Origin of the sequence: Microbacterium sp. AG157 (assembly GCF_003385695.1) — a bacterium.
GTDB lineage: Bacteria > Actinomycetota > Actinomycetes > Actinomycetales > Microbacteriaceae > Microbacterium > Microbacterium testaceum.
The window spans coordinates 226,896-281,294 of the sequence record NZ_QRDK01000002.1; the positions used below are offsets into that span (position 1 = coordinate 226,896).

At 68.3% G+C, this 54,399-nt stretch carries 69 protein-coding genes and 2 tRNA genes (2 of these 71 running past the window's edge); 13 read left to right on the plus strand and 58 right to left on the minus strand.

Annotated elements, in window-relative coordinates; all coding sequences use genetic code 11:
* The 4 genes from DEU35_RS06895 to DEU35_RS06910 all read left to right on the plus strand — a co-directional run.
* Positions 1-1,721, plus strand: partial view of a helicase-associated domain-containing protein gene (locus tag DEU35_RS06895; RefSeq protein ID WP_181904594.1) — the 3' portion only. 7 nt of this gene lie to the left of the window's left edge; the window shows 1,721 of its 1,728 coding nt (coding positions 8-1,728); its start codon lies beyond the left edge, outside the window; it ends in the stop codon at positions 1,719-1,721.
* A gap of 47 nt (positions 1,722-1,768) precedes the next feature.
* Positions 1,769-3,418, plus strand: coding sequence for a DNA repair helicase XPB (locus DEU35_RS06900; RefSeq protein WP_103206248.1), 1,650 nt, complete (start codon positions 1,769-1,771; stop codon positions 3,416-3,418).
* A gap of 69 nt (positions 3,419-3,487) precedes the next feature.
* Positions 3,488-4,180, plus strand: a complete 693-nt coding sequence (locus DEU35_RS06905; RefSeq protein WP_055838218.1) for a response regulator transcription factor — start codon at positions 3,488-3,490, stop codon at positions 4,178-4,180.
* Between the two features lie 134 nt (positions 4,181-4,314).
* Positions 4,315-5,985 (plus strand): HAMP domain-containing sensor histidine kinase, encoded by a 1,671-nt coding sequence (locus DEU35_RS06910; RefSeq protein ID WP_181904617.1) that lies wholly within the window; start codon positions 4,315-4,317, stop codon positions 5,983-5,985.
* A 212-nt stretch (positions 5,986-6,197) separates the two neighbouring features.
* On the opposite strand, the gene groL is transcribed toward DEU35_RS06910, so the two are convergent.
* The 5 genes from groL to DEU35_RS06935 all read right to left on the minus strand — a co-directional run bounded on the left by groL (position 6,198) and on the right by DEU35_RS06935 (position 10,211).
* Entirely contained in the window at positions 6,198-7,817 is a 1,620-nt protein-coding gene (gene groL, locus DEU35_RS06915) for a chaperonin GroEL (RefSeq protein WP_103206247.1), read from the minus strand.
* A 170-nt stretch (positions 7,818-7,987) separates the two neighbouring features.
* A complete protein-coding gene (locus DEU35_RS06920) occupies positions 7,988-8,188 on the minus strand; it encodes a cold-shock protein (RefSeq protein ID WP_056229192.1) in 201 nt (66 codons plus the stop codon).
* 131 nt (positions 8,189-8,319) lie between these two features.
* Entirely contained in the window at positions 8,320-8,922 is a 603-nt protein-coding gene (locus DEU35_RS06925) for a LytR C-terminal domain-containing protein (protein WP_116239044.1), read from the minus strand.
* 35 nt (positions 8,923-8,957) lie between these two features.
* Positions 8,958-9,212, minus strand: coding sequence for a DUF3263 domain-containing protein (locus DEU35_RS06930; RefSeq protein WP_103206245.1), 255 nt, complete (start codon positions 9,210-9,212; stop codon positions 8,958-8,960).
* A gap of 9 nt (positions 9,213-9,221) precedes the next feature.
* Positions 9,222-10,211, minus strand: a complete 990-nt coding sequence (locus DEU35_RS06935) for a DUF2332 family protein (protein WP_116239045.1) — start codon at positions 10,209-10,211, stop codon at positions 9,222-9,224.
* A gap of 72 nt (positions 10,212-10,283) precedes the next feature.
* Between DEU35_RS06935 and msrB the strand changes: the two genes are divergently transcribed.
* Positions 10,284-10,691, plus strand: a complete 408-nt coding sequence (gene msrB, locus DEU35_RS06940) for a peptide-methionine (R)-S-oxide reductase MsrB (RefSeq protein ID WP_103206243.1) — start codon at positions 10,284-10,286, stop codon at positions 10,689-10,691.
* 14 nt (positions 10,692-10,705) lie between these two features.
* Positions 10,706-11,257 carry a nitroreductase family protein gene (locus DEU35_RS06945; protein WP_116239347.1) on the plus strand — a complete coding sequence of 184 codons (552 nt, stop codon included), beginning with the start codon at positions 10,706-10,708 and terminating at the stop codon, positions 11,255-11,257.
* A 109-nt stretch (positions 11,258-11,366) separates the two neighbouring features.
* Here DEU35_RS06945 and DEU35_RS06950 read toward each other — a convergent pair whose 3' ends face one another.
* Entirely contained in the window at positions 11,367-12,308 is a 942-nt protein-coding gene (locus tag DEU35_RS06950; protein WP_181904595.1) for a DMT family transporter, read from the minus strand.
* 173 nt (positions 12,309-12,481) lie between these two features.
* Here DEU35_RS06950 and DEU35_RS06955 point away from each other — a divergent pair, with 173 nt between their 5' ends.
* On the plus strand, positions 12,482-14,326 hold the full coding sequence (locus DEU35_RS06955; RefSeq protein ID WP_396652085.1) for an amylosucrase: 1,845 nt from the start codon (positions 12,482-12,484) through the stop codon (positions 14,324-14,326).
* A 690-nt stretch (positions 14,327-15,016) separates the two neighbouring features.
* On the opposite strand, the gene DEU35_RS17075 is transcribed toward DEU35_RS06955, so the two are convergent.
* Together DEU35_RS17075 and DEU35_RS06960 are read right to left on the minus strand one after the other, a co-directional pair.
* Positions 15,017-15,098, minus strand: a tRNA-OTHER gene (locus DEU35_RS17075).
* 84 nt (positions 15,099-15,182) lie between these two features.
* The gene (locus DEU35_RS06960; RefSeq protein ID WP_116239047.1) at positions 15,183-15,419 is read right to left on the minus strand and encodes a DUF3263 domain-containing protein; all 237 of its coding nucleotides are present in this window, start codon (positions 15,417-15,419) and stop codon (positions 15,183-15,185) included.
* 64 nt (positions 15,420-15,483) lie between these two features.
* Here DEU35_RS06960 and DEU35_RS06965 point away from each other — a divergent pair, with 64 nt between their 5' ends.
* On the plus strand, positions 15,484-15,948 hold the full coding sequence (locus DEU35_RS06965; protein ID WP_116239048.1) for a DUF4429 domain-containing protein: 465 nt from the start codon (positions 15,484-15,486) through the stop codon (positions 15,946-15,948).
* Between the two features lie 76 nt (positions 15,949-16,024).
* On the opposite strand, the gene DEU35_RS06970 is transcribed toward DEU35_RS06965, so the two are convergent.
* From DEU35_RS06970 to DEU35_RS07160, 46 genes are all read right to left on the minus strand, one after another.
* Positions 16,025-17,020 carry a hypothetical protein gene (locus DEU35_RS06970; RefSeq protein ID WP_116239049.1) on the minus strand — a complete coding sequence of 332 codons (996 nt, stop codon included), beginning with the start codon at positions 17,018-17,020 and terminating at the stop codon, positions 16,025-16,027.
* Entirely contained in the window at positions 17,017-17,844 is an 828-nt protein-coding gene (locus tag DEU35_RS06975) for a hypothetical protein (protein ID WP_147301839.1), read from the minus strand. The genes DEU35_RS06970 and DEU35_RS06975 overlap by 4 nt, the downstream gene beginning before the upstream one ends.
* 279 nt (positions 17,845-18,123) lie before the next feature.
* Positions 18,124-19,371: a hypothetical protein gene (locus DEU35_RS06980; RefSeq protein ID WP_147301840.1), complete on the minus strand. Its 1,248-nt coding sequence runs from the start codon at positions 19,369-19,371 to the stop codon at positions 18,124-18,126.
* A gap of 4 nt (positions 19,372-19,375) precedes the next feature.
* A complete protein-coding gene (locus DEU35_RS06985) occupies positions 19,376-21,904 on the minus strand; it encodes a phage tail tape measure protein (protein ID WP_116239052.1) in 2,529 nt (842 codons plus the stop codon).
* Between the two features lie 4 nt (positions 21,905-21,908).
* Positions 21,909-22,082, minus strand: a complete 174-nt coding sequence (locus DEU35_RS17080) for a hypothetical protein (RefSeq protein WP_181904596.1) — start codon at positions 22,080-22,082, stop codon at positions 21,909-21,911.
* Between the two features lie 95 nt (positions 22,083-22,177).
* Positions 22,178-22,471: a hypothetical protein gene (locus DEU35_RS06990; RefSeq protein ID WP_116239053.1), complete on the minus strand. Its 294-nt coding sequence runs from the start codon at positions 22,469-22,471 to the stop codon at positions 22,178-22,180.
* An 11-nt stretch (positions 22,472-22,482) separates the two neighbouring features.
* Positions 22,483-23,058, minus strand: coding sequence for a hypothetical protein (locus DEU35_RS06995; protein WP_116239054.1), 576 nt, complete (start codon positions 23,056-23,058; stop codon positions 22,483-22,485).
* Positions 23,055-24,086 carry a phage tail tube protein gene (locus tag DEU35_RS07000; RefSeq protein ID WP_116239055.1) on the minus strand — a complete coding sequence of 344 codons (1,032 nt, stop codon included), beginning with the start codon at positions 24,084-24,086 and terminating at the stop codon, positions 23,055-23,057. The genes DEU35_RS06995 and DEU35_RS07000 overlap by 4 nt, the downstream gene beginning before the upstream one ends.
* Positions 24,070-24,321, minus strand: a complete 252-nt coding sequence (locus DEU35_RS07005) for a hypothetical protein (protein WP_116239056.1) — start codon at positions 24,319-24,321, stop codon at positions 24,070-24,072. The genes DEU35_RS07000 and DEU35_RS07005 overlap by 17 nt, the downstream gene beginning before the upstream one ends.
* Positions 24,322-24,347: 26 nt before the next feature.
* Positions 24,348-24,827 carry a hypothetical protein gene (locus tag DEU35_RS07010; protein WP_116239057.1) on the minus strand — a complete coding sequence of 160 codons (480 nt, stop codon included), beginning with the start codon at positions 24,825-24,827 and terminating at the stop codon, positions 24,348-24,350.
* The gene (locus DEU35_RS07015) at positions 24,824-25,192 is read right to left on the minus strand and encodes a hypothetical protein (RefSeq protein WP_116239058.1); all 369 of its coding nucleotides are present in this window, start codon (positions 25,190-25,192) and stop codon (positions 24,824-24,826) included. Before DEU35_RS07015 ends, DEU35_RS07010 begins: the two co-directional genes overlap by 4 nt.
* A 60-nt stretch (positions 25,193-25,252) precedes the next feature.
* Positions 25,253-25,720, minus strand: coding sequence for a hypothetical protein (locus DEU35_RS07020; protein WP_116239059.1), 468 nt, complete (start codon positions 25,718-25,720; stop codon positions 25,253-25,255).
* Positions 25,720-26,961 carry a phage major capsid protein gene (locus DEU35_RS07025; RefSeq protein ID WP_116239060.1) on the minus strand — a complete coding sequence of 414 codons (1,242 nt, stop codon included), beginning with the start codon at positions 26,959-26,961 and terminating at the stop codon, positions 25,720-25,722. The genes DEU35_RS07020 and DEU35_RS07025 overlap by 1 nt, the downstream gene beginning before the upstream one ends.
* Before the next feature lie 16 nt (positions 26,962-26,977).
* Complete coding sequence (locus tag DEU35_RS07030; RefSeq protein ID WP_116239061.1) at positions 26,978-27,652, minus strand: HK97 family phage prohead protease; 675 nt, start codon at positions 27,650-27,652, stop codon at positions 26,978-26,980.
* Complete coding sequence (locus DEU35_RS07035; RefSeq protein WP_147301841.1) at positions 27,649-28,722, minus strand: phage portal protein; 1,074 nt, start codon at positions 28,720-28,722, stop codon at positions 27,649-27,651. The genes DEU35_RS07030 and DEU35_RS07035 overlap by 4 nt, the downstream gene beginning before the upstream one ends.
* An 89-nt stretch (positions 28,723-28,811) precedes the next feature.
* Positions 28,812-29,027, minus strand: coding sequence for a hypothetical protein (locus DEU35_RS07040; RefSeq protein WP_116239063.1), 216 nt, complete (start codon positions 29,025-29,027; stop codon positions 28,812-28,814).
* The gene (locus DEU35_RS07045; RefSeq protein ID WP_181904597.1) at positions 29,024-30,544 is read right to left on the minus strand and encodes a terminase large subunit; all 1,521 of its coding nucleotides are present in this window, start codon (positions 30,542-30,544) and stop codon (positions 29,024-29,026) included. Before DEU35_RS07045 ends, DEU35_RS07040 begins: the two co-directional genes overlap by 4 nt.
* Entirely contained in the window at positions 30,510-31,013 is a 504-nt protein-coding gene (locus DEU35_RS07050; protein WP_147301843.1) for a hypothetical protein, read from the minus strand. The genes DEU35_RS07045 and DEU35_RS07050 overlap by 35 nt, the downstream gene beginning before the upstream one ends.
* Before the next feature lie 836 nt (positions 31,014-31,849).
* Complete coding sequence (locus DEU35_RS07055; RefSeq protein WP_116239066.1) at positions 31,850-32,404, minus strand: hypothetical protein; 555 nt, start codon at positions 32,402-32,404, stop codon at positions 31,850-31,852.
* Between the two features lie 265 nt (positions 32,405-32,669).
* The gene (locus tag DEU35_RS07060; protein WP_116239067.1) at positions 32,670-33,425 is read right to left on the minus strand and encodes a hypothetical protein; all 756 of its coding nucleotides are present in this window, start codon (positions 33,423-33,425) and stop codon (positions 32,670-32,672) included.
* 570 nt (positions 33,426-33,995) lie between these two features.
* The gene (locus DEU35_RS17520; protein WP_116239068.1) at positions 33,996-34,901 is read right to left on the minus strand and encodes a collagen-like protein; all 906 of its coding nucleotides are present in this window, start codon (positions 34,899-34,901) and stop codon (positions 33,996-33,998) included.
* Between the two features lie 11 nt (positions 34,902-34,912).
* On the minus strand, positions 34,913-35,089 hold the full coding sequence (locus tag DEU35_RS17085; RefSeq protein ID WP_181904598.1) for a hypothetical protein: 177 nt from the start codon (positions 35,087-35,089) through the stop codon (positions 34,913-34,915).
* A complete protein-coding gene (locus DEU35_RS17090; protein WP_181904599.1) occupies positions 35,086-35,223 on the minus strand; it encodes a hypothetical protein in 138 nt (45 codons plus the stop codon). Before DEU35_RS17090 ends, DEU35_RS17085 begins: the two co-directional genes overlap by 4 nt.
* Complete coding sequence (locus tag DEU35_RS07070; protein ID WP_116239069.1) at positions 35,223-35,960, minus strand: hypothetical protein; 738 nt, start codon at positions 35,958-35,960, stop codon at positions 35,223-35,225. The genes DEU35_RS17090 and DEU35_RS07070 overlap by 1 nt, the downstream gene beginning before the upstream one ends.
* A complete protein-coding gene (locus DEU35_RS07075) occupies positions 35,957-36,412 on the minus strand; it encodes a hypothetical protein (RefSeq protein WP_116239070.1) in 456 nt (151 codons plus the stop codon). Before DEU35_RS07075 ends, DEU35_RS07070 begins: the two co-directional genes overlap by 4 nt.
* 6 nt (positions 36,413-36,418) lie before the next feature.
* Positions 36,419-37,291, minus strand: coding sequence for a hypothetical protein (locus DEU35_RS07080; protein ID WP_116239071.1), 873 nt, complete (start codon positions 37,289-37,291; stop codon positions 36,419-36,421).
* Between the two features lie 13 nt (positions 37,292-37,304).
* Complete coding sequence (locus DEU35_RS07085; RefSeq protein WP_116239072.1) at positions 37,305-37,970, minus strand: hypothetical protein; 666 nt, start codon at positions 37,968-37,970, stop codon at positions 37,305-37,307.
* Positions 37,971-38,373: 403 nt separating this feature from the next.
* Positions 38,374-39,135, minus strand: a complete 762-nt coding sequence (locus DEU35_RS07090; protein ID WP_147301844.1) for a hypothetical protein — start codon at positions 39,133-39,135, stop codon at positions 38,374-38,376.
* Between the two features lie 136 nt (positions 39,136-39,271).
* On the minus strand, positions 39,272-39,967 hold the full coding sequence (locus tag DEU35_RS07095; RefSeq protein ID WP_147301845.1) for a hypothetical protein: 696 nt from the start codon (positions 39,965-39,967) through the stop codon (positions 39,272-39,274).
* A 191-nt stretch (positions 39,968-40,158) separates the two neighbouring features.
* Positions 40,159-40,326 carry a hypothetical protein gene (locus tag DEU35_RS17095; protein WP_181904600.1) on the minus strand — a complete coding sequence of 56 codons (168 nt, stop codon included), beginning with the start codon at positions 40,324-40,326 and terminating at the stop codon, positions 40,159-40,161.
* Positions 40,326-40,790 carry a single-stranded DNA-binding protein gene (locus DEU35_RS07100; protein ID WP_116239349.1) on the minus strand — a complete coding sequence of 155 codons (465 nt, stop codon included), beginning with the start codon at positions 40,788-40,790 and terminating at the stop codon, positions 40,326-40,328. Before DEU35_RS07100 ends, DEU35_RS17095 begins: the two co-directional genes overlap by 1 nt.
* A gap of 277 nt (positions 40,791-41,067) precedes the next feature.
* Positions 41,068-41,673, minus strand: coding sequence for a hypothetical protein (locus tag DEU35_RS07105; RefSeq protein WP_220340841.1), 606 nt, complete (start codon positions 41,671-41,673; stop codon positions 41,068-41,070).
* A gap of 599 nt (positions 41,674-42,272) precedes the next feature.
* Positions 42,273-42,605, minus strand: coding sequence for a hypothetical protein (locus DEU35_RS07110; RefSeq protein ID WP_116239075.1), 333 nt, complete (start codon positions 42,603-42,605; stop codon positions 42,273-42,275).
* Positions 42,593-42,889 carry a hypothetical protein gene (locus DEU35_RS07115; protein WP_116239076.1) on the minus strand — a complete coding sequence of 99 codons (297 nt, stop codon included), beginning with the start codon at positions 42,887-42,889 and terminating at the stop codon, positions 42,593-42,595. Before DEU35_RS07115 ends, DEU35_RS07110 begins: the two co-directional genes overlap by 13 nt.
* On the minus strand, positions 42,886-43,041 hold the full coding sequence (locus DEU35_RS17100) for a hypothetical protein (protein ID WP_181904601.1): 156 nt from the start codon (positions 43,039-43,041) through the stop codon (positions 42,886-42,888). The genes DEU35_RS07115 and DEU35_RS17100 overlap by 4 nt, the downstream gene beginning before the upstream one ends.
* Complete coding sequence (locus DEU35_RS07120) at positions 43,038-43,478, minus strand: hypothetical protein (protein WP_116239077.1); 441 nt, start codon at positions 43,476-43,478, stop codon at positions 43,038-43,040. Before DEU35_RS07120 ends, DEU35_RS17100 begins: the two co-directional genes overlap by 4 nt.
* Positions 43,475-43,642, minus strand: a complete 168-nt coding sequence (locus tag DEU35_RS17105; RefSeq protein WP_181904602.1) for a hypothetical protein — start codon at positions 43,640-43,642, stop codon at positions 43,475-43,477. Before DEU35_RS17105 ends, DEU35_RS07120 begins: the two co-directional genes overlap by 4 nt.
* The gene (locus tag DEU35_RS07125; RefSeq protein WP_116239078.1) at positions 43,639-44,220 is read right to left on the minus strand and encodes a DNA N-6-adenine-methyltransferase; all 582 of its coding nucleotides are present in this window, start codon (positions 44,218-44,220) and stop codon (positions 43,639-43,641) included. The genes DEU35_RS17105 and DEU35_RS07125 overlap by 4 nt, the downstream gene beginning before the upstream one ends.
* Positions 44,217-44,909, minus strand: coding sequence for a hypothetical protein (locus tag DEU35_RS07130; RefSeq protein WP_116239079.1), 693 nt, complete (start codon positions 44,907-44,909; stop codon positions 44,217-44,219). Before DEU35_RS07130 ends, DEU35_RS07125 begins: the two co-directional genes overlap by 4 nt.
* Positions 44,906-45,763 carry a PD-(D/E)XK nuclease-like domain-containing protein gene (locus DEU35_RS07135; RefSeq protein ID WP_116239080.1) on the minus strand — a complete coding sequence of 286 codons (858 nt, stop codon included), beginning with the start codon at positions 45,761-45,763 and terminating at the stop codon, positions 44,906-44,908. Before DEU35_RS07135 ends, DEU35_RS07130 begins: the two co-directional genes overlap by 4 nt.
* Positions 45,764-45,945: 182 nt before the next feature.
* Positions 45,946-46,257: a hypothetical protein gene (locus DEU35_RS07140; protein WP_116239081.1), complete on the minus strand. Its 312-nt coding sequence runs from the start codon at positions 46,255-46,257 to the stop codon at positions 45,946-45,948.
* Positions 46,257-46,433 (minus strand): hypothetical protein, encoded by a 177-nt coding sequence (locus DEU35_RS17110; protein ID WP_181904603.1) that lies wholly within the window; start codon positions 46,431-46,433, stop codon positions 46,257-46,259. The genes DEU35_RS07140 and DEU35_RS17110 overlap by 1 nt, the downstream gene beginning before the upstream one ends.
* On the minus strand, positions 46,430-46,735 hold the full coding sequence (locus tag DEU35_RS07145; protein ID WP_116239082.1) for a hypothetical protein: 306 nt from the start codon (positions 46,733-46,735) through the stop codon (positions 46,430-46,432). The genes DEU35_RS17110 and DEU35_RS07145 overlap by 4 nt, the downstream gene beginning before the upstream one ends.
* Complete coding sequence (locus DEU35_RS07150) at positions 46,732-46,977, minus strand: hypothetical protein (RefSeq protein WP_116239083.1); 246 nt, start codon at positions 46,975-46,977, stop codon at positions 46,732-46,734. Before DEU35_RS07150 ends, DEU35_RS07145 begins: the two co-directional genes overlap by 4 nt.
* Entirely contained in the window at positions 46,970-47,218 is a 249-nt protein-coding gene (locus DEU35_RS07155; protein ID WP_116239084.1) for a DNA-binding protein, read from the minus strand. Before DEU35_RS07155 ends, DEU35_RS07150 begins: the two co-directional genes overlap by 8 nt.
* Positions 47,215-47,475, minus strand: coding sequence for a helix-turn-helix domain-containing protein (locus tag DEU35_RS07160; protein WP_116239085.1), 261 nt, complete (start codon positions 47,473-47,475; stop codon positions 47,215-47,217). Before DEU35_RS07160 ends, DEU35_RS07155 begins: the two co-directional genes overlap by 4 nt.
* Positions 47,476-47,561: 86 nt before the next feature.
* Between DEU35_RS07160 and DEU35_RS07165 the strand changes: the two genes are divergently transcribed.
* The 3 genes from DEU35_RS07165 to xerC are packed head-to-tail and all read left to right on the plus strand — an operon-like array spanning position 47,562 to position 49,574.
* Positions 47,562-47,951: a hypothetical protein gene (locus DEU35_RS07165; RefSeq protein WP_116239086.1), complete on the plus strand. Its 390-nt coding sequence runs from the start codon at positions 47,562-47,564 to the stop codon at positions 47,949-47,951.
* Positions 47,935-48,396, plus strand: coding sequence for an ImmA/IrrE family metallo-endopeptidase (locus DEU35_RS07170; RefSeq protein WP_181904604.1), 462 nt, complete (start codon positions 47,935-47,937; stop codon positions 48,394-48,396). Before DEU35_RS07165 ends, DEU35_RS07170 begins: the two co-directional genes overlap by 17 nt.
* On the plus strand, positions 48,396-49,574 hold the full coding sequence (gene xerC, locus DEU35_RS07175; protein ID WP_116239088.1) for a tyrosine recombinase XerC: 1,179 nt from the start codon (positions 48,396-48,398) through the stop codon (positions 49,572-49,574). Before DEU35_RS07170 ends, xerC begins: the two co-directional genes overlap by 1 nt.
* Here xerC and DEU35_RS07180 read toward each other — a convergent pair.
* The 4 genes from DEU35_RS07180 to DEU35_RS07195 form a co-directional block, all read right to left on the minus strand.
* Positions 49,571-50,230, minus strand: coding sequence for a hypothetical protein (locus tag DEU35_RS07180; RefSeq protein ID WP_147301846.1), 660 nt, complete (start codon positions 50,228-50,230; stop codon positions 49,571-49,573). The two genes, xerC and DEU35_RS07180, sit on opposite strands and share 4 nt — an antisense overlap.
* Positions 50,231-50,369: 139 nt before the next feature.
* Positions 50,370-50,445: transfer RNA gene (locus DEU35_RS07185), tRNA-Thr, on the minus strand.
* A gap of 61 nt (positions 50,446-50,506) precedes the next feature.
* A complete protein-coding gene (locus DEU35_RS07190) occupies positions 50,507-50,884 on the minus strand; it encodes a hypothetical protein (protein ID WP_103206184.1) in 378 nt (125 codons plus the stop codon).
* Between the two features lie 41 nt (positions 50,885-50,925).
* Positions 50,926-51,882, minus strand: a complete 957-nt coding sequence (locus DEU35_RS07195; RefSeq protein WP_309545566.1) for a thioredoxin domain-containing protein — start codon at positions 51,880-51,882, stop codon at positions 50,926-50,928.
* Between the two features lie 237 nt (positions 51,883-52,119).
* Between DEU35_RS07195 and DEU35_RS07200 the strand changes: the two genes are divergently transcribed.
* The gene (locus DEU35_RS07200) at positions 52,120-53,223 is read left to right on the plus strand and encodes an ABC transporter ATP-binding protein (RefSeq protein ID WP_103206182.1); all 1,104 of its coding nucleotides are present in this window, start codon (positions 52,120-52,122) and stop codon (positions 53,221-53,223) included.
* Positions 53,224-53,302: 79 nt separating this feature from the next.
* Positions 53,303-54,399, plus strand: partial view of a DUF4032 domain-containing protein gene (locus tag DEU35_RS07205; protein ID WP_103206181.1) — the 5' portion only. The gene runs 226 nt beyond the window's last position; the window shows 1,097 of its 1,323 coding nt (coding positions 1-1,097); its start codon is at positions 53,303-53,305; its stop codon lies beyond the right edge, outside the window.

Sequence of the window (54,399 nt, forward strand, 5' to 3'; positions counted from 1 at the left end):
AGGCCTCCGCACAACGCGCACTGGCGGTCTCGCTGAGCGCGCGCAGCGACACCGATCTCGCCCGCCTCTTCGCCGAACGCCACATCTCGCCCTCGAGCACCTGGCGCGACATGTTCGACGCGGCCGAAGCGCTCCTCGATCCGACGTCCGTGGCGCGCGGACTCCCCGCTCTGGGTCGCGACGAAGCCGTCGCCCTGCTCGACGCCGCCGACGGCCGTGCGACGACCGGCGATATCCGCGAGCGTCTGGCTTCCCGTGCTCTCGTCGGAGACGACGGATTCCCCTTCCCCACCGTGATCGACGCGGCGCGCGACATCCTGCCCTCGGGCATCCCGGATGCCGCGGCTCCGCATCGTACCCGGGCGACGCCCGAGAGCACCGGCGCCGCCTCCGAAGCGGTGTTCACCAACGCCGCCTCCCTCGCCGACATCCTCATGCAAACGCTCGATGCTCCGCTCGGACGCATCGGATCGGGGTCGCTGGGTGCCGCCGAGAGACGACGTCTCGTCGAGGCCGGAGCCGTGACCACCGCCGCCGAAGCCGACCTTCTCGTCGGGCTCGCGGCCGAGGTGGGCCTGCTCGGGACGAATGAGCGCGCATGGCTCGTGTCTCCCGCCGGGCGCGAGTGGCTCCGCCTGCCGACACTCGAGCGCTGGCAGCGCACCGCCGAGGCCCTCCGCGACGCTCTCCCCGCCGCCTACCGCTCCCCCGACGGCGGGTGGATCCCCACCGAGCAGTGGCGTTCTGCGACGCCGTTCGACCCCGAGGGTCCCGAGCGTGCCGACCTGTGGATCAAGCGTCTGGTCCGCTGGGGGCTGCTCGACGCCGCCGGTCACTCGACGCCGTGGGCGACCCCGCTGGCCGAGGGCGGAGACGTCGACACCTCGTCGCTGCGCGAGCTCCTGCCGCCGGAAGTCGACCGCGTGTACCTGCAGAACGACCTCACGGCGATCGCCCCGGGCCCGCTCGCCCCGCACCTCGACGTACGCCTGCGTTCGATGGCCGCGCGCGAGTCCCGCGCCCAGGCGTCGAGCTATCGCTTCAGCGCCGCGACGATCGGCGCCGCGATCACCGCGGGAGAGACGGCCGACAGCCTTCGCGAGTTCCTCACCGGGATCTCGCTCACCGGACTCCCGCAGCCGCTCGCATACGTGATCGAGCGCACCGCCGCCGAACACGGTCGCGTGCGCGTCATCACCGACGCCGATTCTCACCTCACCCGGGTCCTGACCGACGATGAGACGCTCCTGCGCTCGATGGAGGTCGACCAGTCGCTGCGCTCGATCGCCCTCACCCGCACCGACGACGAGCTCGTCTCGCACGTCGCAGCAGACGTCGTCTTCTGGGCGCTCACCGACGCCCATTACCCCGCGGTGGCGGTTGACGCCGCGGGACGCCCCCGCGCTCTTGAGCGTGCCAAGCTGGCTGCCCCCGAGGCTCGGACCACGGCCCCCTTGGACGCCTACGACGGCCTCATCGAGCGGCTGCGCACAGGTGCGGGAGACTCGGATGCCGCATGGCTCGAGCGCGAACTCGATCAGGCGGTCCGCGCGCGCTCGATCATCGACGTCACGGTCCGCCTCCCCGACGGCTCGGCCCGGGTCTTCCGCCTCGAGGCCACCGGCCTCGGCGGCGGACGCCTGCGCGGTCGAGACCGCGCAGCGGACGTCGAGCGCACTCTCCCCCTGTCTCACATCGACGGCGTCGCACCCGTCGACTGACGGCCGCGCACGCCCCGCCCTTCCCGACCCCGGTAGACTCGAACGTTATGGCTGACGGCCCCCTTATCGTGCAAAGCGACCGCACCGTGCTCCTCGAGGTCGCGCACCCTCACGCAGAGACGGCGCGCCACGAACTGGCGGTCTTCGCCGAGCTCGAGCGCGCACCGGAGCACATCCACACCTACCGCATCACCCGTTTGGGGCTGTGGAACGCGCGCGCGGCCGGCCACGACGCCGAGTCCATGCTCGACACCCTCGACCGGTGGTCGCGCTTCCCGGTGCCGGCGTCGGTCAGCACCGACATCCGCGAGTCGGTCAACCGCTACGGGCGCCTTGTCATCGAGCGCAACGACGAGGGTGAGCTCGTGCTGCGCTCGACCGATGCCGCGGTACTCAGCGAGGTGTCGCGCAACAAGCGCATCTCCCCGCTTCTCATCGGTCGCCCGAGCCCCGACAGCTTTCTCATCGACGCCTGGGCGCGCGGGCACATCAAGCAGGAGCTGTTGAAGATCGGCTGGCCCGCGGAGGATCTCGCCGGCTACACGCCGGGGACGCCGCACCCGATCGACCTCGCCGAGGACGGCTGGAGCCTCCGCCCCTACCAACGCCAGGCGGTCGAGTCGTTCTCCGAGGGCGGCTCCGGCGTCGTGGTCCTGCCCTGTGGAGCGGGTAAGACGCTGGTCGGCGCCGGCGCCATGGCCGACACGCGCACCACGACGCTCATCCTCGTCACCAACACCGTCAGCGCGCGCCAGTGGCGCGACGAGCTGCTGCGCCGCACGAGCCTCACGCCCGAGGAGATCGGCGAGTACTCCGGCCAGGTCAAAGAGATCAAGCCGGTCACCATCGCGACGTACCAGATCCTCACCGCGAAGCGGAAAGGCCAGTACGCCCATCTCGCCCTGCTCGACGCTCTCGACTGGGGCCTCGTGCTGTACGACGAGGTCCACCTGCTCCCCGCTCCGGTGTTCAAGCTCACGGCCGACCTGCAAGCGCGCCGCCGCCTCGGTCTCACCGCGACGCTCGTGCGCGAAGACGGTCGAGAGGGCGATGTCTTCAGCCTGATCGGTCCGAAGCGCTTCGACGCGCCGTGGAAAGAGATCGAGGCCCAGGGTTTCATCTCGCCCGCTGCCTGCTACGAGGTGCGTATCGACCTTCCGGCCGATGAGCGACTCGAATACGCCGCGGCCGCCGACGAGGATCGCTACCGTCTCGCCGCCACCGCCCCCGCGAAGATCGAGGTCGCCCGGCGCTTGGTCGAACGGCATCCGGGCGAGAGGGTGCTGATCATCGGGCAGTATCTCGATCAGATCGACGAGCTCGCCGAAGCGCTGAACGCGCCGCAGATCACGGGCGCCACGCCGATCCCCGAGCGCGAGGAGCTCTTCCAGGGCTTCCGCGACGGGAGCATTCCGCTACTGGTCGTCTCCAAGGTCGCGAATTTCTCGGTGGACCTGCCCGAAGCCTCGGTCGCGATCCAGGTGTCGGGTTCGTTCGGCTCGCGCCAGGAGGAGGCGCAGCGTCTCGGCCGCCTCCTTCGACCGAAGCAGTCGAACCACACCGCGAGCTTCTACACGCTCATCGCGCGTGACACCGTCGACCAGGATTTCGCCCAGAATCGTCAGCGATTCCTGGCCGAGCAGGGGTACGCCTACACCATCCTGGATGCCGACGGAATCGACGCACAGGCCGCCTGACGCATACCAGCACACGGCTTTCCGTTCCATATCCAGCACATTGCTGGGTCAGATCACGATAATGAGGGCATGACAGCTCCTCGCATCCTCGTCGTGGACGACGAACCCAACATCCGCGACCTGCTCATCACGAGCCTGCGTTTCGCCGGGTTCCAGGTGCGAGCCGTGGCCAACGGCGCGCAGACGATCTCGGCCGTGCTCGAAGAGGAACCCGACCTCATCGTGCTCGACGTGATGCTTCCCGACATGAACGGGTTCAGCGTCACCAAACGTTTGCGCGGCGCGGGCTACACCGCTCCGATCCTCTTCCTCACCGCCAAAGACGAGACCGAAGACAAGATCATGGGGCTCAACGCCGGTGGCGACGACTACGTCACCAAGCCGTTCAGCCTCGATGAGATCGTCGCCCGCATCCAAGCCATCCTGCGCCGTACGATGCAGGCGGATGAAGAGTCGATCATCCGCACCGGCGAATTGACGATGGATCAGGACACGCACGACGTCAGCGTCGGTGACGTGTCGATCGACCTGAGCCCGACCGAATTCAAGCTCCTGCGCTATCTCATGCTGAATCCCAACCGCGTGCTCTCGAAGGCGCAGATCCTCGATCACGTATGGGAGTACGACTTCAACGGCGACGCCGGGATCGTCGAAAGCTACATCTCGTACCTGCGCCGCAAGATCGATCCGCACTCCTCGGAGCCGCTCATCCAGACCAAGCGCGGCTTCGGCTACATGCTGAAGTCGGGCAAGACCGCCTGAGCGGGGGTCCGCTCCTGTCGCACTCCGACGACTTGCTCACGCGCTGGTGGCGCGGGCTGAGCCTGCGCACCAAAGTCACCGGCGTGACTGTCGCGCTCCTCGCCATCGGGTTGTTCACCGCGGGTATCGGAACCATGGTGTTCTTGCGCACCACCCTGGTGAACAACCTCGACGAGCAACTCGCGCAGCAGGCCGCCGGAAGCATCGCGAACAGCATTTTCACCACCGCCCCCGGCGACGGCCGCGTCGTGTTCTCGCAGGTCGACAATGCCCCGCAGATCGGGTCGATGGTCGTCGTGTACGGTCCCGACGGTCAGCGCGAGGCGTTCTACAACGGAACATCGACGACGGCTCTGCCCGAGATCCCGCCCACCTTCACGGTGGAGCAGACGTACAGCCAGATCGACCGCCGTATCGAGCTCGAATCACCCCAATCCGGCCAACACTTCCTCGCTCGCGTGGGCGTTCTGCAGGTGCCCGGGAACCCCGGCGTCTACACCCAGATGGTGATCCAGCCGCTGGCCCCCACCGACCGGATCGTCGCCGCCTACATCGGTATCTACGCCTTCGTGGCGCTGCTGATCCTCATCGCGACGGCGTTGCTGACCCGGTGGCTCGTCACCCTGGCGTTCCGCAACCTGCGACAGGTCGAGACGACGGCCATGGACATCGCAGCCGGCGATTTCAGTCAGCGGCTGACCGATATCGTCCCCGACACCGAGGTGGGCCGGCTCAAGACCGCCATCAACGCGATGCTCGCGCGCATCGACGGAGCCCTCGGACAACGGGATGCCACCGTACGGCAGATGCGGCGCTTCATCGGCGACGCCAGCCACGAGTTGCGCACGCCCCTCGTCACCATGCGCGGCTATGCGGAGCTGTACCGCATGGGTGCCATCCGCTCCGACGAGGACGTCGCGCAGTCCATGGAGCGCATCGAGAAGGAAGCGATCCGGATGGGCGCGCTCGTCGAGGACCTTCTCGCCCTCGCCCGCCTCGACGAGCGCCGCGACGTCACGATCATCGCCCTCGATCTGCGTCCGATCGCTCGTGACGCCGCGCTCGACCTGCGCGTGACGTCGCCACAGCGCGAAGTCACGGTCGACGACACCACCTCCCGCGACGAGCTGATCCTGCCCACGATCACTCTCGACCCCCTCCTGGACGCGGGGGGAAAGCCCGCGAGCGGGAACGGCCGCCGGCGTACCGCCCCCACGACGTCGGCGATGGCGATCGCGGGCGCCACCCTTTCACGGCTCCGCCGCCGATCGAGAGACGGGGCGGAGCTCGCGGCATCCACTCCTCCGGACGGAACACCGACTGCACCCATCGGGGTGGTCCGCACCGTACCGCGCCTCACCCCCGTCGTCATGGGCGACGAGAACAAGGTGCGTCAGGTCGTTGCGAACCTGCTCGGCAACGCGCGTCGGTTCACCGCCGAGGACTCCCCCATCGGCCTGCGCGTCGGTGTCGACGCCGAGACCGACATGGGATGGATCGAGATCATCGACCATGGCGAGGGCGTGCCGGAACAGATCCGCGAGCAGATCTTCCAGCGCTTCTGGCGCGCTGACACCTCGCGCACCCGAGAGACCGGCGGCTCGGGCCTCGGCCTGTCGATCGTGGCATCCATCGTCGACCTGCTGCACGGCACGGTGGATGTACGCGACACCCCCGGGGGTGGAGCGACCTTCCGGGTCTCCCTCCCCCTCGCTGATCGCCGCGACGCGCAGGAACACGCTCTCATCGAGACCCAGCCCCTCGAGCGGCTCCCCGAGAACTACCGGCCCGAGAACGGCGCCTGACGCGTTCCGCCGTCGTCGATGGTGTGCACCGGCCGCACGCTCCCCGCTCGAACGCGCGCCCCGAGTATGTCCCGATGAAATCGGACCGCGTCCCAAAAACGGCTGGCTGACACCACCCCAGGCAGCCAGAAATGGGACACGGCGCACCCTCCCCCTACCAACGAAGAACGCCCCCTCCCGAGGGAGGGGGCGTTCTCAGTCGTCAGCGTGGATCAGAAGTCCATGCCACCGGTCGGGTCGCCCGCGGGAGCGGGGTTCTTCTCCGGCTTGTCGGCGACGACGACCTCGGTCGTGAGGAACAGGCCGGCGATCGACGCAGCGTTCTGCAGAGCCGAGCGGGTCACCTTGGCCGGGTCGATGATGCCCTGTGCGAACAGGTCACCGTACTCGCCGGTCGCAGCGTTCAGCCCGTGGCCCACGGGGAGCTCGGCGACCTTGTTCGCGACGACACCGGGCTCGAGACCGGCGTTGAGCGCGATCTGCTTGAGCGGAGCCTCGATAGCGACGCGGACGATGTTCGCACCGGTCGCCTCGTCGCCCGTGAGCTCGAGGTTGACGAGGGCGTTCTTGCCGGCCTGGATGAGCGCGACGCCACCACCGGCGACGACACCCTCTTCCACGGCGGCCTTGGCGTTGCGCACGGCGTCTTCGATGCGGTGCTTGCGCTCCTTGAGCTCGACCTCGGTCGCGGCTCCGGCCTTGATGACGGCGACGCCACCAGCGAGCTTCGCGAGCCGCTCCTGGAGCTTCTCGCGGTCGTAGTCGCTGTCGGTGTTCTCGATCTCGCGGCGGATCTGGGTCACGCGACCCTCGATCAGCTCGGACTCACCGGCACCCTCGACGATGGTGGTCTCGTCCTTGGTGATGATGACCTTGCGTGCACGGCCGAGGAGGTCGACGGTCGCGTTCTCGAGCTTGAGGCCCACCTCTTCGGTGATGACCTGGCCGCCGGTGAGGATCGCGATGTCCTGCAGCTGCGCCTTGCGACGGTCGCCGAACCCGGGAGCCTTGACGGCGACCGACTTGAAGATGCCGCGGATCTTGTTCAGCACCAGGGTCGCGAGAGCTTCGCCCTCGACGTCTTCGGCGATGATGAGGAGTTCCTTGCCCTCCTGGATCACCTTGTCGACGATCGGCAGAAGGTCCTTGATGTTGGAGATCTTCTGGTTGGCGATCAGGATGTACGGGTCTTCGAAGACCGCTTCCTGACGCTCGGGGTCGGTGACGAAGTAGGGGTTGATGTACCCCTTGTCGAAGCGCATGCCCTCGGTGAGCTCGAGCTCGGTGCCGAAGGTGTTCGACTCCTCGACGGTGACGACGCCCTCCTTGCCCACCTTGTCGATGGCCTCGGCGATGAGCTCGCCGATCGCGGGGTCGGCGGCGGAGATCGACGCGGTCGCGGCGATCTGCTCCTTCGACTCGACCTCCTTGGCGGAGGCGAGAAGCTCGTCGGTGACGGCCTTGACGGCCTTCTCGATGCCCTTCTTGAGCGAGATGGGGTCGGCGCCGGCGGCGACGTTGCGCAGGCCCTCGCGCACGAGCGCCTGGGCGAGGACGGTGGCGGTGGTGGTGCCGTCACCCGCGACGTCGTCGGTCTTCTTCGCGACCTCCTTGACCAGCTCAGCGCCGATCTTCTCGTACGGGTCGTCGAGCTCGATCTCCTTGGCGATCGAGACACCGTCGTTCGTGATCGTGGGTGCGCCCCACTTCTTCTCGAGCACGACGTTGCGACCGCGGGGGCCCAGGGTCACCTTGACGGCGTCGGCGAGAGTGTTGAGGCCGCGCTCGAGACCGCGCCGGGCCTCTTCGTCGAAAGCGATGATCTTTGCCATAAGTGTGTCGTCCCTCCCGGACGGGTGACTTGCAGATTTTGGCACTCGACGAAAGCGAGTGCTAATTCATTCTGGCACTCGCCCCTAGGGAGTGCAAGCCACGCGCCGTCCCGGAAACAGCGAACGCCGTGGCATCCGGAACTCGGATGCCACGGCGTTCGGATCAGCGCTCAGGCCAGTCGCACGGACTCCGCCTGAGGGCCCTTCTGACCGGTGCCGACGGTGAATTCGACGGCCTGCCCCTCCTCGAGGACACGGAAACCCGACATCTCGATGCTCGAGTAGTGGACGAAGACGTCCTGCCCGTCATCGACGGTGATGAAGCCGAAACCCTTCTCGGCGTTGAACCATTTGACAGTGCCCTGCGTCATGCGAATCTCCTGTTGCTGAACGACGAGGTCATCGTAAGCACGAGCGATGCCGCGGAATCGGGGTTCCGGAGCATTGTTGACGCGCGTGCATCCAAGTTGTTACGACGCGGAAACACGCGCCCCTCGCGGTGTCAGGACGAGGGGGAGGAGGAAGGCTGGCCGGCAGCGCGGTCGAGCCCGATCACGACGATCAGGCGCTTGACGTCGCTCTCATCAGCCGGGGTGTTCGGGTCGTCGGTCGGCTGCAGGAAATCGCTCTGCGCGATCTGCGCCCCGCCGATGGTCTGCGCCAGCCCCTCGGCCGCGGCCTCGTCGCTCTCGAGGCGGTAGTAGATCGTGGTGTCGGCGAAGTCGGTGCTGTCGGAGGTGCCCGTCTCGACGTTGTCTCCGCTCCAGCCCGCGGCCACGATCTGGTCACGGACCGAGGCCGCGAGCCCGCTGTCGGAGGTGCCGTTGAGCACGACGACCGAGTACGAGGTGTCGACGACGGCCGGGATGGTCGGTTCGGCCGAGACGGTCGGGCTGGGCGCGGTGTCGGCGCCGAGCGAGATGCGACCCGAGACGACGAGTGTCGCGAAGATGCCGGCGATGATCAACAGCAGAGTGGCGATGGCCGCCCAGAGGAACACGATCCATCCGCGCAGCCGCGGTTTCTCGGCACGGTGAGCGCCGACGCGACCGGATTCGGCCGGGAGGTCGTCGAAGCGATCCCGAGGGAAGGTCGATCTGGCCATTGGACGATGCTATCGGTCGCGTCGAGGCGAGCCTGTCAGCGGACCGCCGCCCGACCGAGGCGAGCGCGGTGCTGGGCCGTCGCGTCGTCGCGGCGACGTCGCAAGCGGCGGACGAGCATGGGGTCGTGGGCGAGAGCCTCGGGGGTGTCGATGAGACGGCCGAGCAATTGGTAGTACCGGGCGGGCGTCAGAGAGAACTCGGCGCGGATCGCCTCTTCCTTCGCTCCCGCGTGACGGCGCCATTCCCCCTCGAAGGCGAGGAAGGCGAGGTCACGGTCCGACAGAGGCACGCCGCCACGCTACTGCGCCGTCGGTCCCGATCCCGGATGCCACGCCACCCACGCCCCGAGCGGGTCGACCTCCGCCCGCACCTCGCCGTCGAGGGCGAGGGCGAAGCCGCCCCGCGCGGGCTCGGGTCGACGCGTCCATCCGTCGTGCAGGCCGGGCGCGTCGAGGGTGATCCACCTGCCCGCCGCCTGGGCTGCCGCGATCACCGCGGTCCGGTGCACGCGCGGCACGTGAGCGAGGACGCCGGGAGTGGTCACGACCAGCGTCGCTCCTGCCGGAGCCCGTGCGGCGAGCGCGGGAAGGGCCTGCGCGCCGTCGCCCGCGACGAGGATCGGCGGATCGGCCGCCACGATGTCGAGTGCCGCCTCGATGCGTTCGAGGCGGCCCTCCTCCCCCGGCCAGACGAGGCCGGTGAGCCACTTACGATCTTCGGAACGCCGGGCGTCGAGGGGACTGAGATCGATCCCCGCACGCCAGACGATCTCCGGCATCCGCAGGTCGGGGTGCCCCTCGAGATCGCTGTCGAGGACGACGGAACTGCGACCGTCGACGGGATCGACCGCGATGACCTCGCCGCCGCGGTGATAGCGGTACGAGTACCGGTCGGGGTACAGGCAGAGCCCCGCGCTCGCCCCTACCTCCAGCAGGGCGATCGGCCCCTCGATCGCCGCCAACGCCGGGAGCAGGGCTGCGCACCGGAGCGGCTCGTTGGTCTGCACGCTGCGTCGGCCGCACTCCTCGACGATCGCGTCGGCGTGAGCCACGACCCATGACGCCCACTCGTCGACGTCGTCGAGCGGCGCCCCCAGAAGACGCATCACCGCGAAGACCAGCGGTGGCTGACGGCGTGTGTCGGGGATGCCCGCGAGGGCGGCCGCGACGGCGGCATCGTCGGCGACGCGCCCCGCCCAGGCTCCGTACACCACCGAACGTCCCGGTGCCTCGTCGCGGGCGAAACGTCGATAGCGGTCGGCGACGGTGGTCGCGGCATCCGGAGTCACCCGGGAGATTATGCCGTCACGACCTGACCGCCGCTGGGCGCGAGAGAATAGAGACGAAGAAGGAGAGTGAATATGACCTACGCCGTCGACAAGTCCGACGACCAGTGGCGCGCTGAGCTCAGCCCCGAGCAGTACGCGGTGCTCCGCCAGGCGGGTACCGAGCGCGCCTGGACCGGTGAGCTGCTCGACGAGAGCCGTGCCGGCCTCTACACGTGTGCGGCGTGCAATGCCGAACTGTTCCAGAGCGGCACCAAGTTCGACTCGCACTGCGGGTGGCCGAGCTTCTACGAGTCGGTCCGCCCCGAGGCGGTCGAGCTCATCGAAGACAACAGCCACGGCATGCAGCGCACCGAGGTCCGCTGCGCCAACTGCGGTTCGCACCTGGGACACGTCTTCCCCGACGGTTTCGGCACGCCCACCGGCGACCGGTACTGCATGAACTCGCTCTCGCTCAACTTCACCCCCGAAGACAAAGCGTGAGCGCACTCGAGGCGATGCGCGACCGCCGGTCGTGGTCGAAGGTCACCGACCTCGCCCCCACCGGTCCCGAGCTCGAGGCGTTCGTCGCCGCGGCCGGTCGCGTCGCCGACCACAAGAGTCTCAAGCCCTGGCGGCTCATCGAGATCCGTGGCGCCGACCGAGACGTCCTCGCCCGCGCGCTGAACAAGGCGGACGGCAAGAAGGGGCTGTCGTCCAAGCCCCGTCGCGCACCGCTCATCATCGCGGTGGTGGCGAACCTCCGCTCGAAGAAGATCCCCGCATGGGAGCAGGAGGCCGTGGCATCCGGAGTCGCCCACATGCTGAGCCTCGTGCTCGACGAAGCGGGCTTCGGCGTGTTCTGGCGCACCGACGACAACACCCGCAGCAAGGTGCTCGCGAAGGCGCACGGGCTCGAGAAAGGCGAAGTCCTGCTCGGGTGGCTCTATGTCGGCGGCAAGCCCGCGCGCACCCGAGCCACGCGGCGCAAGACCGTGGATGCCGCGAAGCACCTCTCACGCATGCCCGGAGGCAAGAAGAGGCGCACGGTCGACGAGACGCGTCTCTGACCTCTTTCGATCGACGCCGCCGCGGGACCCCGGTCCCCGGCGGCGTCGTCGTTTCCGCCCCGCGTAGCGGGCACGCTCCCGACCGGCGGCGGGCTTCGTCGTTCTGTGGTCAGCGCGGGCGGCGACGGACGGGCACGGCGGCGACGACCACGCCGGCGATCGCCACGACCGCAGCGAGCAGAGCCACCAGGGTCGAGGGAGCCGCCGGCGCGGGCCACAGCGCGTCGAGCAGAACCGAGGTCGTGAGAAGACCCACGACAGAGCCGAGACCGAGCAGCAGCACACCCGTGCGGCGCACGACGACCGACGACAAGAAGATGTAGATAACGCCGACCGCCCCGCCGATGTACAGCCAGGGCTCGGTCGGCACGGTGCGCGGTGTTCCGACGATGGCGACATGCACACCCGCGGCGATCAGCAGCACGACCGTTCCGCCGATGAAGTTCACGAGGGTCGCGGTCAGCGGGCTCTCCACGCGCACGCGCAGGCGCCCGTTCGTCCCCTGCTGCCACGCCACGCCCGCACCCGCGATCACCGGGACGACGAGCATCCAGAGCGGAACCCCGCCGAGCGCATCTCCCGACAGGCAGACGACGACACCCGCGATGGCCAGCAGCGCACCGATCAGCCGCCGCACCGTCACCGGGACGACGCCGGCCGGTCCGTACCCGATGCGGTCGAGCACGAGCCCGCCGGTGGTCTGCCCCGCGACGAATCCGACGGTGAACAGCGCGACGCCGATGGTCGCCACCGTCAGGCCCTGGCTCGCGACGGTGAACGCCCCGACCAGTCCGCCCAAGAGCATCCACGGCGGAATCGAATGAGACCGGATGCCGGCCATCAGGCGCCCGAACCCGCGTCGGCCCCCGGGAATCAGGGCCGACAACGCGATCAGGATGATGAGCCCGGAGCCGAACGAGATCGCGGCGGCGACGAACCCGTCCCCGATCTCGCCGCCGAGACTGCCGTTGATGCGCGCCTGCAGCGCGGTGAGGGCACCGATGAGGACCGCTCCCCCGACGGCCAGACCGACCGACCCCCGCTCCGCCACGGCTCTCCTCTCGCGCCCCCGCACGGGAGCCACCGTCGATCGTACGACGCGGGGTGGTCGGCCACCCCCTTCGCCTCCCCGCGGCACGCCGATGTCGGCGGGGCCCGCCTGGATGCGTCAGGCTGTGACCCGTGACCCAGCTCCGCCCCGGCCCCGACGACGTCTCATACCTGATCGACGACCTCCGCGCCGCCGACGCCGACCACGAGTTCCTCGCGCACGCCGAACAACACCTTCCGCGCCTGCACGACCTGTTCACCCGGCTGTACGGCGAACGACCCGACGGCCTCGAGCGCTTGGCATCCGTCCTCGATCTGGCCCGCACCTCGTGGACGGCGCGCCCGCGAACCCTGAAGGCTCTTGACAGGGAGCGCGAGAGCGCGCCGGATTGGTTCGAGAACGAGCGCATGCTCGGTGGGGTCTGCTACGTCGATCGGTACGCGGGCGGGCTCGACGGCATCCGGGAATCCATTCCGTACTTCCGCGAACTCGGCCTGACCTACCTGCACCTCATGCCGCTGTTCGAAAGCCCCGAAGGCAACAGCGACGGCGGCTACGCGGTGTCGAGCTATCGCCGGGTGAATCCGGCGCTCGGCACGATGGAAGAGCTCGCCGCCCTCGCGACCGATCTGCGCCGGGCGGGGATCTCGCTCGTGGTCGACTTCATCTTCAACCACACGAGCAACGAGCACGAGTGGGCTCGCAAGGCCGTCGCGGGCGAGGCGGGGTACGAGGACTTCTACCTGATCTTCCCCGATCGCGAGCTGCCCGACGCCTACGAGCAGAGCACGCGCGAGATCTTCCCCGACGATCATCCGGGTTCGTTCGTCCAGCTCGACGATGGCCGCTGGATCTGGGCGACGTTCTACCACTTCCAGTGGGACCTGAACTACGCCAACCCCGCGGTCTTCGAGGCGATGGCCGGCGAGATGCTCTTCCTCGCGAATCAGGGCGTCGAGATCCTCCGCATGGATGCCGTGGCCTTCATCTGGAAGAAACTCGGCACGACCTGCGAGTCGCTGCCAGAGGCGCACCTGCTGCTGCAGGCCTTCAACGCGGTGCTGCGCATGGGTGCTCCCGGGCTGCTGTTCAAGTCGGAGGCCATCGTGCACCCCGATGAGGTGGTCTCATACATCTCACCGGACGAGTGTCAGATCTCGTACAACCCCCTGCAGATGGCCCTCACCTGGGAGGCGCTCGCCACTCGCGACGGTCGCCTGCTGCAACAAGCGCTCGAGCGCCGGCACGCGCTCCCGGCCGGGACCGCCTGGGTGAACTACGTGCGCAGCCACGACGACATCGGCTGGACCTTCGCCGACGAGGACGCCGCCGAGCTCGGGATCGACGGCTACCCGCACCGCCGCTTCCTCAACGACTTCTACGTCGGTCGGGCCGAGGGCTCGTTCGCGCGCGGCGTGCCATTCCAGGAGAACCCGCGCACGGGCGATGCCCGCGTCACGGGCACCACCGCGTCGCTCGCCGGCATCGAGGCGGGCGACGCCGGCGGAGAGGACCGCGTCGTGCTCGCCCACGCCCTCGCCCTCTCGACCGGCGGTATCCCGCTCCTCTACCTCGGCGACGAGGTCGCCCAGCTCAACGACTACTCCTACCGCGAACGGCCGGAAGAAGCGGGCGACAGCCGGTGGGTCAATCGCCCCTTCCGTTCCGAGCAAGAGCATGAGGATCGAACGGATGCCGACACCCCGGCCGCGCGCGTCTTCTCGCGGCTGTCGCGACTGATCGACGTGCGCCGGTCGACGCCGGAGTTCGCGGGCAACGACCTGATTGCATTCGGGGCGAACGTGGCATCCGTCGTCTCATTCCTGCGCCCGGGTGAGGGATTCTCGGTGCTCGTCCTGGCGAACGTCGGCGACTCGGCCGTCGAAATCGACGCATTGACCCTCTCGGGCATGGCACCGGAGGCCCTCGACCTCGTGTCGTCTCAGCCCGTATGGCTGGGCGCCGGACTCACCCTCGCCGCGCACGGCGTGCGATGGCTGCGCGTGCGGATGCGCTGAGTCTGGCTTCCGCGCCGCCCTGGGGCCGTTCTTCCCCAGTTGCCGCGTGAGACGTACGGGTATTACGTTCTCGTGTACGGATTGCGAAGGCGCGTTGCCGTGCGCCCGCACTTCGACGGACCACTGGCATAAGCGCCCCTCGCACCGAGACACCGGCACAGACCGTTGCGAGGAGGGGCGTCATGACCGAGCGTGTCGACGCGGCGATCCGCCGGATACTCCTCGATGATCCGACCATCCACGTCTGCTACACCTTCGCAATCAGGCCAGACAGCTTTCATCGCGGCAACGACGTACTCTTCCTCCACCCATGCCACGAAGCCGTGATCGCGGCAGCACGCAATCGTGCCCAGCTGCGAGTCGCTCCCGCAACGCCGCGACCGACGATGTGCGAGTTGTGCGGGCACGCACCCGTGGGACTCCGCCCCGGAGGGTTCGCTCGACTGCTGAGCCGTCTCGTTCGCCGTCGGTTTCGCCTCCTTCCAGCGTGCGCCACCTTCGAATACGACACGACGTCATCCATGCACCGCTACTTCTGCCGCTGCTCAGGGCCCGCCCATCGCAGGCGCCTCGTCGGCCGAGGCGATGCGATAGAAGCCGGCGGCTCCGGCTGGTAGGTGCCGGAAGAACGCCCCGGCGCCGCCTCCTCGCGGCGGAGCGGGGCTTTTCGCACTACTGATCTGGTGTCTGTGGTGCCGGCTACAGGACTTGAACCTGCAACCCCCGTTTGTGCGGTGCGCTGTATATAGGTGTACTTACTTGTACCGCCCGCGTAATTACGCGGGACCGGTACAACTAAGTACACGTATGGACATGTGCAAAACCGTGAGTAAATCGTGAATGAGGCCTGCCACGCTCACGCAGTACGACGCCGCTGCTCGGCCATCCGCGCCGCCTGCATCCGACGCAGCCGGCGCACCAGCATGGGCCGCGCTGCCACCGCCTCCGGGGTGTCGATCACGCGGTGCAGCACCTGAAAGTACCGAGCCGGCGTCACTCCGAAGCGCGACCGAATCGCCTCATCCTTCCGCCCCGACCAGCGCGGCCACTCCTCCTCGAAGTCGAGCAGGTTCATCATCTCGATAGCTGCCATGCGCACAGTCTCCCCCGCACCTCCGACATGGGCGCTAGCCTGACAATCGACCTAGGGGGAACACATGGAACCGATCACCGCGAACGGCGTCAACGGCCAGATCTCGTTCGATGGCAACGTGGTGCGAATCACTCGCGCTGGATTCTTCGGACGCGTCGGCCACGGCCGCGGCGAGAAGACTCTCAATGTTCGATCGATCGGGGCCGTGCAGATCAAGCCGGCTTCCGCTCTCGTGAACGGCTTCATCCAGTTCTCCGTTTCGGGTGAGTCCTCGAAACAGTCGATCGGCTTCGGACGGTCACAGGACGCCGCCCAGGACGAGAACGCCGTGATCTTCGCGAAGAAATCGACGGCGGATTTCGAGGCCTTGCGCGACGCCGTGCTCGCCGCACTCGCAGGCGGGTCGACCCCTGCACCAGCCGTCGACCACGCCGAGCAGCTGACCAAACTCGCCGCCCTGCGGGATGCCGGCGTGATCACGCCCGAGGAGTTCGACGCGAAGAAGGCCGAGATCCTCGAGCGCATGTGACGCGTCGCTCGCGGCCAACAACGACGAATTGCCCCGGCACCCGCCCCCTCGAGAGGGGCGGGCGCCGGGGCTTTTGTCATGCGGGGCGCGTGTAACGAATGTTCAGCACGAACGATCCGGGGGTGGAGGTACCACCGAACCCCCCATACTGCGAGCCGACGGCGACGAGACCGCGCGCGGCGCCCGTTCGGAACGCTTCACGCAGACCAGCGGATAGCGCGATCTGCCCGGTGCCTCCCGATCCGATCGAGCCTGACGACACCGACTCGAACGGACCCGCGCCAGGCTCTCCCCCGGGGCGACTGCCGGCGGCGGTGCCCTGCACGGTGAGCACCGCACTGTTTCCGTCGGCGGTCTTCCGCGCGGTCAGTATCGCCTCGTCGATCGACACCGCCCCGAGGTTGGCGATCTGATCGCCGTAGCCTGCGAACCCGCGCAGCTGCCCCGAGCCGTAGGCCGACCCCTGGTAGATATCGCTCGCGCCGCCGTACCGGTCGGTGTTCCACTGATCCCAGCGGCCGGCCGACACTCGGTAAGTGCCCGACGACTGCGGGCCAATGGATGCCGTCGCCGTCACGGTCGAGCCCCCCGCGCTCGGGGGCGCCTCGACGGGCGGCGGTGCCGGCACGGTGGCCGGTCCGAGCGCGATCACCGGCACGCCCCAGTCGTCGAGCAAGATCCATGCCGTCTGACCCACCGTGTAGGTGCCCGCGACCGAGGGGATGGTCGAGGTCTTCCCGTCGACCGTGACCGTTACGCGGGTGCCGTTGACGGCCGCGACCGTGCCGAGGGCTGCGGGCGCACCGGGCTCGATCGAGCCGAGCACCAGCACCGGCCGCGCCGACGTCGCGTCGAACAGGACGCGCACGGGCGCCGCTCGCACGTAACGGCCGGCGACGGCCGGCAGCCACACGTCGCCGCCGCGCAGCGCGACGCGCACACGTCGCCCGTCCACGTCCCGATCGAGTACCGAGCCCGTGGAGACGAGCGCTGCATCGTCGTCGCGGCCTGGCCCCTGCGGCACCATCCGCTCGAGCGAGCCGAGCAGGTTCAGCGGACTGACGTCGATCACCCGGACACCCCCACGTCGATGCGCATGTCTCCCCCGTCAGCCGTCAGTGGGAGATCCCATGCGGTGACCCAGCCCCATAGAGGCGTATCGCCCTCGCGGATCACGGCCACCGGATCATCGATCTCGAGACGCGGGTCGGGTGCGATGCGCACCGGCACCGCCTGCGCGGGGCGCGCTGCGTTGTCGAGCATGGTACGCGCTGCAGCTTGTGCCTGCGACGCGTTCTCGAGCAGGCTCGACGACCATTCCTTGACGACCACGCCATAGTCACCGTTGATGCTCATCGGCCCCGAGGTAATCGCCGCGACCCCCTGCACGTCGGCGGTCGTCGAGCTTCCCGTCGTCGCGACGACGACGTTCGGGACGCCGCCACGCGAGTCCGAGCGCGGGGCGGCGATCAGCGTTCCGCCCTTACCGTCGCGCAGGGTGACGACCGGTTTCGGTACGTCCGGGAGCGGCGCGCGGAACGCGATCTGCCCCCACGCGTCCACCCGCAGCAGCGCCGGCCATGCGTCGGCGATCTCCTGCAGGTTCTCGATCCGGCTGCGAGACCATGACATTGCGGGCGAGCACGGCCGGTCGATGAGCTTCGGATCGAAGGACACCCCCATGCCGGCCGGGGCGAGGCGGCGCGCCTCGCTCTTCAGGGTGCCGGTCGGCGAGGTGAGCGACAGCAGCTTGTCGTCGCGGGGCCGCGCCAGCAGCGATTCCGCTTTCACCGTGACGGTGCCGGCGTCGTCGTCATCCCAGTCTTTGATCTGATACGGCCCGATCCGGGTTTCCCACACCTCGCCCGTTACGACCGACTCGATGATGGTCGTCACGTTCAGTGTCTGCCCGTACCGGGCGAGGGGGTGCTGCGCGTCCTTCCCGGGGCGCCAGTCCTTCACGTCTCCCCCGGGTGCCCCGGCTGCGAACCGGGGCACCGTCAGGGAGAGCTCTTCGATCACCTCTTGCGTTGCCTTGCCGGTGACGCGTCCGGCGAGGATCGGCACCGTCGCGGCGAGCATCCGCCCGCCGAGCCACGACGTGATCCGAGCACTATACAGAGGGGCTCCTGCGAGCACCTCGTCGGGCGGTCCGTTACGCATCCCGACCCCCTCTCAGAGCAGTGACCAATCGGCCGCGTCGAACTGATCCCACGTGGTGAAGAGCTCATCGAACGACCCGACCGGGACGACCGAACCGGCCGAGATGGTCGGCGCGGACACGTCGAGCTGATCGTTTGCTGCGACGCCGGACGCGGCCATGCGGGCACCCGAGGCGAGGCCGTTCACGCCTGCAGGCGCGACGCCTGTCACAGATACCTGCTGCCACTGCCCGGTCAGGGTGACCGGCGCACCGGTCACGACCGCACCCGACGACCACTTCAGCAGCGCGGACGCTGAGCGCCCCGCCGTGCCCTTCACACGCACCGTCACCGTGTAGGTAGATCCCGGGGTGACGGCGTCGCCGAGCGTCTTCGCGGCGGCCGTGTAGACCGACTCGACGACGTCGACCGCCGCCCCCGCGGCGGATGCCGTGGCGCGCGCGAAGTTGGGCGTGAGGTATCCGCCCGCGGTGACGAGCGAGAGCGCGCCGTTCGCCGCCGCCCAGTTCGCGAGGGAGGGGAACAGCGAATGGTACGACCACACTCGGTCAGCCATCGCGTCATCGAAGTCACGCCACGTGAACGCGATCAGAGCGGACGACGGCTGCGGGTCGCCGATCTCCCGCACGGTGAGCGAGAACCGCCGCCATGTGTCGAACCCGTCGGATATGAGCTCATCGCCCCAGTCGGTGACGATCCCGAGAACTACGGGCTTCAGGTCTCGCATGCCAGGCGGCAGCCGGCGCACGATCGGCCGGCCGGTGCGCAGGATCTCTTCCATTGCGACCGAGTCGGCGCCCTGCGTGTCGAACTGCCACGAGTACGAGAACGATCCGGGCACGTCGAGACGCGCCGCCGGGTCACTGCGGCCCGCGATCTCGAACGTCGACGAGCGCGTGTTCGACTTGCGGGCCTCCGTCAGCGACGCGATCTCCACACCCGCTTTTCGCAGGCCGTCGATCGTCTGCACAACGCCGACGCCCGGACCGGCGTAGGACACCGTCAGGGGCACCGCGGCGTAGGTCACACCGTCGACCACCGCCTGATAGGTGATCAGCGCATTCAGCGCCGTGCGGCTGTCGATCAGCACCAGCTGCCCGCCGAGCGACACACCCGCGCCGCCGGGTATCGTCCAGCGCGACCCGTCAGCAGTCGTGCCGACCACCTCGAAGATCGCGCCCGCCGCGACCCCGCTCAGGGTGACCTGAGCGGGGCGCGGATCGGCCGACGACAATAGCGCCGCGGTGAGAGTTACCGGCATCCGCTCACACCCCCAGTGCTGTCTTGATCTGCGACTGCGCGCCCTTCACGATCAGCGGATACACCGTCTGACCGATCAGCTGCGCGACCAGTTCGAGATCCTCACGTGCGAGACGGGTCAGCCCGCCAGGCGCTGCGGCGCGGCCGGATGCCGCGGCCTCGAGCGCCACCCGCTCCATGCGTGTAGCGACCTTGTCGACCGGCTCGATGTACTCACGCCCGCCGGGGTTGTCGCCGACGACGGCGAGCATTGGCCCCATCGTCACGCCACCCGTTGCCAGGTAGGGCACCTGCGGCAGCGACACCCCGAAGGTCTGACCACCGACGATCGGCACCCACGCCGGGATCGTTACCGAGATCCCGTTGATAGCCCGGATGGCCCCATTCACGAGGCCGATGATCGCGTTTATCGGACCGCGGACGGCATTCACCGCTCCACTGAAGGCGTTCGAGATGAACCCCCCGATTGCCCCGAACACGGTTCGGAACGCGTTCCCGACCATGTCGACCGCCCCCGATATCGCGTTGAAGACGGGTGAGATGACCGAGTTGTACACCCACTGCACGGCCTGCCCGATCCCGTTCACGGCCGGCATGATGGCGTTGTTCCACAGCCAGGAGAACACGGACCCAACAGCATTCACCGCCGCGCCTATCGCAGCACCCACGGGCGAGACGACGTTCGCGTGCAGCCATGAGAAAACGTTCCCGACGTTGCGGATCACGTCAGCGACGAACTGACCGAACGGGGCGAACACGTTCTGCCCGATCCAATTCAGCACGTCGCCGATCCCGCGAATGACAGCGTCGATGCCCTGCCCGACCGGAACGAAAACGTTCTGATAGAGCCACTGCAGCCCCTGTCCGATGAGATCGAACACCGGCATCGCGACGTTCTCCCACAGCCACACGATCACCGCGGCCCATAGGCCGATGTAAAGCATGATCCCGGTCACGACCGGCAGGATGATGTTCTGATACAGCCAGTTGAAAACGTCGCCGATCCCCTGCACGACGGTGGCGATGAAGCTGCCGATAGGGGCGAAGACGTTCGCTCCGAGCCACTCGAACGCGGCCCCGATAGCCGAAAAAACGGGCGACAGAACATTGTCCCAGAGCCACGACCAGGCCGACCCGAGCCACGAAATGACGCTGTCCCAGTTCGACGCGAGCCAGATGATCCCGGCGACCAGCAGCACGACGGCCGCGATGATCCCGAGGATGATCCACGTGATTGGGGACGCGAGCCACGCCGCGTTACTCGCCCACTGCGCAGCCGTCTGAATCGCCTGTGCGGCGGCGAATACCTTCATCGCGCCACTCGCGAGCACGACGGCACCCGCGAGCACGCCGACCACGGATGCGATCGCCGTCACGACGCCCTGATTCTCGCCCGCCCAGTCAGCGAATCCCCGCAGCACCTCGAGACCGTCGCTCACCGCGGGCGCGAAGGACTCTCCAATCTCTGCCGCGGTCATCTGCAGGTCGCGGCGAATCGACTCCCACGATCCCTTCGTGTTGCCAGAGACGGTGTCGGCCATCGCTGCGGCAGCACCCGCGACATCTCCGAACCCGCCATCCAGGTTCGCCAGCTGATCGAGGAACTTCGGGATCTCTCCCGTCCCTAGATCCTCGAGCGGTGTCCCGAACAGGGCCAGCGCGGCCTGCGACTGCGCGGCCGGATCGGTCATCCCGTTGAGGCCCATGATGATCTGCGCGAATGCCTGCTCCGCGCTGTCGCCGCCCGCGAGGATCTTGTTCGTCATCTCGGTCTGCGACAGGCCGAGCGCCTCGTACGCCGCCCCACTGGACGTGGACATGTCCGTCGACCGGATCGTGAATTCCTTCAGCGCATCGCCGGTCTTGTCGATCCCGTACATGCCCTTCGCGCTTGCATCAGCGAGCATCGTGAAGGCTGTCTCGCCCGAGATCCCCAGCTGCTGGAAAAACGGGCCGTACTCGTCGATTGCGTCGAGCAGATCGTCGCGAACCGCGGGCGGCACCCGCTGCAGCGCGACGGTGAGAAGGTCAATACCTTCCTGCGCCGAGCTCGCCATGCCCGTGGACAGCATCTGACCGACGATCTGAGAGACGCGGTCGGCCTCGAGCTCGAACCCGCCGGACAGCGTCAAAACGCCTTCGGTGATCCCCTGCAGTTCCGCGACACTCGCGTCACGCATGCCCTTGATCGAGCCGATGACACCGGCCGTCGCCGACTGCACCTCATCGAGCGACCCGCCGAAGGCGCGACCGTACGCGTTCGCGGCGGCCTCTCCCGCTCGGGAGGCCTCGGGCTCGGTGAGCTTCAGCGCCCCGGCCATACTGTCGACCCCGGCCTCCGCGTCAGCGAACGCGATCGTCGTCCCGACGGCGAGCCCACCCACTGCGAGCAGCGTGCCCGCGGCGACCTTCGACCCCTGCTCGAGCGCATCGTTCCACGCGTCGAACTTCGCCTTCGACCGGTCGACCTTGTCGAGCGACTCGTCTTCGACCAGCAGGCGGATGATCAGATCTGTTGCGGACTTACCTGCCACTCGGTCACCTCCGTTTTCTCAGACGCTCCAACTCGGCGGCGTCTTCCTCTTTTTGCTTGGCGATCGCGTCGCACGACAGCGCCAGCTGCGCCCACAGGTCGTAGGGCAATTCCCACAGGCGGTCGGGGGTGAGCGCCGGCCAGTAGTCATGCCGGCAGATGAGCAGCGCTCGGCGCATCACCTGCTCTTCGAGCCACGGTTCGCGCTCGTTCAGCGCCTCGAGCTCGGGCGACGCCTTCTCGGGCTGTCGACGCCGCCCGCGCCCGTTGCGGACTACTGAGGGTCCGGGGTCTCCTCACCCTCCGCCCCGGCCTCGCGGTGATCGCCGGGCTCGGCGAGCAGGTTGTCGATGCCGTCGAGATTGGCGCACGAGTCGAAGGTCACATCGTGACCGGCGCGACGCAGGCTCGCGAAGATCGCGAACGCGGTCTGCATGCTCCCTGACTTCATCCGCTCGGCGTACTCCTTGCGGTTCCAGCCGGTTTCTTTCTCGACGGCCGCGCCGTCCCAGAGATTGGGCTTCACGATCGGGATCGTCGAACCGTCGGCGAGCTTGATTTTTGCCATGCGCTTTTCTCCTAGGTGTCTTGGGCTGCGCGCGTGATGATCTCTTCGGTTGCGCGCAGCAGGTGTTCGCGCCCCTCGATGACGGGCGCGCGGAAGAACGGTTGTCCGGCCTGGTCGACGTACCGCTCGCGGTTGCCGAACGCGGGATGGCGGAACCGGCGCTTCTGCCAGAACTTCGCCTTGTTGAATCCGTCCGGCCCCTTCGGGCCGGTGGTCTTGAACTCGATCCCCTGCCGGGTCTTGCCGGCGACGATGCGGAACTTCAGGCCGGCCTTGATGGCGGCGCGCATACCCTTCGATTTGCCGCGCCGCGTGACGTCGCGATCCGAGTAGATGTTGACCTTCACGGCGTAGAACTTGCCCTTGCGCTTCGAGTGCACGAGCTTGTGCCGGAATCCGGTCTTCACCATGCCGCGCGGTAGCGGGCCGTCCAGGATCGATTTCTGCGCGCTTATGACGGGCGCGCCGAGGCCGCGAAGTTCCCGCCGGACCGGCGTACGCACGGCCGGCGGGAACTCCCGCAGCTTCGAGATGAGGCGACGCAGCGACTCCGGGTCAGGGACGGCGCCCGTCGCCTGCTCGGTCACACCGTCGCGTCGAGCGTCCGGTACACGATGTACACCGGCTGCGGCGAGACACCGTCATCGAAGGCCTCGAAGTCAATCGAGAGCTTGATCGCACTGCCGCCGTCGGATGCCGGCACCTCGCCCTTCAGCCGGATGGCCGGCAGGGCGATCTGCAGCATGGCCTTGTTGGCCCCCGAGATGGCGACGTTGTGCTCGAAGGTGAGCAGCAGCGACAGCGGCGTCTGAGCGAGGTACGCGTCGCGCAGCGTGTTGTCGGTGTACTCCGCGGTCATCTTGCCCGAGAGCTCGGGGAGACCGAGCAGCGGGGCGCGCGAGCGCAGACCCTTGCCGCCGAGGTTCCATCCGTCCGAGTCCAGCGAGCGCTTCACAGCGAAGCTGAAATCGGCGATGTTCGCCGCGGGTGTACCGGTCATCGACGCGGGCGCCGTGGCCGTGGGGGCCGTCAGCGTGCCGCCGACGACGATCCCGCCGTGCACGAACGTGAACAGCGAATCGTCGGCGGGGTAGCTCGCCGCTGCAGCGCCGAACGCGGTCAGTAGTTCGCGCGCCGTCACCGACAGCTTGGCCTCGACGAACCCGCCTTCCTTCGCGCTGAGCTCGATCGAGTCGAACGCGCAGCCGGTGAAGGTGTGCGGGTACGAGTTGACACCGCCGAGGGTCGGCAGCACCTCCTGCAGCGTGAACGTCTGCACCGGATCGGTCGTGCTGATCGTGTGCACCTGCTGATACACGGCCGGCGTGGTCGACGGGACGACCGTGCTCACGACCGCGCCGAGCACGGCGTTCAGCCAGATACCGAACCCGCGAGTCGGCACATCGAAGGCCACATCTCCCGAGCCCTCGAACCGGCCGATCGCGTTCCGGTTCAGACGGTTGACGTTCTTCCCGGGGCGCAGCCCCTTCGACTGGATCGTCTTCACGTCGTACTTCATCTTCGCGTCGGACTCGGCGAAGCGGGTCGGCGCGACGGCCGTCCCGTAGGTCGTCTCGCGGCCGATACCGACCGTGAAATCAAGCTGCGTCGTCACCGTCGGTCACCTCCTCGGGCTCGGGCTCTTCGGCGGGGGCGAGAGCCTCCGCCGTAGCGGCCTTCGCCGAAGCGTTGACCGGTTCGTAGTTCTCCACCTGACCGGCGAAGAGCGGCACGAGATCCTCGCGCACGTCGAATTCCTCACCCTCGGTGATCACGCGCCCCAGCGCGGGCACGTCGAGCGCACCGAGCGGGGACACGTTCTTGAATCGGGGCACAGCCTTTCCGGCCATAGCTCCCCCTTCCGTTGTTTGGTCGATCAGGTGGGGCGCACGCGGTGCGCGCACACGAACTCGGTTTGAATCTCGACGACGTATCCGCCGCCTTCGGGGTCTTGCACACCGGCCGTCGACATTGAGCCAGGCAGGCACCACTGCACCTTGCCCCCGAGCGTGATGTCGGTCTGTGTGATGTGGGTTTGGATCTCGGCGAGGATGCTGTACGCGGCCTCGAACGCTGCGCGTCCGTCGGCCTCACGGTTGCCGGATGCCGCGACCCACGCCCCGACAGAGATGCCGATGCGTATCGATTCGTCGAACTGTCGACGCGGGCCGATGTTGACGAGATCGGGGTCGACTGAGACGTCTTCCATCGCGACCCAGCGGGTGGCGAGGATCTCGGCGGGCGGCGCGTAGTAGCGGTCGATCTCCACGCCGCGGTGCGCGGTCGCTGTCTCGACGGCCTCCCATACGCCGTCGCGCGCGGCGAGGATGCCGGTTGCTTGGCTGATCCCGCTCACGTGCCGCTCCCGTAGAAGATGCGGGGCGGGAAGGGGGCGAGCCAGACGGCGACTTTCGCGGGCATCCCGACTCCCGCGGGTGCGGTCGGCTCGGCAGACTGACCGCGGGCGTTCGTGCCACCCTTGGTCTGATTCCACATGAGCTTGCCCCACTCGCGGGCGCTCATCTCGAACTCGGGCGGCAGACCGGCACCGGGGATCTCATGGCGGTGCGGCTCGACCTTTCGCCCGGTGTCCCGGTCGATCAGGCTGCAGACGGTCGCCGCGAAGAAAGCGAGCTCCTCCTGCTCGGCCGCGATCTGCTCGTCTGAGAGCCCGATCGCCTTCCCGAGCACGTCGGCCGCGATGGGCCATTTTGCTGCCACGGTGTGGTCTCCTCTCACGAGTGAGGGGCCGCACACTCGGCGCGGCCCCTCACTCAGCGATTACTCGGCGGGCGCGGCGTACCCGTTGGCGACGAGCGACTCGGCCTCGGCGGCCGGAAGGGTCACCGTGCGCCCGGCTCGCGGCCAGGGCTCGCCGTTGCGGAGACCCGAGATCGTGATGAGCATCACGAGCTCGACGTCGCCCTCGGTCGGGATCTCCTCGTCCGTGTACGGCTCGCTCGTCGGCGTGGCCGCCTTCGATGCCGAGTCGGCGAGGACGGATGCCGCGGCAGCGACGTCGGCGACCGCCGACCCCTGCCCCTGAGACGGGTCAACGTCGGCCTGCGCCTTGACGTCGACCGTCGCCTCGGGCACGGTCTGCCCGGCCGGGGCCGTCGCGGTGTCACCCGCGGCGACCGCGACGAGCGGGGCCGGCTGGTCTGCCGACGTCTCGACCGCCGCGTCTTCGCGCACCTCGCCCGTCTCGGCGGGGACCGACTGCGTGTCAGCCTTCGCGGGGCGGCCCATCAGGACGCACCACCCGCGAAGTGCTTGATGGCCGAGGCGTCCATGAGACGACCGTCGGCGCGCAGCTTGCCGCGGAACGCGACCTGATCGGTGCCGAATAGGGCGTGGTCCGAGCGCTCGATGCGCAGGTTTCCGACGGTGCGCACCCAGTAACGGGAGAAGTCACCGTAGAACAGCGACTTCGCACCGACGCCGACGCCCGCGATGAACGGGTCACGGAAGACGGGCGCGCCGAGCAGGGTCGACGGGGCGCCGTTCAGGCCGTTGGGCTCCCAGAGGTAGCGGCCCGATCCGTCCTTCTGCTTGCGGATGGATGCCACGGCCGAGTTGGACGCGACCCATGCGGCGTTCGCCTGGTAGGGGGCCAGCACCGATTCCTGCAGGTCGATCAGGTTGTCCCACGTCGGGGCGCCGCCGACACCGGTCGCGCCGGTCACGCCGACGGTTGTCGCGCTCGCGATGCCCTGCGGCGCGTTGACGCCCGAGCCGGTCGCGAGATCCTGGCCCAGCAGGACCGAGATGTTCTCGCCGATGAGCTTGTTCGTCAGCGACTCGATGTCGATCAGCGAGTCCTGCACGAGCTCGGTCGAGATGCCGACGAACTCGCCGTATCCCTTGGCCCCGAACGAGATCTGACCGAAGGTCGGATCGGTGCCGCCGATCTGGGTCGCCTCGGGGGCGGGGGCCGCCGCACCGAAGGACGTCAGTCGGGGCAGGGTGACGGTGTCGCCCTTCTCGGTGACGAACACGTATGCGCCCGCGGCGAAGATGCCCGAGAACTGACGCAGCGGCTGGATCAGCTGCGCGAGGTAGGTCTGTCCCACCGTGTTGCCGCCGGCCAGGGCGGTACCCACGGACAGCGCGCGCGCCTCGGCGTGCATGATGGCGCGAACTTCGTTCGCGTCGGGGATGTACTCGAGGAACTTCGTGTCCCCGTTGAGCACGCCGCGGATCTCGCTCGCGAACTGCGCGACGTCGGCCGCCGATCCGAAGGCGGAACGGTTGCCGAGGAGGTTGCCGGCGAAGTTCGCGGCGCGCTCCTCGATCGTGCGCTGCTGCACGAGCAGGGTCATGCGGTCGTCGTAGTCGTTGTAGGCGCGCTCGAGCGCCTCGAACTTCGTCCGCTCGTCGGCGGTGAGAGCGCGCTCGGCCGCGATGTCGGCGAGGGGCTTGCCCTCGTTCTCCCACGCCCGCTTCTGCTCTTCGGCGAGGGACTTGATTCGTTCCTGAATGCTGGTCATTCGGGTGTGTCCTTTCTCAGATCCCGCGCTTGCGGGGTCGGTTGGCGAGCGCGGGGTGCGTCTCGCGGGTCATGGCCGCGGCGCGCTTGGTCGCCTCGGCCTCCCACTCGCCGGGGGCGGCGGGGGAAGGGTGCAGGGATGCGCGCACGGCGTCGATGTCGACGGCGCTGCGCATCTGCGTGGTGGCCGCCCAGTAGGCGGGGTCGGCGACGGGTGCGATGTCGCTCAGCGTGGAGCGAGTCACCCGGCGCACGAGGCTGCCGGCGGCGTTCTCGCGCCACTCGACGTCGAGCGGGTGGAACGCGAACGACGAATGTCGGTAGTCGCCGCGCTTCGCGAGTGCGGCGACGTCGCGGCCGGCGCCCGTGTCGGGCAGATCCACCTCGTACCGCACGCCGACGTCGTCGATGTACAGCCGCAGCGTGCCGGCGTCGGTCGTGCCGAGCAGCAGTCGACTGTCGTGCTCCGCGCGCGCGATTACTCGCGTGTGCAGGGCCATGTCGACGCGGCCCTCGGCATCCGGTGCGCCGAACGCTTCCGGTGCGATCTCCTCGAACCAGCCGCCGAGATCGCGAGAGGGCGAGTCGAACACGACCGCGTAACCGGTCAGCACGCCCACACCTCCCGACCCCTCGGCCGCGGCTCGGAACTCGGTCGGCTTGTCGACGACGCGGCGCTCGAGCTCGGTCATTGCGTCCCCCCTTCGGGCATCTCGACACGGGACGTCGAGTCAGATTCGGATTCGGATTTCGTGGTGGCGTACCAGGTCTGCCACTGCTCGATCTCGGTGTCATTGATGCCGCGGCGGCCGAGATCTCGACGCGCCTCGGCGAGCGTGAGCGTGCCGTTTTTCAGCTGCTCCGTGATCGATCGCATGAACTCGAGCAGGCCGGGCCGTTCGAGCCGTGACAGGTCGTAGGTCAGTTCCTGACCGAACGGGAGCACGTCACTGAACGCGGCCTCCGCGCGCCCGGACACCCCGCCCAGCGTCTTGATGCGGAACAGGGTCGCGTCCATCTCGCGATTCGAGTACGTGCGCGACGAGCCGGCTTTGCCGCCGACCTCTTCCGGCGGGACGCCGAAGATAATCGCGATCTCGGTAGCGGATGCCTCGATGGTCTGCAGAAACTGCGCCTCTTCGGGGCTCACCGAGATCTTGCGGTAGTCCCACTCCCCCGGCAGCGCGACCGGCTTCCCCTCGGCGGCGGCGGCCACGAAATCGTCACGCGCCTCGGTCAGCACTTTGCCGTCGATCCGCGTCCCCTTGGCCTGCAGGATCGCGGGCGGCATCGACGACTGCTTGAACCAGCGGCGCCCGTACTGCCGAGCCAGATCCGCCCACTCGAACGATGCCGCGAACGCTGAGATTGGCGACAGGCCGCGGACGGTTCCGGCGCGCAGCTGCTCGCGCAGGTGCAGTAGGTTGCCACCCTGCGACACGAGCTTCACCGGCACGCCGGCCACCCGGTATTTCGGATCGAAGGGATTCGATTCGTCGATGGTCACGTGCTCGTCGGCGACCCACTGACAGAACCGGCGATCACTGTCGACGAGCCCATATGCGTTGCCGCGAGTCTTCAGTTCGGCGACCATCTGCACCCGGGAATCCCAGACGGAGATTGTCGGCGACGGCTTCGACAGGATCAGCGGCGTCTCGACGATCTCTCGCTGACCGCCCCGCACCTCTGTGACGGTCACCGTCGCCTGCGCCCACTGATCGGTGATGTAACGAATGGCCGCGTAGGTCGCGGCCTGCCGCATCGCACCACCGCGGCCGAGCGACTGCCAGGCCGGCCCGAACACGTCAGACGCGGAGATGTCTCGCGTCTCAGCCTCTCGGGTGAACAGGCTCACGATCGCCGCCGGATCGGCAGCGGGTGCACGATCAGCAGCACCGCGATACCCGCGATGATCAGCGCGACGGGCAGCGACCACATCGCCACCCCGACGACGATCAGCAGCACGCCGAGCGCCTCGAGCAGATCGTCACGGAACGTCGCGAGGAACGATCGCAGCACCGCCCATGCGGCAGCGAGCGCCGCGCGCGGCTTCATTCGGTCGGTCATCCGGCCTCCTTTGTCGTGCCGTTCGCGGCGCGGAACGCTGCGATCGGGTCGTATGCGAGATCCGGCAGGAGCTCGGCGAGCATCTGCCGTGCGTAGGTGATGGCGACGAGCGCGGAAACGGGGCGCATCGACTTGCCCCTGATCCACTTCCAGCCGGCGTCCGTGGCCTTCGTGCTCGCGGATTTCAGCGCCTCGGTGAGCTCGTCTTGCCCGAGGTGCACGACGTCGTGGTTCAGCACGGCGTCGAGCAGGCCGGGGCCGGCGACGGCGATGTTCGCGGCCGTCATCACGCGGGCGTCGATACCCGCCTCGAGCAGCTTCGGCAGCAGGAACCCGGCCGCGCGGTGCTCGAGGTAGACCGGCCCGGGCGCCTCGCGCACCAGGTCGACGATGCCGGGCACCTCGAGCCCGTCGTCGCCGTCGAGAATCCAGTCGGTACCGGGCGCGTCGGCCAGCACTTCCAGGTGAATCTTCGTGTCAGTGCGGATGCCGGCGACGGCGATCGACGCCCACGCCGACTCGGGCGCCACGTCGATGACGTACACGACTTCGTCGCGCGCCACCTCCGACCCGGGGTCGACGACGGCCTCATGCTCCCACCGTTCCTTCGGGATCTTCCACGTCTTCTCGACGTCGTCGCTCCACCAATTCAGGAACGGCCGCAGGAACCCGCCCTGCATGGCCTCTCGGAACGCCGCGATCTTCGTCTGATTCGTGGTGTAACCGAGCGCCGGCATGCACCCCCACCAGGTCAGCGGGTCGTCGGGATCGGCCCCGTCGGGCGCCGAGTATTCGACGTACATCGTGCGCATTCGCTGCGCGTTCAGCAGCGACGGGTCCGCGCGGAGGAGCTCGACACGGGCTCGGCCCGCCTCGGCTTTCTTCCACATGAACGGTGACTTCGTCTTGGACTCGCCGGCCGTCGAGATCCACAGCGACTGAGCGTCGTCGACCGCAGTCGTCGCCGGCATCAGCGCCGCCTCGAGACGGTCGTCCTTCTGCGCGAAAATCTCATCACCGACGGTCAGTCCGAGCGTTCCACCGTGGCCGGCGTTCTCCGTCGGCGCGTCGATCGACCACTTCGACCCGTTCAGGAACTTCATGTGCTCGCCACCGTTGGTGAGATTGAGCGTGTTCCCGGTGCGGTTGCGCTGCAGCAGCTGCCCGAACGGCGACGCCGCGATGCGGTGATGCTGCTCCTCCTGCAGCTTCTCGAGCGCCTTCTCGCGCGTCTGCGCGATGTACAGCAGGTACTGCCGATCGGGCCACATGATCATGCGGTGCACGCCCCACGGCAGGACGATCGACGTCTTCCCCGACTGACGGGGAACGATGATCACGATCTCCGAGTACCAAAGCAGCCCCGTCGCCGGGTCGATCTCGAACGCGGTCTCGAGGATCTCCCGCTGCCACGGCATCGCCGCCCAGCCGAGCAGCGCCATGATGTTGACGACCTCGTGCGCGATCGTCGCCCGAGCAGGGTTACGCGGGGTCGCCCACCGGGGCCGGGTTTCCACTCCCGCCGGTACCCCGGATCGCACCCACGAGGGCGGCGAAGGCATCAGCACCGCCACCACCCCCGGATTCCTTCACGTCGGCGAGCACCTTGCGCATCGCCTCAACGGTCGACGCGAAGTAGCGCGCGTTCGTCGGGTCATCGAGAGAGCGGGCAGCGCGGAAGATCAATTCGTGGCGCATCCGCGTCGCAGCATCCGCCGCGTCGGGCATCGCCTCACGCGCCGCACGCTCGATCGGCGCGGGAGCTTCGAGCAGGTTCAGCAGTTCCTCGGGCGACAGGCTGTCGCGGTGCACCCACCCGGCATCTCGGATCGCAGCCGCCGCGACGATCGACGCCGTCGCCGAATCGCCGCTCGCATCCCACAGCGCATCGTCGATCAGCTGCGCGAGCTCGTCGCCGAGCGCCGGCCGACGAACCGACAGAGCGGATCGCACTTGGTCGTCGAAGTCAGGCGCCCCGACTGTCACGACGACCGGACGTGTAGGGCGCTTTTCGCGTGTAGGGCGCGCCCTCACTTCGGGTGCGGGCGCCGCCTCGGCGACCGGTTCGCCACCCGCGGCGGCGCGCTTGCGCTCCCGGTACTCGGCCTGGTCTTTCGTCTTCCACGCGCGGCACGCATCGCACCGACAACCCGCGCGATATCGCGGCCGGGTGCCGTGCTCGGGGGTCTTCGCCACCACGGCGCCCACCTCCGCTCTGCGCCCCTCTGACGCGTCGAGCCGAGGGCACGCATTGCAGTGCGACCCGAGGCCCGTTCGGCCGCGCACGGCCCCCTCCGCGCCCTACACGCCCTACACCCTCACGCCGAATGAACCGGGGAGAGGGATTTGGGAGCGGGGCGAGGGTCGGGAACGGTGCCGGGGGGTGAAAAAAATCGATCGAAACCCGGCGGGTGCCGACGGGCCACGGGCGCATGGCCGACGGGCCGCCGACACTCGTCAGGCGTCGATCAGTTGTTGCTCTCATCAGCGGTGCGGCCACGACGACCAGCGTTCGCCCAGCGCGACGAGCGGATGCCACGAGCAGTACGCGGGGCACGGTCACGCCTCCCCGCATTGCACCCATAGTGAGCAGGCCGCAGGTTCCACAGATCCCACGTGCCGCCATCCTTCGCCGCCTTCACGTGATCGAGCGAAGGACCGAGCGAATGCCAGGGACGCAGCCCGTACCGGATAGGCCCCCGTGCCCCACGGCACAGCCAGCACTGCGGCGTATCCACCTCGGGCACCACGAGCGCCAGCAGGCGCGCGTACTCTGAAGCGCTGAGCTTCTCCGCGTAATGAGGCACAGCGCACCTCCCGAGCTATTTGACCTCAGGCCACCCTGCCGGGGGCAACTTCATTTCGCGATCCCATTCGGCGTCTCCCGACACCCCGAATGCAGACGCGGAGATTTCGCCGGTCGCCCATTTCCTCAGCCTCTTACTGACGCTCGCAGCTACCGCCCATCGGTAGCTGGACTCGTCGGGAGTGAAGTCCTTACGTCCTTTCGGCGGCGGTGTAGCCACACGTCGCATCTGCCGGACCCACCATTGCCCTACCTCGAAGCCCTCGTCAGCCGACTGAAGGGCAGCGATGTGTCTGGCCAGATCGTCGGGGAGCTTGTCGACCCGGTCACCGAGCATGTCTGCTGGCAGGCTCGCCGTCTGCATGGCCCACGCCGTGGCGTCTCGAGCCGCAACCTTCTTTGCGGCGGTGACCTCATCGCTCAGCCGCTGCCGGCGACGCCAGGTCTCCGCCGCCTGCGATAGCAGGAAACCCAGCAGAGCGGAGGCAAGCGCAATGCCGGCCGCCACCCACGGTTCGAACGGGTTGCCCGCGAGAGCGTCGACAATCTTCTGCACCTGCTCATCAGTCACCCGCTCACCATAGCGAGCAAGGTGTCGGACCCCCGGCGTACCGTCCGACAAATGGACCCAAGACGCGGCGCACGCCTCGGCACCGTAAACACTCACCACGAGCTCGCCTATCTACGAGCAGGCAGCGACCCACCGTGGGAGCGCCCACACCGCGACGGCGTCGATATCACCGACACCCCCGAGATGTGGACGCCCTACCAGCGTGAGCGGCGGCTAGATTTCGAGGCCCGCGTCGCGGACTACCGCCAGCGCGGACGTCTGTAAATCAGCCTTTCAACCCGAACGCGTTTGTCAGCACGGCCAATGCAAAGCCGATTGGCAGCGCGAGCGCTGCCGTCGTCACTCCAACCTTTAGGTTTGCCTTCGCGTCGATCCGCCGAGCGTGGGTCTCCGCGCGGGTCTCCATCCGAATGCGATGCCGCGACTGCCGGATTCTCTCCCTCTGAGCGAGCCTGTAGCTCCACCGCCCCAACATGGTCACGACGACACCACTCGCTATCCACCCCAGCAACATCCCAGGGAGAGGAAGAGGGGTGACCAGCAGCAGCCACCCCCATATGGCCACGAACAGTACGGCCCCCACGACGGGCAGCAAGGGCGCGAAACGAAGCGGACGCCATACCGGTTGACCGTTAGTCAGGATGATGTCCTCGAGTTCTCTCCTGAGCTCGTACCAGTCACCGATCCCCTCTTTACTGGCGGATATTGCGTGGCCGAGACCGTTACTGAAGGACATAACGGCGGTCACAGCGGCACGCTCGACGGTGATGTGCAACGTGTTGCGATCATATGCGGACAGCGCGTCGAGGTCCTCCGCCTGCACCGTCTCCCCGCGCCCGATGATGTTCATGGAGCGCTTAATGTAGGACACGGTCGCCGGGCCGTGATCCGGCAAGTGCTCGGCGTCGATCAGCGTCTTCGCGCGCGCCACCAACTCCCGCACCGTATCCATGTCGACGATCGTCGGCCGGATGCTGAACTGGTCCCTCGGGGGGCCATAGAGGAGGTCAACGAAGAACATGGGGCACAGACTACGGCTTCTCCTGGACGACTCCTCGGCAATGTTCTAGTGGCCCGCGTCGCCGACTAACAGCAGCTCGGGATGATTTGAGTCCCTACGACACGTGCACGAGCACCCCCGCCACGAACCAGCCGTTTCCGCTCCAATTGATTGACGTTCGCGGGTCTGCCCCAATCGGGAGCATGAACGACGTCAGCCGACGGAACGGCGCCCACTGGCGATAGTCGTCAGCTGCGAGCGAGACGGCGGGGCTCGACCCCGTGAATCCGTTTGGCGCAGTGTTGTTGTACACGCCCCCGTATCGAAACCCCGAGATGTTCAGCGCCCCAGACGTGGAGGGCGAAGCGACCGCCCACCCCTCGATCTCGACCGTGAGTCGTATCCCTACCGGGACCGGGCGATTCGTCTCCCGGGTTACACCCTCGCCGAAGTCAAACGGCGTCAACGCCGCACACCACACGAACGGGCACCCCGCCGGAACCGAGGCATCCGTCGACCGCACGGCGCGGCCCGTCTGCGACATGCCTACCGGATCACGCATCAGCTGTGATCGCGCGGCTACCGCGGCCCTCACGCCACGTTCCATCCCGACGGGACCGCAATCGACGCAGCACCCGGGATTGCCACCCACTGATCACCGGTCCACAGGAGGTGCACCAGATCGAGCGCATTCGCCGCGGCTGACAGCGTCACGGGCATGCCATACGGCGCGCCTGCGCCCTGAACGATCAGCGTGCGCCCACCCGTGGCGTCCTGCCTGAGCACGAGCGTCACGGTGAATGCGATACCGAAAGACGGGGTTGCCAGCTTCAGCGTGACATTCCCGGCGAGGGTGCGAACGTGCGTGATGGGAGCAACGTCGGCGAGCGTGACCGTCCCCGACCACGACCCCCGCGCAACCGCCGTAACGTCACCGTTCGAGCCCTGCGGCCCGGTAGCGCCCTGAGCGCCAGGTACCCCCTGCGGTCCGACTGGACCCTGAGGGCCGGCGACACCGACGCCCTGCGGACCCTGCGTCCCCGTGGCACCCTGCACGCCACGAGGCCCGTCCGCGCCTTTGTCGCCGCGCGGAGCCGCGTACACCGAGATATCGACGTCCGACTGCACCACACGGGTTTTCTGAGACGGGCCGACGGGGATCGACGAGCCGACGGCCGCGCCGACTGACCCGTGCAGGAACGTGCGGCGACCGCCCGCGAGCGTGCCCGACAGCGTCACCTCATCGCCCCACGCAGCGTCGGCGGTCTGCTCGGGCGCGAACGTCATCGTCAGACGACCCTCGGCCGCGCGCGACGCATCCACCACGCCCACGTGCTCGCCCAGACGCGCCTCGAACACCCACGCCGACAGGTCGACCGGTGCCTGCGTCGTCATCGAGCGAACGTGCACCTCACGGAACCACGTATCCCCCGGGTACAGGTGCACCCCGACGACGAGCGGCTCGACAGGCGACGACTCGAACAGTTGCGCGGACACGGCGCCCCCTCTCAGTAGTGCGCGGGACCGCGCAACACGGTGGACGCGCGCTGAGCACGCTCCACCGACGACACCGCCACCTCGGGCGGGTCCGCCTGCTGCACGACGAGCGCCTCGACGGGCGGCATCATGCGAGGCGGGTCAGGGACGATCGCGAACGACACGACGTCGTCGAACGAGCTGGTCATGACGACGTGCCTGACGTCAGGTAGGTCTCGAAGACGCCCGCCGTCGTCACGATCGACTCGGGAGTGTCGCCGAGGTTGCGGACCTCGAGCGCCTTCGACAGCGCGAACTCGCGGACCGGGTCGAGCTCAGCCATCAGGCAACCTCGAGATGCTGCACGCGCTGCCCGTCGAACGACGACGCCGCGACGTTCGGCTCGAACACCTCGACGAGCGCCCGCGTCAGCGGCACCGTCACGAGCACCACGTCGAGCGGCAGCCCCCGGAACTCGACGGCCGACGTCAGCACGTAGACCGTCTCGGCGGCCGGGAATGCGGCATACGCACCCGTCAGCACCTTGTGTCGGTCGACGTTTGGCAAGGAGGGCCAGAACACGGCAACTCGCAGCCCGGGCCGCTCATTGGCGATCGCTGTCGGGCTCGCCTCCACCGGGCTTGCGGCATCCGCTGACTCGGCCGAGAGGTCGCCGACGGGCGGCGCGCTCAGCGTGGCGGCGTTCACCATCTGCAGCGCACCGACCAGGATCGACGCGAGCACCGTCGCCACCTGCAGGATCAGAGACGACGTCGACTCGGACCACAGCGAGAACGTGAACCCGACGACACCGATCGCACCGCCGAGCGAATAGATCACGCCGCGGCCGGTCGTGTTCAGCCACGTGAACCGGTCGCCCGGTCGCAGCAGGAACAGGCCCAGCGCGCCCTGCAGCGCGAGCAGGCCCGACGCCGACAGGTCGAGCAACGCCGACGACTGCACGTCGGTCACCGCACCGAGGATCACGAGCAGCGACGTCGCCGACGCGACCAGCGCCTGCAGCGCCTGCCGCCGAGCGTCCGTGAACCAGCCCGCAACGCGGGTCAGGAAAGCCTTCATCGTTTCGTCTCCTCTTCGTCGTCGTCGTCACAGTCGGGCTCGAGCGTTGACCACAGACGGTCATCGACCGCCGCGAGCTCCTCGTACTTCACGTGCAGACCGGCGACGCCCTCCTCGAGCCGCTGCGACGTCGCCGCCAGCGTCTCGACGGCCGCCTCGGTCCGTCTCAGCGCGTCATTCATCGACGTGCCGTGATTCGGGTGCAACTCGTGATGCACCTGCGCCATCGCCTTGTCCGTGCGTTCGATGAACGCCGGCAGCCCCTTGACGCTGTCCAGCACCTGCGCGGCCGTGATCACCCCGCGGGCGAACGCGACCACACCGGCCGGGATCGTCTTCACGACCGGCCACACGCGTTTCGCGAACAGCCACACCGCGACGATCGCGCCGACGATGATCGACACCCCGGCCGCGATCTCCTCGAGCCCGAGGGCGGCCAGAATGTCGACCATCAGCGGTTACTCGCCCTGCTGCTTGCGGAGACTGTCGATCTCGTGCTGCGGCCACGTCACCGACATGGCACCGCGCGCGATGAGATCGTTCAGCACGTCGGGATCGGTGAGGTAACGAACCTCGCCGTCATCGAAGATGTAGACCGTGCCGTCGCCGCCCTTCGCATAGACCACGATGGGGAGCACCTCGGCGGGGTCGGCGGCGCGGCGGCGCGCGTCGGCATCCAGGATGCGCGTGTGCACCGCAGCGGGCACCTCGACGATCGACACCGGCAGGCCGGCGGTCGACTTCGTGCCGCGCACCTCGTCGGGGTGGCCGTAGGGCACGACCAGGCCCGCGATGGCGAGGGACTGACCGATGGAAGAACTGATGATGGTTGCCATGTCTTCGTCCTCCAAAGGATCGGGTTTGGCTGTGGTCTCGGGGTTGATGACGATCGACGCGAACGCGGGAACGCTGAACGGGTCGAAGTCGCCGATGTGCCACTCCTCGCGGGGGCTCACGAAATCGACGGTGAACCCGACCGCGCGACACAGGGCGACGAACCGAGCCCATGCGAGCGACTCGTTCGACGGGGCGAGCGATCGCCAGTTGTAGACGTCGACCGCAGCGCAGTCGCGGCCCTGGTAGGTCAGCCCGTGCGAGGAATAGCCGGGCACCGCGGCCCAGATACCGAGCTCCTCGCGGTACTTATACTGGATGCTCAGCGGGCGGTAGCCGTTCCACCCGGGCGTCACGACGAGCAGTACGCCGTACTTCTCGACGCCGAGGCGTCGGAGCTCAGCCCACCGGGCCGCGGTCCCCGCCGGCAAATAGAAGTCAGGGCCGAGGTAGACGAGATCGCTCAACGCCGCCTTGCCGTTTGCGTAGCGTGGCATCCGTGGCCTCCCCTCAGTAGCCGACCGCGAACCAGTTCGCGCGGCGCAGGCCGGCGGCCCCGCCCCACAGAACTGAGAACCCGGCCTTCGACGGGTTGACGACACCGCGGACCGTGCCGCCGCCGCTCGCGTCACCATCGGTGACGACGGTCGCCAGGTGCGCGTTCGGGAACGGCCGATAGAACGAGATGTTCATTCCGTTGCCGCTGCCGTCCACGCTCGCCACGCTCGTGCCGGCCTGCGTGAACACGAACGACGTCGGGCTCACACCCGGCTCGACCTCGACGGGGCGCCGCCATCCGGTGCCGTCCCACTGGTACTGACCCGCACCGATCACGCACTGATCGCCCGGGCTCAGCAGCGAGCCATTCGCCGACGCCCAGTTGTCGGCCGCGGTCTTCGTCGCGAACGACAGGACACCCGACGTCGGCACGAACACGCCACCGCGGGACACCTCGATCTGATGCAGCGGACGAGCGTCGCCGCGGGTCGTCGCCAGCGGGCGCGCCGCGCTCACCGGGAAGTCACCACCCGACAGGGCATCGACGATCTGCGCCTGCTCGGTCGCGTTCGCCGTCGGCACCACGTCACTGATCGACAGCAGCGCCTTCGCGAGCGCATCACGCTTCGGCGCCTCGCCCGCCGCAATGGTCGAATGCTTCTTGACGTCTGTAGCCACAGCCGTACCCCCTTCGGACGTGCGGGAACGGCCGCCCGCGGGGTTTCCCCACACGCAGGCGACCGCCCCCTCTCACCACTCCCACCTCACAGGGAGACCAGCACCCGGCACCCACCGGGAAGAACTACGCCCCGGGCCGCACACCCGCGAAAGGATGGGCCTTGCATCACGAGCACGCGGCATCCGCTCCTAGCGCGATGCTCGACGACGTGCCCGCGGCCGGCTACTTGTAGTGGCAGCAGCGGCGACTCGAGGCGAGCCCCCGACCCGGTCTATACACACGGCGTCGGGAAGACTCAGGCGCAGGAACACCAAAGGCCCGAACCGCCAACCGGTCCGGGCCTTCGTGTCAATTCTTGCGCAAGCTCAGCTTAACAGGCCGCCGCGCCACACGGAGGGCGTTTCAGCCCTCCTCGATCAATTCGTCTCGCAACTTCAGCGCCACGACGAATAGTTGCATCGCACTGTTTCGGAAATCGAGCGCCTCGTCAGGGCCAGGCGACGCTTCCCCTACAAGAACGTCGTTCCTCACCTTCCACAGCTTCATCACACCTCGCACAAACGATCCACGCACCCGCCCCGCACGAAATAGCTCCCCGAGAATCGTCGGCATGTCGGGCGGCCCAACCCGCCCTTTCCGCTGCAGGGCTGAGACCTCGCCGATGAGCCCACCCAGCGTCTCAAACGATTCGCGTATGCCAACCTCCGGCGCTGCCACAGTGCGCGCAACGGATGGAAATTTGCCGGACTTCGGCGGCGCGAAGTGCCCATTCCACTTGTCTGCGTCAGCCGGTGAGGCTCCGTCTATGTCGTAGAGCTCTCTGAGAGATTGAGGCCATACACCTTCAGTGCGCGCCCGCTGCTCCGTGCCCTCCACGGTGTTCTCTTGCGCGCTCGGCTCACCTTGCCCCTCGGCTGCCGGCGGGGCTTCGTCGCCATCCCCGCGTGCCGAGTCGGTAAGCGCCTCGCCCACCGCTTCTCTCGCCTGCCGGCGCGCCACCTGCAGATCCTCGGCAAGCTCGGCCTCTACTCCGAACCCCTTCCAGGTCCGAATGCGGCCGATTAGTCGCCGGATAGGACCGAGTAGCAGGAGCACGACGATGAATAGAACGACGGGCCACGCCAGACTGCCGATCACGGATGCGGCGAACTCTTTCCATCCCACCTCGGCAGTATGTCAGCCGGGGAGTGCATCGCGATCTGTTGATGTTCGAGCAGCCGCCAGAGTCCGGCGGGCTGCCCGTGGACGGTGCCGGGCGCGGCGAAGGTCTCGCCGCACCCGCACTCGTACTCGGTGACGCTCACGCTGCGTCCGCCTCGGCGTACCGGCCGCCCTCGTCGCGGACGTTCTTCGCCGCCGCCATGCGTTCCTTCGTGGCGAGCAGCGCCGACTCTCGGTAGAGCGGCGTCTTCCGCCCGGCGACATACGGTGACGTCTCGGGCTCGATCTCCCCCGCCTTCGCCCACCGCTGCAGCGTGCGCAGCGACCCGGCGACGGCGGCGGCCTGCGCGCCGCCGAGCAGCCGGTCGCCGTGCTCCGCGATAGGCGACGCCGTCGACTCGTCGAACACCCGCTCAGGGCGAAGCGCCCGCGACGGGGCGACCGCCTCCTCGGCCGGCTGCTCCCGACGCTCCGCACCCCACTTGTCCAACGCATCCTGCACCGACCACGCGACGCGAACGCCGTCCTCGTCGGCCGGATGCCGCTCGAGCAGCAAGCGGTGCAGCGAGATCACGTCGTCTTCGTCGGACAGCCACTCGTCGAGATGAGCGAGGATGCCAGCCGCCGCGGCCTCGGCGTCGTCAAACGCCTCGGCGGCATCCGAGCGCGGCCACCCGCCCGACGGCGACCACCGCCACAGCCCCTTCTGCAGAGCCTCCGACGCGTCGATCAGATCCGCCGACGCGGGCGCGGGCGCCTCGGGCGACGCCGACCCCGTGCGACGCGCTCGATCCTCATACACGATCGCCGACGTCGGATCGATGAGCGACCGCATCCGGCCGATCAGATCCGCCGCCTGCCCCAGCACGAACCGGAACCGGCCCCGACACTTCGAGCACACTAGCGTGCCCCCGACCGTCGGCTCAGCCGCGCACCCGTCGCACGGGAACGTGTACTCCCGGCCGTCGTAGACCATGCAGTCAGCGAAGTGCACGCCCTGCTGAGCACACCCCAGAACGCACCCCGTCACCGCTGCACCCCATCGATTGTCTTCTGCAGCGCGGCGAGCATGCGGACCTGCCAGTCCGTGAGCTCGTAGCCGTCCGCCCTCGCGAGTGCCCGGTACTGCTCGACGACGCGACGCTGCCGGCGGATGGCCCGCCCGGCTCGACGCTCTGCACGTGTGCGGCCCATCAGAACGGCACCTCCCCGCCCGAGGCATCCCAGGCACCCGAGTCGTCGACCGGGGCGTCATACGGTGCCGACGACGGCCGTGCGCTCGACGACCCACGGGATGCCGAGCGCGTCACCCGCGCCGTCGCATACCGCAGGGACGGGCCGATCTCGTCGACCTCGAGCTCGAGCGACGAACGATTGTTGCCCTCGCGATCCTGGTAGCTGCGCTGCACGAGACGACCCGTTGCGACGACTCGGACGCCCTTCGTCAGCGATCCGGCGATGTGCTCGGCGAACTCCCGCCAGGCCGAGCAGCGGAGGAACAGGGGCGTCCCGTCCTTCCACTCGTTCGCCTGCCGGTCGAATGCGCGCGGCGTGCTCGCGACGGTGAAGTTCACCACCGGCAGCCCGTTCTGCGTGTGCCGCAGTTCCGGGTCCGCGGTCAGGTTGCCGACGATCGTCAGCGTGGTCTCTCCGGTCATGTGTTCGTGCTCCTCATATCGTTCTTCGGTCTTGTGCTCGCTGCGGCCCGCGCGGCCCGGGTGCGCCCAGACGACGCCTCCCGGCATCCGCTGCACCCGCAGCGGTGCGCGTTGTAGCAGTGGCTTGTCTTCCCGTGTCTGTGCCACGGCGGGCATATGACCCGTGGGGATCTCGGCACATACCCGGGCGCCTCAGCCAGCAGCCGCCGCCGGTACACGACCGACTCGGCGAACGCTGCCGCCACTCGATCTATGAAGACGGCGAAGGCGAGATCACTCACCACGGCTCATCCCCCGGCCCATCCGCCTGCGTCTCCCAGTTCACGAGTTGATCCGTATACCGCTGCTGAGCGAGCCACCTGTCGTGCTGACGGCGGGCGGTACCGCAGGGTCCGCAGTTCTCCCGGCGGCCGTTGGGATGGTCGACGCACCCGATCGGCGGGGCATCCAGCAACAGCGGTCGCCGCGGCGGCGCGGCCCTCTCGGCCCGCTCCCGCCACGCGGCCCACTCGCCGTCCCGCTCGACCTGCTCGGCACGCACTCGCGCTTCCGCCCGCTCCCTCGCGCTCTCCCCCTCCAAAGCCACGACATGTCGCGATGAGTCGTGACCGGGCGGCGGCGGGCAATCCGACGGCGGCGCGGTGCGGGTATCCGCCTTCAGGGTGCGACGAAGACTGATCCACTCGGACCCCCGCGCCTGATAGATCGTGAGAAACCCGCTCTCCTCGAGCATCAGCAGGTGATCGATCACCATCGGCACCGCCGCCTGCCCCGGGTAGATATCCGCCGCGATCAACTCGGGCACCAACTCCCGACGCCCCGTCAGATCCGTGTGCAGCCAGAGCCCCTGAGCCGTCGGCTTCGCCTCGTGCGGCGCCCTCATGTACCCCGGGAACCTCAGATCGTCTGTCGCGATCGTCCGCTGCCTCATTGACGCCTTGCTCATTACCCCTCGCGAATCCCTTGAAACACAGATCGACGGCCAACTGCACGTAGTGCTCGGGCACGCTGAAACATTCGGTCCAGCCGCGGCCGTACGGCATCAGCGACCACGCATCGAGCTCAGAGTCGAACGCGTCGGGGAACCAGCGGCGAAGCTCACGCAACGCCTCCCGCTCCCACGTGGCATCCGTCCCCCGAGCGAGCACGAGCACATGACCACCGGTCGACGTCATCGCGTCGATGCGGTCCCACTGCGATGTGCGACCGACCTTCAGCACGGCGCGCTCGGGCCAGTAGATGACGTACGTCATCGCGAACCGAGGCATCATGCCCGCTCCCCCAGATACTTCGCGAGCATGGCAGCAAGCCCTGCGGGCTGATCCCCCGTTCGGTACACTCCGAGCCGCCACCCTCCGAGACCCCGCCTGTAACGCGCCTCAACCTCGCAGGTGGCAGTCGATCCGACTGTCAGACGCAGCAGATAGGGCGCTCCTGCCTTCCCGACGTACGCCGGATGAAAGCCCCACAGCGTGAATGTGCTCACCTCCGACCCCCTCGGCCGCGCGCCGCGGGAGCAGGCGCGGGCACCGCGGGGATCCCGAGGCGCACCCGGTAGGCCTTATGCGCGTCCGTCACCTTCGAGCACAGCCCGGCCGCGTCGAGACGCAGCGTCGACTGCCCGCACAGCTTGCACTTCGGATAATCGGCCTGCATCCGGTCGATGCGTGCCGACGTCGCCGCCCACTCGCGGCGCAGGTGCTCCCGGCGACGGCCGTCGAGGTGCAGCCCATCCTCGGACCATCCACCATTCGGCAGGCCCGCAACCTCGGGCGAGCAGCATCCCAACTTGCAGCCCTTCGTCACGACACCCACCGCTCCTCCTCCTGCCCTGCTACCCACTGCCGCTCGAACTCCGCATACGTCACCCGCGGGTGCTCCTCCCAGTGCTCGACGAGCTCGGGCGACGCGTACGCGTACGCCCGCACCGCCGGCCCCATGAACAGCGACACCGCGTCGACCTGCGCCCGGCGTCCGCGTTCGTTCAGCAGGGCGCCGTTCGTAGCGACCTCCGCCCGGGTGTACGCCGAATGCAGCACCTCGTCGAACGCCTCCCGACACTCGCGCCACACGGCGAAAGCCTCCGAAATCACGCTCACGCACGCCGCCCCCTCCGCACCCGGCCGAGACCCTCGGCGAGCAGCACCTCGAACGCCCACAGCGCCGCGATGAACATCGCCAGCCGGTTGCCCTCGATCGCCGAAAGCACGGATGCCGTCGACATGCCGAGGTAGAACAGCGCCGCATTCATGCCGCCATCTCCTCTTCGTCGGGCTCGTCGGCGGGCGCGTAGCCGCCTTCGTTGTCGAGCAGCACCCACCCGTGCAGGGCGTGCAGGAGGGGCACGTCGACCGGGCGGCGGATGCCAATCCGGGACACGCTGAAACCGAGGCGCTCGGGCAGCTCTTCGCGGGTGACCTTGCCGTGGCATCCGGTCGTGCCCGTGCCGCACAGCAGGACACCGTTCGCCGCGAGGGCGAGGTACGCGCGGGGCTGCTCCCGGCCCTTGCGGGCGCGCTTCACGCCGCCCATGCCGCGGTCCTCGCGGTGATGCACCGACCACCCGCGCTCGAAAGGCTTACCCCTGAGATCCCAGTGCAGGCCGAGCCCGCACAGGGCACACCGGCCGCCGTCGCGCTCCCATATGTCTTGCACCATCTCGGGCTTGAACTCCGCGGGGCCGGTCACGGGAGCACCGCCGCACCGTAGAGCATGGCGATGACGACGAGACCGAGCGCCAGCACGCATCCGAAGAACACGGCCGCGGCGACGTCGCGATACACGGCCGCCGCGCCGACGAGCCCGGCCGCGCCGACGATCGACACCAGGCACAGGATGAACGCGCCGATCATCGGGCACCGCCCATCGCGAGCGTGTAGGTGCCAAATCGCACCTCGAACAGCGCGACCTCGGCCGGCGTCGAGGCGTCCCATGTCAGCAGCACGCACCCGAACGGCGGACGGTCCCCCTTCGGGCCGATCACGGCGTCCGGTCGACTGAAGCGCATCCGCCCGGGCAGGAACTCCGTGTGCAGCGGCGAGCCCTCGCGGTCGCGGTAGGGCTCGACGAGCTCCTGCCACCACTTCTGCTCGGGCCGATTCGCGGGCAGCAGCATCGCGATCCCGTCAGTGAACCGCCACGACTGCCACGCCTTCGACACCCACGCGTGCAGGTCCGAGTACGGCGGGTTACACCACACCCGCTCCCCCTCCCACGACTGCGCGAGGCCGTCGTCGGCGCGGGTGAAGTAGCGGGGCGCCTTCGCGTTGTGCGCGGCGGCGGCGACGTCGAGCGTGAACGGGGCGCCGAAGCGCTCCTCGAGCGAGGCGACGTAGGCCGGGTCGGTGCCGCGGTCGTCGACCTCGTCGAGCGCACCGCGCACGCCCGTCTGCTGCGGGTGATTCTGAGCCTTGAACCCGGTGAGCGTCATCGGGCACCCCCTCGGGTCTCGGGCGCGATCAGACGCGGGACGTTCGGCGCGGGCGGGCGGGGTACGGGTGCCGGCATCGCGGCGGTCTCGATGCCACGGTCTCGGCGATGCACCTCGGCCGCTTCCCACGGGAGCGCGGCGACCGCCGCCTCGAGCTCGGCCGCCGCGGCGTGCGAGATGCGCGGGGCAGGCTCCCCCTCGGCGGGCTCAGCCGCCACGGGCGCCGCGATACGGGCGCGGGGCTTGCCCGGCTCGGGGCGGTCGCCGATGACGTCGGCGAAGGCGCGGGCGAGCGCGGCGCGCAGCACGTACGACTCGAACCGCTCGGTCGGATTCTCATCCCAGATGTCGATCCAGCGGCGGCCCGTGTCGGTCAGCGCCTCCTCGCCGGGTCGAGCTTCCCGCCACGGCCGTTCGACGATCGTCGGGATGCCGTCGCGGCGAACCGTGGCGCGCGCGCCCGCGGGGTGCTCCTCGTGCAGCCACAGCGTTACCCACACCTCGCCGTCGGCAGTGAACTCCACCGGGTCGATCTCTAGGCGCGAGCCCGTCGACAGCGCGAGGCGCGTGTACTCGGCGAGGGTCTGCGAGACGTCGTCGACCGGGGCGTTAGCCGGGGGCCGCTCGGCACCGCGCAGGCGGGACGCCCTGATCTCGGTCGGGATCTGAATGTCATCGATAGTCGTCATGCCGTCAGCCCTCCCAGGCCTTCGTTGTGGTCATAGACCGCCCAGTTCGGCGGGATCGCGATCTGCAGTTCCTGCGGGTAGCCGGGCCACACGCCCGACTCGATGCCGGCGGCGAAGCGGCGGCGCGCCTCAGCCGCCCCGGCGTAGCCCATCTCGAGGTACTCGCGGCCGAGCACGTACGTCGCCGTCAGGTAGGGCGGTTCCTTCTCGACGACCACGAACACGAACTGATCGACGCCACCGCCCGCCGCCGCGAGCGTGTCGAGGTAATGGCCGACCTGGACGTGATAGCCGAGCTCGGCGACGGTCTTCGAGAACTTCACGGGCGTTGCCAGACCGTGCTTCGTCTTCAGGTCGACGGCGAACCGTCGGCCCGACCCGCTGCCGAGGTAGTCGAACCGGCACCGCTGCTCGATACCCGTCTCGTCGTCTCGGGAGAACACCGACAGTTCGGCGTCGCCCTGCTGCTCGAACATGACGCGGGCCATCGCGTGCGCCAGCACCGATTCCGCCATCGCGTCCACCTCGGCGATCTCGGGCGCTTTGAGCGGGATCGCGTTCGACTCGCGGGCCGCGGCGACCCAGTCTTTTGCGGCGACGCTCGAGATCGCGCGGTTCGGCCCCGACAGCAACTCATCCGGGATCTCGACGACGTCCCACCCCGTGCCGAGTACCTTCGCGTGCACCGCCGAACCGACGTCATACGCCTTCTTGTGCGGGGGCTTGTTCTCCATCCAGTGCGCGAAGCGAGCGGGCGCCTGCAGCAGCTGCCGGGCACCGGTCGACGACAGCGCCGGGTGCGCGTGATACGTCACCTCGTCGAGATCGGGCACAAACCCCTCGAGCGCGCTCACGCCTGCCCCCCTCGGCTATGACGGTCGCGCCACCAGGCGACGGCGAGACAGGCGCAGAGCACGCCCGCGATCGGCAGACCCAGCTGCGGCGGGAAGTAGTCGGGATTCACATCGACCTCCTGCGGTTGGTTTCGGGCAGCACGGAACATCGGCCGTGTCGCCGAGAGATGGTGAGAGGTGGGTTAGCGGGCGAGCGCCCAAACCTCGGCGCGGCGGGTGCCGGTCGGGCCAGGCTTGAAAGTCGGCGTGCGGGTCAGCCACCGTTTCCGCTCGAGCTCGGGGCAGCAGGACCGCAGTCGCTGATCCGAGTAGGTCGATCCGAGGCGACGACCCCAGGCGACGACCTCGTGCTCAGCGAGGGCCGTCACGCCCTCCTCGCGGGCGATCTCGAAAATGGCGAGCACTTCCATCTGCGAGCGGGCTAGATCCGTGTCGGCGACCGCCTCGGCCGAGGTGACCGGGTCGGCGTCACGGGTGCGCAGCGTCTGCCCCATCAGGCCACCGCCTCGCGGTCGTGACGATCGGCGTACCGGTCGACGCGGTCGAAGCGCTTCGCCGCCACACGGTTGCGAGCGATCCGCTCCTCACGTTCGGTGCGCACCCGGCGGGACTCGAGCGCCTTCACGACCGGCATCCCCGGAATGGCGAGCGTGCGCCGCGTGCCGCTCATGCCTCGAGCTTCTGAGTGAAGCCGTGCGTCCGATTCGCGGCCTGCTTGGCGATCACACCGGCCAACTGCCACGCGGCACTCTTCGACGCGTTCGCGTAGGCACGCTCCCACCCGTCGCCAGCGATGACACTGTGCACGGTCGCGAGCGCCATACGGTCACGCTCGACGCGCAGCGCCTCATCGTTCAGCGCCCGTGCGGCGGAATCCGCGAGTCGCTGCGATCGGGCGAGCACCTCGCGATGCGTCGGCGCAACGGGGGCCGGGCGGTCGACGATCAGCGTCTCCACCTTCGGGGCGCTCACTCGCTCACCGCCCCTTCGGGAAACCCAACGTAGGCGAGGCGGGAGAGCAGCGCCCGCGAGAGTGCGAGGGTCTCGGCCGGGGTGAGGTAGCGGACGCCGTCACGCTGCTGCATGACGACGACGCGCTGCCCGTCGATCGTGGTCGTGTCGATCGTGAACGTGTCACTGTCGAATGACGCCTCGACGATGAGGGCGACGGGGCGCTCGACGGTGGGAACGGTTTCGGTGTTGCGGTCAGGCATGTGCTGCCCCTTCGGGTGAGGTGGGTTGTGACGCCGCGGCCTGCGTCGGATCGGTGATTCGCTCTCGAATCCACGCGTCGAGATCGACGGGATAGAAGACGTTCAAGCGGCCCTGCTTGAATTTGCGCGGGCCTTGCTCCGCGGCGAGTAGGTTTCGGAAGGTCTGGTAGGCGAGGCCGCTGTACGTCGCGGCCCCTCGGGTCGTCAGAACCGGGCCGCCGCGGTCGGGCAGGCTGCTCACGATGCCGCCGCGTGCGCGGGCTCCTCCGCCCGGCGCAGGAGCTCTTTCGGGTCCATCCCGAGCCACATCGCGACGGACATCAAGTCGCTGATGCTGAATGCCACGGCCCCGCTCAGGCGACGTCCGGCGGTGTGCGCGGTGATATCGAGCACCCGCGCCATCTCCCCCGCGGTGCGTTTCTGTCGAGCCATCTCGGCCCGCACCTCGCCCGCGAGGCGCTGCGCGGCGGCCGTTCCGACTGCTGCGTGATTTGTCATGTGATGAGAATGAATGACTTGTCATGCGGTGTCAAGCTCGTCATGCGCATTGACTAAAAATCATGCAGCGGACATACTCAGATCCCGTGGACAACTACTCTCAGCGCCTCGCCGACGCTCTCGTTTCCGAGATCAAAGCCGAGATGGGCCGACAGGATCTCTCCTCCCGCGCTCTCGGCCGGTTGATCGGCGAGAACTCGCAGTACATGTCAATGCGTCTCGACGGCGGGAACCCCCGCACGGGCGAGCGAGTGACGCTGAACGTGCGCGACCTCTACTCGATCGCCAGCGCGCTCCACATCGACCCTCTAGACCTGATGAGCCGCGCACAGCGGGCCGCGAGTGAAGCCGCCAACGTGACGCCGTTCCCCGCCCGCAATGTCGGAACCCCCGCCGAAGATGACTTGTACCTCGCCGCCCGCGCCGCCGACCCCGAACCCACGGACGAACAGCCCTCATATGACGACCCCAGTTGACCTCCGCCTGCTCGACTTCGCCGACGCGATCGGCGTCGCGATCGAGTACGGGCGCATGCCCGCCGATCGCGACGGGATCTACGACCACGACGCCCGCCGCATCCGCCTGCGCCGAGGAATGTCGGCCCGCCATCACCGATCGGTGCTCGCGCACGAGCTCGGGCACGCGGCGTTCGGAGACTGCCATACGCGCTTCGGCCCCGTACACGCGAAACAGGAACGCCGCGCCGAGGAGTGGGCCGCGCTCCGCCTGATCGACCTCGACGATTACCGCCACCTCGAAGCCGTACACGCCGGCCACCCCGGCGCGATTGCCGTCGACCTCGACGTGATGCGCAGCACGGTTATCGCGTTTCAGGGTCTGCTCGAGCGTCTCGGCGACAGCGTCTACATGCGACCACGCATGGGCGCCGGAATGTGGGAGCGACGCGAGGGCGTCAGCTGATGGCCCGCCCACCCCTCGAACTCGAGACGTGGGGGCGCATCCGTCGCATGACCGTGAAGGGCAAGCCGACCGCACGCGCCTACTACCGGGATTCCGACGGCGTCACACGGTCAATGGACCGCCAGGGGAAGACCCCCGCCGAAGCCGAGCGCAATCTCGTGCGGGCGCTGAAACAGCGCCTGGCCCCTGCGAGCGACGATCTCACCGCAGACACGACCGTCTCTGACCTCGCGACGCGTTGGCTCGAGTCCCGCACCCGCCTCGCCGAAGGCTCGGTACGCATCTATCAGAACGCCATCACGAAGCACATCAGCCCGGGCCTCGGCAGCGTGCGCCTGCAGGAGTGCAGCGTGCCACGGCTTGACCGCTTCCTCGTCGCGCTCGCGCGGTCGTCCGGGCCGGGCACCGCGAAGACGACGCACGTCGTGTTGAGCGGAATGTTCACCCTCGCCGCCCGGCACGGGGCCGTGCGCGCCAACCCGATGAGCGACGTCCCCGCACCCGAGCGCGCGAAACGGACGGCGCGAGCAGCCGCCCCCGACCGTTCGGCGGTACAGGGCATCCTCGACCGCTTCGAGCAATGGGACGCCGGGTCCGAGCCTCGCAACGAGAGCGATCGTCGACCACGCCGGGCGCGCGCGAGCGACCTCGCCGACACGGCGAACATGTTCGTCGGCTCGGGCATGCGCACGGGCGAAGTCTTCGCACTCCGATGGGATGCGCTCGACCTCGTCACACAGCGGGTCATCGTCCGCGGGACGATCGCGCAGGATCGCGACGGGAAGATGTTCGTGCAGGAGGTGACGAAGAGCGACGCCGGTTATCGCGAACTCGAGCTACCCGCCGAGACGGTCGACATGCTCGTGCGGCGACGGGTCTCGTCGTTCTCGCAGTTCGTGTTCCCCTCGAGCGTCGGAACGTTCCGGCATCCCAACAACTACCGCACGACCTGGCGCACTGCCCTCGCCGGCACCCCGTGGGCCGGCGTCACCCCGCGCAGCTTCCGCAAGACCGTGGCGACCGTCGTACGCGACGAACTCGGGATTGAAGCGGCTCGCGATCAGCTAGGTCACGAGGAAACTAAGACGACGGAGCGTAGCTACGCCGACGAGATTCACCGCGGGCCAGCCGTCTCTCTCGTCCTCTCGAAGCTGCTCGCGCGGACGCCGGCAGGCTAGTGCGCGTGATTGGCTGAGATCTCGCGCTTACCTCGGCCGCCACGAGAGAGCTTCACGGTATACGTGCTATACCCGTCTGCCGCCTTCCCCTTGACGTAGTAGGGATGGTTGCCGACGCCACCCTTACGCGACACCTCGGTCAGAGTGAGCTGCACTTCAGTCTTGTCGGTTATGCCCTGCTCCTCCGCAACCCAATCGAGCAAGGCCTGCTGGATGTCAATCGGGAGGGCGTTGTACAAGTCAAGCGACCGGCGTTCGGCGGCTGCGAGACCCTTCTCGCCATCTTCGCCAGGGGAAACTTCGACTTTCACCGGCTCCGCATCGGCCGGCGCTGCACGAACGGTCTCGGCCTTGGCGGGTGCCGGCACGGGGCTTAGCCCAGCACCGTTGCCAAGCATCACGGAGAAGGGCAGGCCCGTGACTCCGATTACCCCGAATAGAGCCACGAGCGCAAGCAGAGCGATACTTACGAACGGGTCCGCCTGAGCGGTCACTAGAACCGAGCAGCTGTCGCCGCCCTCGCATTGCGGGGCGACGGTCGACACCTCCCGCGGTACCAGTACATAAACGCAGACCAGCACCACCATTGCGAGCGCTGCACCAGCACTGGCCCATCGGACCTTCGCCGGGAGGAGATCGTGGGTCACGTCGCTCACGCTTACGCCCTTCGGGGTTGTCATGCGCTGCCGCGCGATAGGTTTCGCCATACGGTCGCCCAAAACCGTGAGTAAATCGTGAGCCAGCCTATCCTGCGTATCTGCGATTTGCGTCAAAAAGCCTCTGATCAGCCCTTTATGGTGCCGGCTACAGGACTTGAACCTGCAACCCCCGTATTACAAGTACGGTGCGCTACCAATTGCGCCAAGCCGGCAGGAGACGCGTGGCGTCTCGATGAACGAGTCTAGAGCGGCGGGCGGGCCACACGAGACCGGTCAGATGCGGTGCCTCCCACTGTCGCGGTCCCACTCCAGGGACTTCCATTGAAGGAACGAGCAGAGATTGCCGGCCACCACCAACTCGGCGGCCAGGCTCGCCATCTCGTGCGGCGTCATCGTCAGGTCGTCGGGTCGCGACGTGAGCGTCGCTTCCCAGAGCGGCTCGTCGTAGCCTTTCGGCTGCATGTAGATCGACGCTCGGGCGTTCATCAGGTTCATCACCACGAGACCCGTGTCCTGGCTGTCGGCGTCTTCCTGCTCGACGACCTTCAGCTGTCCGGCGAACAGGTGCCCCTGTTCACGGAATTCCTGCACCCAAGCCTTCAACTGCGTGAGGGACCGCCGGGGCGGAGAGTCCTCAAGCTCTTCGTTCATGCCACCAGAATCTCATAAGACGTCGCGTCCGCACCGATTCGTCAACCCGCGGGAGGAGCCGACGGGGTGACCGACGGGGTGGGGGTAGCGGTCGAGTAGTACGCGTTGCTGTCGACGGTGAGCACGAACTGAGCGAACTCTTTGGCGTCGTCCATGTTGCCGACGTATTCGGTGCCGTTCACGAGCACGGTCGGGGTCGCGGTCAGCGCCTGCCCCTTCGTGCCCGGCAGGCCCTTGATCGCGCGGTCGGTGGCGGCCTTCGCCCACGCCGTGTAAGTCTCGCCCTCGATGCAGTCGCGAACCGTGCCGACGTCGCTAACCCCGGCACCCTGCGCCATGTCGGCGAGCTGCTGGTCGCTGTAGCCGTCGGAGTCGACCGCGGGCTGGTTGGTCAGCAGCTCGTGGTTGTACGCGAAGAAGCGGTCCGACGAGTGCGTCGCCACGCAGGCCGCGGCACCGGCGGCCCGCAGGCTGTACTTCGTCCCGTTCGACTTCGACGTCAGCATCGCCACCGGGTAGTAGGTGAGAGTGGCGGCCTTGTCGCCGACCCACTTCGACAGCTGGCTCGCGTTCGCGGTTTGGAACTCGCGCGCCTCGGCCGACATGTAGTCGACGTAGATGCGGATATCGACGGGTGCCGCGGTGGCGGTCGGCTCGGGCGTCGGCTCTGTGGCCGGTGCGGGCTCGTCCGCCGGAGGAGTCGCCTGAGCCGACATCGTCGCGGCACTGCCGTCGACGGTCTGATCGGCGAGCGGATCGGCCACCTGCGAGGCGCTCGTGATCAGGAAGCCGTCGTCGGTCGCGGCGTCGGGGAAGGCCTGCGAGCGTGCCTCGCGCGAGTTCAACGCGAACGAGACGCCGACCGCGCCGACCGCGATCACCGCGACGGCACCGATGCCCAGCAGGGAGCGTCGCGCGATGCGCCAGCGCGCCTGCTTCGCCTTGACCTGCTGCGCCTTCTCGCGGACCGCCTCACGGCGGTCGCGTTCTGCTGGCACATTCGGTGACTGGTCGTTGGACATGAAACCTTCCGGGCACGGACGATGCCGCATGAAATCAGGGGGCCCGCGCGGGTGGGGCGGACGAGGATCGATGGTAGCCAGGCTGGCTGAGAAATGACCAGACACGTGCGATACTGACGAATGCGTCCAACGTCGGGCGCACGGGGTCGCCCCCGTTCATTCCATTCACTACGGATCGTCCGGCACGTACCTGCCGGTGAAGGAGAAGAGAAAATGGCGTCCGTCACCTTCGACAACGCAACCCGTCTGTACCCCGGCGGCACCCGCCCCGCGGTCGACAAACTCAACCTCGACGTCGCCGACGGCGAATTCCTGGTCCTCGTCGGCCCCTCCGGCTGCGGCAAGTCCACGTCGCTGCGCATGCTGGCCGGCCTCGAAGAGGTCAACTCCGGCCGCATCCTCATCGGCGATCGCGACGTCACCGACGTCCCGCCGAAGGACCGCGACATCGCGATGGTGTTCCAGAACTACGCTCTCTACCCGCACATGACCGTGGCCGAGAACATGGGCTTCGCGCTCAAGATCGCCGGCGTCGGCAAAGAAGAGCGCGCATCGCGCGTCCTCGAGGCCGCCAAGCTGCTCGACCTCGAGCAGTACCTGACCCGCAAGCCCAAGGCCCTCTCCGGTGGTCAGCGTCAGCGCGTCGCCATGGGCCGCGCGATCGTCCGCCAGCCCCAGGTCTTCCTCATGGACGAGCCGCTGTCGAACCTCGACGCCAAGCTCCGCGTCCAGACCCGTACGCAGATCGCTTCGCTCCAGCGCCGCCTCGGCGTCACCACGGTCTACGTCACGCACGACCAGACCGAGGCGCTCACCATGGGCGACCGCATCGCGGTGCTCAAGGACGGCCTCCTCCAGCAGGTCGGCACCCCGCGTGACCTGTACGAGACCCCGAAGAACGTCTTCGTGGCCGGCTTCATCGGCTCGCCCGCGATGAACCTCTTCACCGCCGACCTGGCCGAGGGCGGCGTGCGCTTCGGCGACCTCGTCGTTCCCGTCGAGGCCGACACCATCGGCAAGGCCAACGGCTCCGCGGTCACCATCGGTGTCCGTCCGGAGGACATCCAGGTCGCCCCCGCCGACGGCCGCGGCCTCTCGGTGGTCGTCGACCTCGTCGAGGAGCTCGGCGCCGACGGTTACCTGTACGGTCACACCGACATCAACGGCAAGCGCACCGACCTCGTCGCTCGCGTCGACGGTCGACGTCACCCCAACGCGGGCGAGACGGTCGTGCTGGCGCCGGTCCCCGGACACGTGCACGTCTTCGACGTCGAGACGGGCGATCGACTCACCGACCGGGCCATCGCTTCGGCCTGATCCACGCACCGACGCGGCGCGTCCCCGATCCCGATCCGTCGGGTCGGGGGCGCGCCGCACCGTTTTCCCGGAGGTTCCCGTGTCCCAATCCCTCAGTATCACGGCGAGCACCGTCGACCCGGGCCTCCTGCAGCTGCCGTGGTCGACGGGTCTCGCCGACTGGCCCAGCAATCACATCGTGGCTCTCCCCAAGGGCATCTCACGCCACCTCGTACGGTTCGCGAACCTGTCGGGCCGGGTCGTGGCCATCAAGGAGACGACCGAGGAGATGGCACGTCGCGAATACGACATGCTCGGGAACCTCGACCGGCTCGACGCTCCCTGCGTCGAGCGCGTCGCCGTGATCGCCGGCCGCACCGATGCCTCGGGTCGCCCCCTTCCCGCTGCCCTCGTCACCGCTCACCTGCGCTTCTCGCTCCCCTACCGTGCCCTGTTCACTCAGGTGCTGCGCCCGCACACCGCCACCCGTCTCGTCGACGCTCTCGCGGTCCTGCTCGTACGCTTGCACAACGTCGGCTTCTACTGGGGTGACGTGTCTCTGTCGAATACGCTGTTCCGTCGTGACGCGGGCGAGTTCGCGGCCTACCTCGTCGACGCCGAGACGGGCGAACTGCACGGCAACCGCCTGACCCCCGGTCAGCGCGCACACGACCTCGACATCGCCCGGATCAACATCGCCGGCGAGATCATGGACCTCGAGGCCGGCGGCCGCCTCGAGGGCGGGGTGGATGCCGTGGCCATCGCCGACGGACTGGTGTCGTCGTACCACTCGCTGTGGGGCGCCCTCACCGACAAGGAGTCGTTCGCGGTCGACGAGTCGTGGCGCATCACCGAGCGCGTGCACCGTCTGAACGCCCTCGGCTTCGATATCGGCGAGATGTCGATCCGCACGGCGAGCGACGGCACGAAGGTGTCGATCCAGCCGAAAGTCGTGGATGCCGGTCACCACCAGCGGCGTCTGCTGAGACTGACCGGACTCGACGTCGAAGAGAACCAGGCCCGCCGCCTTCTCAACGACCTCGACGAGTTCCGTGCGCGCGTCTCGCGCCTCGGAGCCGACGAAGAGATGGTCGCGCACGAATGGCTCACCCGCGTGTTCGAGCCCATCGTCATGGCCATCCCGTGGGACCTGCGCGCCAAGCTCGAGCCCGCCGAGGTCTTCCACCAGGTGCTCGA

What these genes read in the sequence shown, in the direction of transcription:
- DEU35_RS17095 (WP_181904600.1), bottom strand. Translation starts at nt 40,326, where the DNA reads ATGGGCCGCACACGTGCAGAGCGTCGAGCCGGGCGGGCCATCCGCCGG.
- DEU35_RS07140 (WP_116239081.1), bottom strand. Translation starts at nt 46,257, where the DNA reads ATGGGGCAGACGCTGCGCACCCGTGACGCCGACCCGGTCACCTCGGCC.
- DEU35_RS07190 (WP_103206184.1), bottom strand. Translation starts at nt 50,884, where the DNA reads ATGAACGAAGAGCTTGAGGACTCTCCGCCCCGGCGGTCCCTCACGCAG.
- DEU35_RS17080 (WP_181904596.1), bottom strand. Translation starts at nt 22,082, where the DNA reads ATGCGCCGAGCGCTGCTCATCTGCCGGCATGACTACTGGCCGGCGCTC.
- DEU35_RS06990 (WP_116239053.1), bottom strand. Translation starts at nt 22,471, where the DNA reads ATGGCAAAAATCAAGCTCGCCGACGGTTCGACGATCCCGATCGTGAAG.
- DEU35_RS07150 (WP_116239083.1), bottom strand. Translation starts at nt 46,977, where the DNA reads ATGCCTGACCGCAACACCGAAACCGTTCCCACCGTCGAGCGCCCCGTC.
- DEU35_RS07040 (WP_116239063.1), bottom strand. Translation starts at nt 29,027, where the DNA reads ATGACCGACCGAATGAAGCCGCGCGCGGCGCTCGCTGCCGCATGGGCG.
- DEU35_RS07105 (WP_220340841.1), bottom strand. Translation starts at nt 41,673, where the DNA reads ATGAGGGCGCCGCACGAGGCGAAGCCGACGGCTCAGGGGCTCTGGCTG.
- DEU35_RS07030 (WP_116239061.1), bottom strand. Translation starts at nt 27,652, where the DNA reads ATGACCGAGCTCGAGCGCCGCGTCGTCGACAAGCCGACCGAGTTCCGA.
- DEU35_RS06900 (WP_103206248.1), top strand. Translation starts at nt 1,769, where the DNA reads ATGGCTGACGGCCCCCTTATCGTGCAAAGCGACCGCACCGTGCTCCTC.
- DEU35_RS06910 (WP_181904617.1), top strand. Translation starts at nt 4,315, where the DNA reads ATGGTGTTCTTGCGCACCACCCTGGTGAACAACCTCGACGAGCAACTC.
- DEU35_RS06980 (WP_147301840.1), bottom strand. Translation starts at nt 19,371, where the DNA reads ATGCCGGTAACTCTCACCGCGGCGCTATTGTCGTCGGCCGATCCGCGC.
- DEU35_RS06965 (WP_116239048.1), top strand. Translation starts at nt 15,484, where the DNA reads ATGGAACCGATCACCGCGAACGGCGTCAACGGCCAGATCTCGTTCGAT.
- DEU35_RS07070 (WP_116239069.1), bottom strand. Translation starts at nt 35,960, where the DNA reads ATGAAGGCTTTCCTGACCCGCGTTGCGGGCTGGTTCACGGACGCTCGG.
- DEU35_RS17100 (WP_181904601.1), bottom strand. Translation starts at nt 43,041, where the DNA reads ATGAATGCGGCGCTGTTCTACCTCGGCATGTCGACGGCATCCGTGCTT.
- DEU35_RS07130 (WP_116239079.1), bottom strand. Translation starts at nt 44,909, where the DNA reads ATGACGACTATCGATGACATTCAGATCCCGACCGAGATCAGGGCGTCC.
- DEU35_RS17085 (WP_181904598.1), bottom strand. Translation starts at nt 35,089, where the DNA reads ATGACCAGCTCGTTCGACGACGTCGTGTCGTTCGCGATCGTCCCTGAC.
- DEU35_RS07080 (WP_116239071.1), bottom strand. Translation starts at nt 37,291, where the DNA reads ATGCCACGCTACGCAAACGGCAAGGCGGCGTTGAGCGATCTCGTCTAC.
- groL (WP_103206247.1), bottom strand. Translation starts at nt 7,817, where the DNA reads ATGGCAAAGATCATCGCTTTCGACGAAGAGGCCCGGCGCGGTCTCGAG.
- DEU35_RS06960 (WP_116239047.1), bottom strand. Translation starts at nt 15,419, where the DNA reads ATGGCAGCTATCGAGATGATGAACCTGCTCGACTTCGAGGAGGAGTGG.
- DEU35_RS07095 (WP_147301845.1), bottom strand. Translation starts at nt 39,967, where the DNA reads ATGCGGTCGCTCATCGATCCGACGTCGGCGATCGTGTATGAGGATCGA.
- DEU35_RS06920 (WP_056229192.1), bottom strand. Translation starts at nt 8,188, where the DNA reads ATGACGCAGGGCACTGTCAAATGGTTCAACGCCGAGAAGGGTTTCGGC.
- DEU35_RS07100 (WP_116239349.1), bottom strand. Translation starts at nt 40,790, where the DNA reads ATGACCGGAGAGACCACGCTGACGATCGTCGGCAACCTGACCGCGGAC.
- DEU35_RS07170 (WP_181904604.1), top strand. Translation starts at nt 47,935, where the DNA reads ATGACGACCCCAGTTGACCTCCGCCTGCTCGACTTCGCCGACGCGATC.
- DEU35_RS06945 (WP_116239347.1), top strand. Translation starts at nt 10,706, where the DNA reads ATGCGCGACCGCCGGTCGTGGTCGAAGGTCACCGACCTCGCCCCCACC.
- xerC (WP_116239088.1), top strand. Translation starts at nt 48,396, where the DNA reads ATGGCCCGCCCACCCCTCGAACTCGAGACGTGGGGGCGCATCCGTCGC.
- DEU35_RS07060 (WP_116239067.1), bottom strand. Translation starts at nt 33,425, where the DNA reads ATGTTCTTCGTTGACCTCCTCTATGGCCCCCCGAGGGACCAGTTCAGC.
- DEU35_RS07160 (WP_116239085.1), bottom strand. Translation starts at nt 47,475, where the DNA reads ATGACAAATCACGCAGCAGTCGGAACGGCCGCCGCGCAGCGCCTCGCG.
- DEU35_RS17110 (WP_181904603.1), bottom strand. Translation starts at nt 46,433, where the DNA reads ATGAGCGGCACGCGGCGCACGCTCGCCATTCCGGGGATGCCGGTCGTG.
- DEU35_RS07025 (WP_116239060.1), bottom strand. Translation starts at nt 26,961, where the DNA reads ATGACCAGCATTCAGGAACGAATCAAGTCCCTCGCCGAAGAGCAGAAG.
- DEU35_RS17105 (WP_181904602.1), bottom strand. Translation starts at nt 43,642, where the DNA reads ATGATCGGCGCGTTCATCCTGTGCCTGGTGTCGATCGTCGGCGCGGCC.
- DEU35_RS06925 (WP_116239044.1), bottom strand. Translation starts at nt 8,922, where the DNA reads ATGGCCAGATCGACCTTCCCTCGGGATCGCTTCGACGACCTCCCGGCC.
- DEU35_RS07020 (WP_116239059.1), bottom strand. Translation starts at nt 25,720, where the DNA reads ATGGGCCGCCCCGCGAAGGCTGACACGCAGTCGGTCCCCGCCGAGACG.
- DEU35_RS07200 (WP_103206182.1), top strand. Translation starts at nt 52,120, where the DNA reads ATGGCGTCCGTCACCTTCGACAACGCAACCCGTCTGTACCCCGGCGGC.
- DEU35_RS07125 (WP_116239078.1), bottom strand. Translation starts at nt 44,220, where the DNA reads ATGACGCTCACCGGGTTCAAGGCTCAGAATCACCCGCAGCAGACGGGC.
- DEU35_RS07035 (WP_147301841.1), bottom strand. Translation starts at nt 28,722, where the DNA reads ATGCGGCAGGCCGCGACCTACGCGGCCATTCGTTACATCACCGATCAG.
- DEU35_RS07005 (WP_116239056.1), bottom strand. Translation starts at nt 24,321, where the DNA reads ATGGCCGGAAAGGCTGTGCCCCGATTCAAGAACGTGTCCCCGCTCGGT.
- DEU35_RS07075 (WP_116239070.1), bottom strand. Translation starts at nt 36,412, where the DNA reads ATGGTCGACATTCTGGCCGCCCTCGGGCTCGAGGAGATCGCGGCCGGG.
- DEU35_RS17090 (WP_181904599.1), bottom strand. Translation starts at nt 35,223, where the DNA reads ATGGCTGAGCTCGACCCGGTCCGCGAGTTCGCGCTGTCGAAGGCGCTC.
- msrB (WP_103206243.1), top strand. Translation starts at nt 10,284, where the DNA reads ATGACCTACGCCGTCGACAAGTCCGACGACCAGTGGCGCGCTGAGCTC.
- DEU35_RS06905 (WP_055838218.1), top strand. Translation starts at nt 3,488, where the DNA reads ATGACAGCTCCTCGCATCCTCGTCGTGGACGACGAACCCAACATCCGC.